The sequence below is a fragment of the Parasphingomonas zepuensis genome (genome assembly GCF_036663735.1).
Taxonomy (GTDB): Bacteria; Pseudomonadota; Alphaproteobacteria; order Sphingomonadales; family Sphingomonadaceae; genus Sphingomonas.
On the sequence record NZ_JAXOJO010000011.1, the window covers coordinates 1 to 47,044 of the forward strand.

General features: G+C 65.6%; 47 protein-coding genes. 17 read left to right on the plus strand and 30 right to left on the minus strand.

Going from position 1 to position 47,044, the window contains the following annotated elements:
* Window positions 1-202 precede the first annotated feature (202 nt).
* Together U1769_RS24350 and U1769_RS24355 are read right to left on the minus strand one after the other, a co-directional pair.
* Complete coding sequence (locus U1769_RS24350; RefSeq protein ID WP_332720758.1) at window positions 203-1,447, minus strand: spinster family MFS transporter; 1,245 nt, start codon at window positions 1,445-1,447, stop codon at window positions 203-205.
* 91 nt (window positions 1,448-1,538) lie between these two features.
* On the minus strand, window positions 1,539-3,884 hold the full coding sequence (locus tag U1769_RS24355) for a TonB-dependent receptor (protein ID WP_332720759.1): 2,346 nt from the start codon (window positions 3,882-3,884) through the stop codon (window positions 1,539-1,541).
* A 125-nt stretch (window positions 3,885-4,009) separates the two neighbouring features.
* On the opposite strand from U1769_RS24355, the gene U1769_RS24360 reads away from it, so the two are divergent.
* Entirely contained in the window at window positions 4,010-4,666 is a 657-nt protein-coding gene (locus tag U1769_RS24360) for a TetR/AcrR family transcriptional regulator (protein ID WP_332720760.1), read from the plus strand.
* Window positions 4,667-4,963: 297 nt separating this feature from the next.
* Here U1769_RS24360 and U1769_RS24365 read toward each other — a convergent pair whose 3' ends face one another.
* The 5 genes from U1769_RS24365 to rpmF all read right to left on the minus strand — a co-directional run bounded on the left by U1769_RS24365 (window position 4,964) and on the right by rpmF (window position 7,957).
* Entirely contained in the window at window positions 4,964-5,341 is a 378-nt protein-coding gene (locus U1769_RS24365) for a MerR family transcriptional regulator (RefSeq protein ID WP_332720761.1), read from the minus strand.
* 7 nt (window positions 5,342-5,348) lie between these two features.
* Window positions 5,349-5,648 carry an integration host factor subunit alpha gene (locus U1769_RS24370; protein ID WP_332720762.1) on the minus strand — a complete coding sequence of 100 codons (300 nt, stop codon included), beginning with the start codon at window positions 5,646-5,648 and terminating at the stop codon, window positions 5,349-5,351.
* A 109-nt stretch (window positions 5,649-5,757) separates the two neighbouring features.
* Window positions 5,758-6,720: a beta-ketoacyl-ACP synthase III gene (locus tag U1769_RS24375; protein WP_332720763.1), complete on the minus strand. Its 963-nt coding sequence runs from the start codon at window positions 6,718-6,720 to the stop codon at window positions 5,758-5,760.
* Entirely contained in the window at window positions 6,717-7,748 is a 1,032-nt protein-coding gene (gene plsX, locus U1769_RS24380; RefSeq protein ID WP_332720764.1) for a phosphate acyltransferase PlsX, read from the minus strand. The genes U1769_RS24375 and plsX overlap by 4 nt, the downstream gene beginning before the upstream one ends.
* Window positions 7,749-7,777: 29 nt before the next feature.
* Window positions 7,778-7,957 (minus strand): 50S ribosomal protein L32, encoded by a 180-nt coding sequence (gene rpmF / locus U1769_RS24385; RefSeq protein ID WP_332720765.1) that lies wholly within the window; start codon window positions 7,955-7,957, stop codon window positions 7,778-7,780.
* A 200-nt stretch (window positions 7,958-8,157) separates the two neighbouring features.
* Between rpmF and U1769_RS24390 the strand changes: the two genes are divergently transcribed.
* The gene (locus tag U1769_RS24390; RefSeq protein WP_332720766.1) at window positions 8,158-8,598 is read left to right on the plus strand and encodes an MAPEG family protein; all 441 of its coding nucleotides are present in this window, start codon (window positions 8,158-8,160) and stop codon (window positions 8,596-8,598) included.
* 41 nt (window positions 8,599-8,639) lie between these two features.
* On the opposite strand, the gene U1769_RS24395 is transcribed toward U1769_RS24390, so the two are convergent.
* Window positions 8,640-9,299, minus strand: a complete 660-nt coding sequence (locus U1769_RS24395; protein ID WP_332720767.1) for an MBL fold metallo-hydrolase — start codon at window positions 9,297-9,299, stop codon at window positions 8,640-8,642.
* An 82-nt stretch (window positions 9,300-9,381) separates the two neighbouring features.
* Between U1769_RS24395 and pabB the strand changes: the two genes are divergently transcribed.
* From pabB to msrA, 4 genes are all read left to right on the plus strand, one after another.
* On the plus strand, window positions 9,382-11,163 hold the full coding sequence (pabB, locus tag U1769_RS24400) for an aminodeoxychorismate synthase component I (RefSeq protein ID WP_332720768.1): 1,782 nt from the start codon (window positions 9,382-9,384) through the stop codon (window positions 11,161-11,163).
* Window positions 11,164-11,197: 34 nt separating this feature from the next.
* Window positions 11,198-12,397, plus strand: a complete 1,200-nt coding sequence (locus U1769_RS24405; RefSeq protein WP_332720769.1) for a pyridoxal phosphate-dependent aminotransferase — start codon at window positions 11,198-11,200, stop codon at window positions 12,395-12,397.
* Window positions 12,398-12,491: 94 nt separating this feature from the next.
* A complete protein-coding gene (locus U1769_RS24410) occupies window positions 12,492-12,641 on the plus strand; it encodes a hypothetical protein (RefSeq protein WP_332720770.1) in 150 nt (49 codons plus the stop codon).
* Between the two features lie 64 nt (window positions 12,642-12,705).
* Entirely contained in the window at window positions 12,706-13,365 is a 660-nt protein-coding gene (gene msrA / locus U1769_RS24415; protein WP_332720771.1) for a peptide-methionine (S)-S-oxide reductase MsrA, read from the plus strand.
* A 33-nt stretch (window positions 13,366-13,398) separates the two neighbouring features.
* Here the strand turns inward: msrA and pdeM are convergent, their stop codons facing one another.
* A complete protein-coding gene (gene pdeM / locus U1769_RS24420) occupies window positions 13,399-14,058 on the minus strand; it encodes a ligase-associated DNA damage response endonuclease PdeM (RefSeq protein WP_332720772.1) in 660 nt (219 codons plus the stop codon).
* 120 nt (window positions 14,059-14,178) lie between these two features.
* Between pdeM and U1769_RS24425 the strand changes: the two genes are divergently transcribed.
* Entirely contained in the window at window positions 14,179-16,125 is a 1,947-nt protein-coding gene (locus U1769_RS24425; protein WP_443030452.1) for a potassium transporter Kup, read from the plus strand.
* Window positions 16,126-16,177: 52 nt separating this feature from the next.
* Here U1769_RS24425 and U1769_RS24430 read toward each other — a convergent pair whose 3' ends face one another.
* The 4 genes from U1769_RS24430 to U1769_RS24445 form a co-directional block, all read right to left on the minus strand.
* Entirely contained in the window at window positions 16,178-17,590 is a 1,413-nt protein-coding gene (locus U1769_RS24430; RefSeq protein ID WP_332720774.1) for a M20/M25/M40 family metallo-hydrolase, read from the minus strand.
* Between the two features lie 27 nt (window positions 17,591-17,617).
* Window positions 17,618-18,598 carry an aspartyl protease family protein gene (locus U1769_RS24435; protein WP_332720775.1) on the minus strand — a complete coding sequence of 327 codons (981 nt, stop codon included), beginning with the start codon at window positions 18,596-18,598 and terminating at the stop codon, window positions 17,618-17,620.
* Window positions 18,591-19,511, minus strand: a complete 921-nt coding sequence (locus U1769_RS24440) for an aspartyl protease family protein (protein WP_332720776.1) — start codon at window positions 19,509-19,511, stop codon at window positions 18,591-18,593. Before U1769_RS24440 ends, U1769_RS24435 begins: the two co-directional genes overlap by 8 nt.
* A 75-nt stretch (window positions 19,512-19,586) precedes the next feature.
* Window positions 19,587-21,998, minus strand: a complete 2,412-nt coding sequence (locus tag U1769_RS24445; RefSeq protein ID WP_332720777.1) for a ligase-associated DNA damage response DEXH box helicase — start codon at window positions 21,996-21,998, stop codon at window positions 19,587-19,589.
* A 74-nt stretch (window positions 21,999-22,072) separates the two neighbouring features.
* Here U1769_RS24445 and U1769_RS24450 point away from each other — a divergent pair, with 74 nt between their 5' ends.
* The gene (locus U1769_RS24450; RefSeq protein ID WP_332720778.1) at window positions 22,073-23,071 is read left to right on the plus strand and encodes a ligase-associated DNA damage response exonuclease; all 999 of its coding nucleotides are present in this window, start codon (window positions 22,073-22,075) and stop codon (window positions 23,069-23,071) included.
* 42 nt (window positions 23,072-23,113) lie between these two features.
* Here the strand turns inward: U1769_RS24450 and U1769_RS24455 are convergent, their stop codons facing one another.
* The 7 genes from U1769_RS24455 to U1769_RS24485 all read right to left on the minus strand — a co-directional run bounded on the left by U1769_RS24455 (window position 23,114) and on the right by U1769_RS24485 (window position 28,980).
* Entirely contained in the window at window positions 23,114-23,770 is a 657-nt protein-coding gene (locus U1769_RS24455) for a hypothetical protein (protein ID WP_332720779.1), read from the minus strand.
* Complete coding sequence (gene rpoN / locus U1769_RS24460) at window positions 23,767-25,266, minus strand: RNA polymerase factor sigma-54 (RefSeq protein ID WP_332720780.1); 1,500 nt, start codon at window positions 25,264-25,266, stop codon at window positions 23,767-23,769. The genes U1769_RS24455 and rpoN overlap by 4 nt, the downstream gene beginning before the upstream one ends.
* Before the next feature lie 119 nt (window positions 25,267-25,385).
* Window positions 25,386-26,174 (minus strand): LPS export ABC transporter ATP-binding protein, encoded by a 789-nt coding sequence (lptB, locus tag U1769_RS24465; protein ID WP_332720781.1) that lies wholly within the window; start codon window positions 26,172-26,174, stop codon window positions 25,386-25,388.
* 194 nt (window positions 26,175-26,368) lie between these two features.
* The gene (locus U1769_RS24470; RefSeq protein ID WP_332720782.1) at window positions 26,369-26,896 is read right to left on the minus strand and encodes an LptA/OstA family protein; all 528 of its coding nucleotides are present in this window, start codon (window positions 26,894-26,896) and stop codon (window positions 26,369-26,371) included.
* A 6-nt stretch (window positions 26,897-26,902) separates the two neighbouring features.
* The gene (gene lptC, locus U1769_RS24475; protein WP_332720783.1) at window positions 26,903-27,541 is read right to left on the minus strand and encodes an LPS export ABC transporter periplasmic protein LptC; all 639 of its coding nucleotides are present in this window, start codon (window positions 27,539-27,541) and stop codon (window positions 26,903-26,905) included.
* Complete coding sequence (locus U1769_RS24480) at window positions 27,534-28,154, minus strand: ribonuclease D (protein WP_332720784.1); 621 nt, start codon at window positions 28,152-28,154, stop codon at window positions 27,534-27,536. The genes lptC and U1769_RS24480 overlap by 8 nt, the downstream gene beginning before the upstream one ends.
* A gap of 31 nt (window positions 28,155-28,185) precedes the next feature.
* Entirely contained in the window at window positions 28,186-28,980 is a 795-nt protein-coding gene (locus U1769_RS24485; RefSeq protein ID WP_332720785.1) for a TerC family protein, read from the minus strand.
* 195 nt (window positions 28,981-29,175) lie between these two features.
* On the opposite strand from U1769_RS24485, the gene U1769_RS24490 reads away from it, so the two are divergent.
* Window positions 29,176-29,997 carry a cold-shock protein gene (locus tag U1769_RS24490; protein ID WP_332720786.1) on the plus strand — a complete coding sequence of 274 codons (822 nt, stop codon included), beginning with the start codon at window positions 29,176-29,178 and terminating at the stop codon, window positions 29,995-29,997.
* A 101-nt stretch (window positions 29,998-30,098) separates the two neighbouring features.
* Here the strand turns inward: U1769_RS24490 and U1769_RS24495 are convergent, their stop codons facing one another.
* Window positions 30,099-30,932, minus strand: coding sequence for an EamA family transporter (locus tag U1769_RS24495; protein ID WP_332720787.1), 834 nt, complete (start codon window positions 30,930-30,932; stop codon window positions 30,099-30,101).
* A gap of 441 nt (window positions 30,933-31,373) precedes the next feature.
* Window positions 31,374-32,969, minus strand: coding sequence for a cisplatin damage response ATP-dependent DNA ligase (locus U1769_RS24500; protein ID WP_332720788.1), 1,596 nt, complete (start codon window positions 32,967-32,969; stop codon window positions 31,374-31,376).
* 83 nt (window positions 32,970-33,052) lie between these two features.
* On the opposite strand from U1769_RS24500, the gene U1769_RS24505 reads away from it, so the two are divergent.
* Window positions 33,053-33,877: a metallophosphoesterase gene (locus U1769_RS24505; protein WP_332720789.1), complete on the plus strand. Its 825-nt coding sequence runs from the start codon at window positions 33,053-33,055 to the stop codon at window positions 33,875-33,877.
* Window positions 33,878-33,879: 2 nt separating this feature from the next.
* Here U1769_RS24505 and U1769_RS24510 read toward each other — a convergent pair whose 3' ends face one another.
* Both U1769_RS24510 and U1769_RS24515 read right to left on the minus strand, forming a co-directional pair.
* Window positions 33,880-34,065, minus strand: coding sequence for a DUF1328 family protein (locus U1769_RS24510; protein WP_332720790.1), 186 nt, complete (start codon window positions 34,063-34,065; stop codon window positions 33,880-33,882).
* Between the two features lie 55 nt (window positions 34,066-34,120).
* A complete protein-coding gene (locus U1769_RS24515; protein WP_332720791.1) occupies window positions 34,121-34,618 on the minus strand; it encodes a Dps family protein in 498 nt (165 codons plus the stop codon).
* 381 nt (window positions 34,619-34,999) lie between these two features.
* On the opposite strand from U1769_RS24515, the gene rpmG reads away from it, so the two are divergent.
* The gene (gene rpmG, locus U1769_RS24520; RefSeq protein ID WP_034157855.1) at window positions 35,000-35,167 is read left to right on the plus strand and encodes a 50S ribosomal protein L33; all 168 of its coding nucleotides are present in this window, start codon (window positions 35,000-35,002) and stop codon (window positions 35,165-35,167) included.
* A 90-nt stretch (window positions 35,168-35,257) separates the two neighbouring features.
* Here the strand turns inward: rpmG and U1769_RS24525 are convergent, their stop codons facing one another.
* Window positions 35,258-35,620 (minus strand): response regulator, encoded by a 363-nt coding sequence (locus U1769_RS24525; RefSeq protein WP_332720792.1) that lies wholly within the window; start codon window positions 35,618-35,620, stop codon window positions 35,258-35,260.
* Window positions 35,621-35,658: 38 nt separating this feature from the next.
* Between U1769_RS24525 and U1769_RS24530 the strand changes: the two genes are divergently transcribed.
* The 4 genes from U1769_RS24530 (at window position 35,659) to U1769_RS24545 (ending at window position 38,321) form a co-directional block, all read left to right on the plus strand.
* Window positions 35,659-35,931, plus strand: a complete 273-nt coding sequence (locus tag U1769_RS24530) for a DUF3572 family protein (RefSeq protein WP_332720793.1) — start codon at window positions 35,659-35,661, stop codon at window positions 35,929-35,931.
* On the plus strand, window positions 35,928-36,551 hold the full coding sequence (locus tag U1769_RS24535) for an HAD family hydrolase (protein WP_332720794.1): 624 nt from the start codon (window positions 35,928-35,930) through the stop codon (window positions 36,549-36,551). Before U1769_RS24530 ends, U1769_RS24535 begins: the two co-directional genes overlap by 4 nt.
* Before the next feature lie 93 nt (window positions 36,552-36,644).
* Window positions 36,645-37,112: a RidA family protein gene (locus tag U1769_RS24540; RefSeq protein ID WP_332720795.1), complete on the plus strand. Its 468-nt coding sequence runs from the start codon at window positions 36,645-36,647 to the stop codon at window positions 37,110-37,112.
* 240 nt (window positions 37,113-37,352) lie between these two features.
* The gene (locus tag U1769_RS24545; protein ID WP_332720796.1) at window positions 37,353-38,321 is read left to right on the plus strand and encodes an amidohydrolase family protein; all 969 of its coding nucleotides are present in this window, start codon (window positions 37,353-37,355) and stop codon (window positions 38,319-38,321) included.
* 21 nt (window positions 38,322-38,342) lie between these two features.
* Here U1769_RS24545 and U1769_RS24550 read toward each other — a convergent pair whose 3' ends face one another.
* Together U1769_RS24550 and U1769_RS24555 are read right to left on the minus strand one after the other, a co-directional pair.
* Window positions 38,343-39,416: an alpha/beta hydrolase gene (locus tag U1769_RS24550; RefSeq protein WP_332720797.1), complete on the minus strand. Its 1,074-nt coding sequence runs from the start codon at window positions 39,414-39,416 to the stop codon at window positions 38,343-38,345.
* A gap of 117 nt (window positions 39,417-39,533) precedes the next feature.
* Window positions 39,534-40,889, minus strand: a complete 1,356-nt coding sequence (locus tag U1769_RS24555) for a spinster family MFS transporter (protein ID WP_332720798.1) — start codon at window positions 40,887-40,889, stop codon at window positions 39,534-39,536.
* Between the two features lie 568 nt (window positions 40,890-41,457).
* On the opposite strand from U1769_RS24555, the gene U1769_RS24560 reads away from it, so the two are divergent.
* Entirely contained in the window at window positions 41,458-42,657 is a 1,200-nt protein-coding gene (locus U1769_RS24560) for a cobalamin-independent methionine synthase II family protein (RefSeq protein WP_332720799.1), read from the plus strand.
* 69 nt (window positions 42,658-42,726) lie between these two features.
* Window positions 42,727-45,060, plus strand: a complete 2,334-nt coding sequence (locus tag U1769_RS24565; protein WP_332720800.1) for a TonB-dependent receptor — start codon at window positions 42,727-42,729, stop codon at window positions 45,058-45,060.
* A gap of 48 nt (window positions 45,061-45,108) precedes the next feature.
* Here U1769_RS24565 and purU read toward each other — a convergent pair whose 3' ends face one another.
* The 3 genes from purU to U1769_RS24580 form a co-directional block, all read right to left on the minus strand.
* Complete coding sequence (gene purU / locus U1769_RS24570; RefSeq protein WP_332720801.1) at window positions 45,109-45,966, minus strand: formyltetrahydrofolate deformylase; 858 nt, start codon at window positions 45,964-45,966, stop codon at window positions 45,109-45,111.
* Between the two features lie 7 nt (window positions 45,967-45,973).
* On the minus strand, window positions 45,974-46,915 hold the full coding sequence (locus U1769_RS24575; RefSeq protein ID WP_332720802.1) for a methylenetetrahydrofolate reductase: 942 nt from the start codon (window positions 46,913-46,915) through the stop codon (window positions 45,974-45,976).
* A 10-nt stretch (window positions 46,916-46,925) separates the two neighbouring features.
* A partial coding sequence (locus tag U1769_RS24580; RefSeq protein WP_332720803.1) for an adenosylhomocysteinase occupies window positions 46,926-47,044 on the minus strand: 119 nt, incomplete at its 5' end.

Here is a 47,044-nt window from a genome sequence, read left to right on the forward strand (position 1 = left end):
GACCCTCGAAAGCTCTCCATCCGCGCCAAAATCAAACGCGCAGGGTGGAGCGACGACTACCTCTCAACACTCATCGCCCAAATGCGATAGCCCTGCCCTGAAGGGGAGGGGTTGGGGTGGGGCCTATCCACAAATGATGCGCTTGCGGAACTGCCCCCCTTTCAGGGAGGGGCTTTAAGAAGACCGCCAGTGAGATCCGCTATTACGCCACCCAATCCTTCCGCAATGGCTTCGCCGCCAGCCACATCAGCAGCGCCGCGACCAGATACAGCACCAGCCCGATCAGCATCGAATAGCGCAGCGCCTCGTCGCCCAGCCTCAAGGTCAGCGCGTCGGACAGCGCGCCCAACGCAAAGCTCCCCGCGCCAAGCCCGATCAGATTGTTGATGAACAGGAAGCTTGCCGAGGCCGTCGCCCGCATGTGCGGCGGCACCAGATGCTGCACGGCGGTTATCACCGGCGCCAGCCACACATAGGCCAGCGCCTGCGGCACCAGGAAGAACAGGAACGCCGCCGTCACCGAGCTGGACAATATGCCCGCCGCGAACAGCGGCACCGCGATGACGAAGGCGATCGCCGGCGCGCGCGCATAAGCCGCGCGATCCTTCGTGCCGAACCGGTCGCCGACGAACCCGCCCAGCAGCACCCCCGGCACCCCGCCGAGCAGCAGGATCGCGCCGTAGAAATAGGACACGTCCTGAAGCTCGAGATGGAAGCTGCGCTTGAGCAAGGAGGGCAGCCAGAAGGCGAGGCCATAGCCCAGCATCGAGCTGGCCGACGCCCCGAACGCGAGCAGCCAGAAGCTTGGCTTGCGTGCCAGGATCGCGAACACCCGGCGCACCGGCTCGGTCGCCGCGACCGCACGGTCGCGCACCGGCTCGCGCACGATCAGCCGGAAGATCGGCGCGAGCGCGACTCCCGCCACCCCGACCACGATGAAGGCCGCGCGCCAGTCGACCGTGGTCGCGATATAGCCGCCGAGCAGAACGCCGGCCGCCGATCCGAGCGGGATGCCGAGCGAATAGACCGCCAGCGCGCGTGCCCGGCTCGCCGGCGGGAAAGTATCGGCGATCACTGCATAGGAAGGCGCGACGCCGCCGGCCTCACCCACGCCCACGCCCAGCCGGGCGCCGAACAGCTGCGCGAAATTGCCGGCCCAGCCGCACAGGGCAGTGAAACCGCTCCACACGCCCAGGCTGATCGTGATTGTCCAGGTCCGGCTCGTCCGGTCGGCGATCCAGGCGAGCGGGATCGCCAGCGTCGAATAGAGCAGGGCAAAGGCCAGCCCGCCCAGCACGCCGAGCTGGGTGTCGGTCAGGCTGAGATCCGCCTTGATCGCCGGCACCAGGATGCTGAAGATCTGCCGGTCGACGAAGTTGAACGTGTAGACGAGCAGCAGCATCGCCAGCGCCAGCGCGCGATATCCGCGGGAATGGGTGTCGGTCATGGTCTTCCCTGGCTCGAAACGAAGGAACCGGACGCTCATGTGCGAGCGCCCGGTCCCATACCCGCTGGTGCCGTCCGTCCGGGCGGCGGGTTCAGAACTTCGCGGAGATGGTCGCGAACACTTGGCGTGGATTGCCGTAATAGGCCGTCAGCACGCCGTCGGCACCCAGCGTCGCGATTGGCTTGCCTGCGCCGTTGAGGTTGTACGCGCCGGTATCCGGATTCTGGCTGAGGAAATTATAGCCCGAAACGATGTAGCGCTTGTCGGTCAGGTTGCGGCCATGAATGCCGATCGACCAGCGGTCGCCCGGCGCGCTCCACACGATGTTCGCATCGAGCAGGCTGAAGGCCTTCTGGTCGAGCCCGGGGGTCGGCAGCTCGAATTGCTGGCTGTCGCCGCGATAGGAGAGGGTGGTGCTGAGATTGAGCGACCCATCCTTCAGCGGGGTGGAATAGCTGAGCGTCCCGCTGACCGTCCAGTCCGGCGTGTTCTGGAACCGACGCTTTTTGGCGACGTCGAGCCCGCGCGAGTCGATGTAGCGAAGGAATTTCGCATCGATATAGCCAAGCGACCAGGCAAAGTTGAGCGAGTCTCCGTCGGTCCCGAAATCGCGGGCCGCTATCAGATTGCCTTCGAATTCCAGGCCGCGGATGCGCGCCTTGCCGGCGTTGGTGGTGATGCCGGCGAAGGTCTGAACGTTGTTGACGATCACCCCGACCGATCCGGGGATCTGTACGTCGGTATAATTCGCCTGGAAGCCGGCCAGCGCCATGGTCAGCCTGCGATCGAACAGCGAGGCCTTGTAGCCGACTTCGTAGCTCTCGACCGTTTCGGGATCGAACGACAGGAAGTTGTAGATGTCGTCCTGGTCGCCGCCGGCGCCGTTGATGCCATTACCGTTGAGGTCGGGTGCCGCCGTCCCGACACCGCGCGGATCGAAGCCACCGCCCTTGAAGCCCTTGGAATAGCTTGCATAGAGTGTGTGGTTCGGCGCCGGTTTGAAGGTGACCGAAGCACGCGGCGTGAACTTGGCGAAGCTCGCCTGGCCGCGGAAATCGGTCTGCCGTATGATCGGCGCCGTCGTGCCGCCGAAGAAGGGCGAGGAACCGAGATAGACGTTGCGCTGGATCTGCGAGCGGCGCTCGTCCCAGGTATAGCGACCGCCCGCCGAGACGCTGAACATCTCGTTGAACTTGTAGGTGAAGTCCCCGAAGATCGCGACGGTATCGGTGCGCACATTGCCGTAGGTCAGCGCGGTCACCGTGCCGGGCAGGCGCACGTCGAATACGGTGCGGGCCTCGGCATCGAGATAATAGCCGCCGAGCAGGCCGTTGAACCCGCCGCTCTCGACCAGCAGCTGTACTTCCTGCGAGAACTGCTTGTTGTTGTAGAAGGCCGGCACGTCGACATCGACTGCGGCGAGCGCGTCGAAATCGATCGGCGATGCGCTGTCGTCCTTGCGATAGGCAGTGATGCTGCGGAAGGTCAGCCAATCGGCGGGCTTTACCTCGCCGAACAGCGACAGGCCCCAGGCCTTCACCTCCTGCTTGGGGTCGATCAACCCGCCCCGGCTGTCATAGGGATCGGACAGCACGGGGGTGCCCGAAACCAGCCCGGGAATCAGGCGGTGGCCGCCACGCGCGTTGCTCTTGTCCTTGGTGTAATCGCCCGTCAGGCGGAAGAATGCTTCGCTGCTCGGCTGGATCTGCACCGTGGCGCGGCCGGCCCAGATGTCCTTGTTGTAGTTTTCCTCGCCGGTGGTCAGATTCTTGCCGAACCCGTCGCGGCTCAGTCGCGCGACCGCGCCACCGATCTTGATCGTGCCGTCGCCGATCGGCACGCTGCCGCTGATCACGCCGTCGGCCTGATTGTAGCTTCCATAGGAAGCGCGAACGTTGAGCGTCGGGTCGTCGCCAAGCCGGCGCGTCACATATTTCACCGCGCCGCCGATCGTGTTGCGGCCGTAAAGCGTGCCCTGCGGCCCACGCAGGACCTCGATCCGCTCCACATCGTAGATGTCGAGCACGGCTGCCTGCGGCCGGTTTAGATAGACGTCGTCGAGATAGAGGCCGACGCCGGCCTCGAACCCGGCGACCGGGTCCTGCTGACCCACGCCGCGGATGAAGGCGCTCAGCGTGGAGTTGGTGCCGCGCGAAACTTCGAGTGTGACGTTCGGAATGGTGTTGGCGATGTCGGTGACGTCGATCGCGCCGGCGCGGTCGAGCGCGGCGCCGGAAATGGCCGTGATCGCGATCGGCACGTCGATCAGCCGCTCGTCGCGCCGCCGCGCGGTCACCACCACGTCCACTGAATCGACGGCTTCGTCGATTGCCTGGTCGGCACTCGGCGCGTCCTGCGCAACAGCCGGCACGGCCATCAGCGCGGCGAGCGCGGCGCCGGCGTTCAGCAGCGTGCGCATGGAATCAAGGCGTGTCATATGATCTCCCCTCCTGCGGCGCCGCTTGAATAGCGGCCCGGTCTGATACCGGGTTGTGCGCCAGTTGAAGCCGCTATACTGAAACCTGAACCAGGTTTCAACTTGGGAAAGGGAGGGAGCCGAAAATGGCAGATGAGCGTGGCCAGACGGCAACGGTTTCAGGGCCGGCAGGGGGTTCGGAATCGGCCGCGAGCGAAGGCAAGGCGCCGCGCACCGAACGCGGTCGGCGGACGCTGCGCGCGATCCTGGATGCGGCGGCGATCGAGTTCGGCGAGAAGGGATTTCACGAGGCGTCGATCAGCGGCATCACCCGCCGCGCCGGCGTCGCGCTGGGCAGTTTCTACACCTATTTCGATTCGAAGGACGCGGTGTTCCGCGCGCTCGTCCGCGACATGTCGGATCGCGTGCGTGACCGGGTCGCGTCGGCGATCCGCGCCGCGCCGGACCAGATCGCGGCCGAGCGGGCCGGGCTCTACGAATTCATCATGTTCGTGCGCGGGCACAAGGAAATCTACCGCATCATCGACGAGGCCGAGTTCGTCGATCCTGAAAGCTTCCACCTTCATTACGCGACCACTGCGGACCGCATCGCCGCCCGGCTCAAGGCGGGTGCGGCGCGCGGCGAGATCCGCGCCGACGTCTCGGAAGTCCATGCCTGGGCAATCATGGGCATGAACGTCTTCCTCGGCCTGCGTTACGGCGTGTGGGAAGACGATGTCCCACCGGATGAGGTGGCCGATCAGGTCGCCGAAATGCTCGCTCGGGGCATCGGCGCGCGCTGATCGCGGATCATCGGGCAGAGACGATTCAATCGCCACCCCGCTCATGGCAATGTGAAGCGGTCAGGCTCCCTGGGCCGCTCCGCTCTTTCCCATTGTCGAGATGTGTTGGATGATTTTGCCGCGCATGCAGCGGAAAGGTCGCGGCTTTTGCGGCTGTCCCACGCTGTTTTTCCGCTGTTATCGCGTAACAGGGAAACGCGCCTCAAGCCCTTGTAAGAAGGGGATGAATTCCTGTCCGGTCTCCAACATAACAGCGGTAAAAAAACGCGGTCGCCGATTCCGGGCCGTGTTGGACTTTCAGGCCGGGTTCGAATCGTCCGCAAGAGCGTCGGAGAGCGAATCCCGCACCGACCGAATCGTATCGAGATCCACCCCGTCGGTCGGTCCCGCGGCCGCGCGCGGGGCGCTCGCCGGCGGCCGTTTGCGCTCGTCGGACAGCAGCTTCTGCACGCCGCGAATCGTATAGCCTTCGTGATTCAGCAGGCGATTGATCCGCTCGACCAGCGCCACATCCTCGGGCCGGTAATAGCGACGGTTGCCGGCGCGTTGCAGCGGCCGGAGCTGGGGAAAGCGCGTTTCCCAATAACGCAGGATATGTTGTGGCAGCCCGGTATCGCGGGACAGTTCGCCGATCGTCCGAAATGCGCCAGCCGCCTTGTCGGGCACGCCGGCCATGCCGGCGTCAGCCCGCGCCGACGATGCGATCGCGCATCATCTGGCTCGCGCGGAAGGTGAGCACGCGGCGTGGCGCGATCGGCACTTCGACGCCGGTCTTGGGATTGCGGCCGACGCGCTCGCCCTTGTCGCGCAGCACGAACGTTCCGAAGCCGGATATCTTGACGTTCTCGCCCTTGGACAGTGCTTCGCACATATGGCCCAGGATCTGCTCGACCAGCTTGGCCGAATCGGCACGCGAAAGTCCCACCTGATGGTGTAGCGCTTCGGCCAGATCGGCCCTCGTCAATGTCCCCACAGGTGCCATTTGCAAACTCTCCCCCGGTGGCAAGAAGTTAACCTAACACAATGATGGAGCGCACTGAAAGACCTTTGTTACGCGGGGAGAACGGCGCCTGGTCCGGCGATCCGATGCCCTAGAGGCGCACCACCGCCGCGCCCCAGGTGAAGCCGCCGCCCATTGCCTCGAGCACGATCAGCTGGCCTGGCTTGATCCGCCCGTCGCGAACCGCGGTGTCGAGCGCGAGCGGCACTGACGCCGCCGAGGTGTTGGCATGCTGGTCGACGGTGACCACGACGCGCGACGGATCGAGCCCGAGCTTGCGCGCGGTCGCGTCTAGGATCCGGGCATTGGCCTGGTGCGGCACGACCCAGTCGACCTCGCTCGAATCGATACCGGCGACGGCGAGCGATTCGGTCATCACTGCGGCGAGGTTGACGACGGCGTGGCGGAATACCTCCCGCCCCTTCATCCGCACCTTGCCGACCGTGCCGGTGGTGGAGGGGCCGCCATCGACGTAGAGCAGTTCGTTGTGGCGGCCATCGGCGTGGAGCCGCGTCGCGAGGATGCCGCGCTCGCCATTGCCTTCTTCGCCTTCGAGCACGATCGCGCCGGCGCCGTCGCCGAACAGCACGCAGGTCGTGCGGTCCTCCCAGTCGAGGATCCGGCTGAAGGTCTCGGCGCCGATCACCAGCGCGCGGCGATGGGCGCCGGCGCGGATCATGCTGTCGGCGACCTGCAGCGCATAGAGGAAGCCGGAGCAGACCGCCGCGACGTCGAACGCCACGCAATCGTTGATGCCCAGCATCGCCTGCACCTTGGTGGCGGTCGCGGGGAAGGTCTGGTCGGGCGTCGCCGTGGCGAGCACGATCAGGTCGATATCCTGTGCGGTCCGGCCCGCAGCGGCCAGCGCCGCCTTGCAGGCGTCCGCCGCCAGCGTACCGGTCGTCTCGTCCGGGCCGGCGATATGGCGGAAACGGATGCCGGTGCGCTCGACGATCCACTCGTCGGACGTGTCGACGGTCTCGGCCAGCTCGGCATTGGATACGCGCCGAACCGGCAGGGCCGCTCCGGTGCCGGTGATGATCGATCGAATCACGCTGCCTCGGCCTCGAAATTTCCAAGATCTTCGCTGATGCGCCGCGTCAGGTCGTCGCGCACCATCTTGGCCGCCGCGGCGATCGCAGTGGCCACGCCCAGTTCGTTGGCCCCGCCATGGCTCTTCACGACGATGCCGTTAAGGCCGAGAAAGACCGCGCCATTATGATTGTTGGGGTCGAGATGATGGCGCAGCAGGTCGGTCGCCGGCTTGGAGATCAGGAAGCCGATCTTGGAGCGGACCGAGCTGCGGAACGCGCGTTTCAGCAGGTCGCCGACGAAGCGCGCCGTGCCCTCGGCCGTCTTCAGCGCGATATTGCCCGAAAAGCCGTCGCACACGATCACGTCGACATCGCCGCGCGACAGGCGGTCGCCCTCGATGAAGCCGGTGAAGGTCATCGGCAGGTGAGTCGCCGCCCGGAGCGCCTGGGCGGCGTCGCGGATCTCGCCGGTGCCCTTCTGGTCCTCGCTGCCGATATTGAGCAGCGCGACTCGGGGCGAGGCGAGATCGAGATTGGTGCGGGCATAGGCTGCGCCCATCACCGCGAACTGGACCAGGTTGCGCGCATCGCATTCGGTATTGGCGCCCAGATCGAGCACCACCACGTCGTTCTCGCCGAGCGTCGGGAGCATCGCGGCGAGCGCCGGCCGGTCGATGCCGGGCAGCATGCGCAGCGACAGCTTGGCCATCGCCATCAGCGCGCCGGTGTTGCCGGAGGATACCGCGGCGGCGGCACGGCCCTGCTTCACCATGTCGATGGCAACGCCCATCGACGTGGTCTTGGCCCGGCGAATCGCCTGGCTCGGCTTGTCGCTCGATCCGACCACGCCGGGGGCATGGACGATCTCGCTATGCGCCGTGAGGTTGGGATGCGTCTTCAGACCTTCGCGAATCTGTGCTTCGTCCCCGACCAGGATGAAGCGCATTTCCTCGAAGCGCCGGCGCGCACGCGCGACGCCGGCCAGCATCACGGCCAGGCCTTCGTCGCCGCCCATTGCATCGACGGCGATCCGGGAGCTGTTCGACACGCGGCTGGCCCCCTGTTGGACGGTCTGGCTCAGCCTTCGACCGAAACGATCTCGCGGCCATTATAATGGCCACAGGCAACGCACAGATTATGCGGGCGCTTGAGCTCGCCACAGTTCGGGCATTCCTGGAATGCATCCGCGCTGATCGAGTCGTGGCTCCGGCGCATGCCGCGCTTGGACGGCGAAGTCTTTCTTTTTGGGACGGCCATTTCGGCGAAACCTTGTCTTATCTGGGTCAATAGCGCGGTACGCCCGGACGGACGCCAGCGCAACCGACGCTTCCGTCAGCCGCGGTAGGCACCAGCGGCCGGACGCATCGCGAAGCGTGCGCCTATAGCGATTCGAGCGAACGTTGCAAGCACGGCGAAGGGCTGGCACGGTCCGGCACGACATTTGGGGGAGAGAAAAGATGAATCCGATCATGCTGCCGATCACGCTCACGACGGCGGGCGGTGCCGCCCTGATCGCGCTGTGGCTGGCGCTCCGCACCGGCGGCGTCCGGCAAAAGGCCCAGGTCAGTATCGGTGACGGTGGCGACGCCGCGCTGATCTGCCGCATGCGGTCCCAGGCGAACTTCACGGAATATGCGCCCTTCATCGTGATCCTGATCGCGCTGATCGAATTCACCGCCGGCACCTCGACCTGGCTCTGGGTGGCGAGCGTCGCTTTCCTCGTCGCGCGCATCCTGCACCCGCTCGGCATGGACGGCATGAAATATGGCCGCGCGATCGGCACGGCGGTCACCTTCCTGCTGCTCGCCGGGCTCGGCCTCTATACCATCAGCCTGCCGCTGCTGGCGAAACACGCTGCAAAGCCGAACGTGATCGAGACGGTTCCGGCGGCGGGGTGAGCCTTTGTTAAGCCCCTCGCCCGAAGGAGGGGGCTATGCCGTTACGCCGCCATCGCTCGATCGCTCACGAACATGTTGTGCTGCCGCTCATGGGCGAAGTTGCTCGGCGGTCCGTGTCCCGGGATGAACGCGGTATCGTTGCCCAGCGGCCAGAGCTTGTCGACGATCGACTGCAGCAGATGCTGGTGGTTGCCCAGCGGGAAGTCCGTCCGGCCGATCGATCCCTGGAACAGCACGTCGCCGACCAGCGCAAGCTTCGACGGGGCATGGTGGAAGATCACGTGACCGGGCGTGTGGCCCGGGGTGTGATAGACGTCGAGCGAAAGGTCGCCGACGGAGACGCTGTCGCCCTCGACCAGCCAGCGGTCGGGCTCGAACACCACGCCGCGGATGCCGTAATTCTTGCCGTCCTCGTCGAGTCGCGCGATCCAGAAGCGGTCGGCCTCGTGCGGCCCCTCGATCGGCACGCCCAGCTCTTCGGCCAGCGGCTTGGCCTCGCCGCAATGATCGATATGGCCGTGGGTGAGGATGATCTTCTCGATCGTCACCTTATGCTGGGCCGCGGCGGCGCGCAGCTTGGGCAGGTCGCCGCCCGGATCGACAAAGGCACCACGCATCGTCGCGGTGCACCAGATCAGGGAGCAATTCTGCTGGAGCGGGGTCACGGGCACGATCGCCACGCGAAGAGGAGGATTGGCCATGCCGTCGAGGTAAGCGCCGCGGCCGCTCCGGGCAAGCACGGGGTTGCCGTTCCGCCTTCCGGGCTGCATTTGCGGGCAGCCGATGCTCGCCCGTGAAACCGCCCCGTTCGTTCTGCTGGACGATGCCCGCGAGGAAGCGGCGCCAGCCCGACTGTATCGCCGGCCGATCCGAATCGTCGAGGCGCGCCGCCTTGCGGAGGTCGGGCCGGCGCTCGATGCATTGCGCGCGGCGCGGGACACGGGGCTGCATGCTGCAGGCTTCCTCTCCTATGATGCCGGCGCCGCGTTCGAGCCGGTGCTCGCCGCGCCGCGGGCCGGCGATACGCCGCTGCTGTGGTTCGGCCTGTTCGAGGATTATGAGGAGATCGCGTCCGCTGACGTTCCGGCGTTGCTGCCCGATCCCGCCGGCGCCTGGATCGCGCCGCCGCAGCCCAGCATCACCCAGGCCGATCATGCGGCGCAGATCGCGCGGGTGCTCGATCTGATCGCCGCGGGCGATGTCTATCAGATCAATCTCAGCTACCGCGCGATGGTCCGCCATGCCGGCAACCCGCTGGCGCTCTACGCGCAACTCCGCGCCCGGGCCCGGGCCGGCTTCGGCGCGCTGGTCGATACGGGGGCGGACATGTTTCTGTCGTTGTCGCCCGAACTGTTCTTCACGCTCGACGATCGCCGGCTGACTTGCAAGCCAATGAAAGGCACCGTCCGCCGCGGTACCATGCCGGCCGAGGATCGGGCGCTCGCCGCCGCGCTGCGCGCCGATCCGAAGCAGCGGGCGGAAAACCTGATGATCGTCGATCTGATGCGCAACGATCTCTCGCGCGTGGCCCGGCCGGGCAGCGTCGCGGTGCCGGCGCTGTTCACGGTCGAAACCTACCCGACCGTCCACACCATGGTATCCACCGTCAGCGCCGATCTCGACGAGGGATGCGATGCGATCGACGCGATCGGGGCGCTGTTTCCCTGCGGATCGATCACGGGCGCGCCGAAGATCCGCGCGATGCAGGCCATCGCCGAGGTCGAGCGCGCCAGCCCGCCGCGCGGCGCCTATACCGGTTCGATCGGGCGGCTGGACTCGAACGGCGATGCGATGTTCAACGTCGCCATCCGCACGCTGGCGATCCGGCATGGCGAGGGGCATGGGATTTTCGGCGTCGGCGGCGGCATCGTCGCCGATTCGAACGCGCCCGACGAATGGGATGAATGCCTTGCCAAGGGGGATTTCCTGACCAGCGACAGCTCCTTCGATCTGATCGAGACGATGGCGTTCGGTCCCGACACGGGCTTGCGGCTGCTTGAGCGCCATCTCGCCCGGATGAAGGCGAGCGCCGACTTCTTCGGCTTCCCGTTCGATCGGCACACCGTCCGCAACGAACTGCAGGCCGCCACCTTCCGCCTGCGCCGGACGCGGCGCATCCGGCTGGTGCTGGCGCGGAGCGGCGCGATCGCGATCGAGGTCTCGGCAATGCCGATGCCGCCGGACTGGCCGGTCGAGGTCGGGATCGTCCCGCTGCCGGTCGATCCGGCCGATTTCCGCCTGAGCCACAAGACGAGCGACCGCGCCTTTTACGATCGGGCGCGGTGCGGGCGGTTCGAAGTTGTGTTCACCGATCCCCAAGGCTTCCTGACCGAGGGCAGCTTCACCTCGATCTTCGTCGAGCGCGGCGACATGCTCGTCACACCGCCGCTCGCGCGCGGGCTGCTGCCCGGTATCCTGCGCGCCGACCTGATCCAGCGCGGGCTCGCGATCGAGGGCGATCTGACCCCGGCCGATCTCGCCGGCGGTTTTTTCGTCGGGAATGCGCTGAGAGGGTTGATTCCGGGCATTGTTGCGGTTGCGAACGGAAGCACCCCCAGTCTATAGCCGCGCCGCTTCCCCGACCAAAGGCGCCCTCATCATGCAACCATCCGCCGCGCTCGCCCGAATCAGCCCTTCGGCCACGCTCGCCATCACCACGCGCGTGCTCGAACTGCAGCGCGCCGGCGTCGACGTGATCGGCCTCGGCGCGGGCGAGCCGGATTTCGACACGCCCGACTTCATCAAGGAAGCCGGGATCAAGGCGATCCGCGACGGCAAGACAAAATACACCAATGTCGACGGCACGCCCGAGCTGAAGGCGGCGGTGATCACCAAGTTCAAGCGCGACAACGGCCTGACCTACACGCCCGACCAGATCACCATCAACGCGGGCGGCAAGCACACTCTGTTCAACGCGATGGTCGCAACGGTAAATCCTGGTGACGAAGTCGTGGTGCCGGCGCCTTATTGGGTGAGCTATCCCGATGTCGTGCTGTTCGCCGGCGGCACGCCGGTGTTTGTCGCGGCCGGGCCGGAGCAGGGCTACAAGATCCTTCCGGAGCAGCTCGACGCGGCGATCACGCCGAAGACGAAATGGGTGATCCTCAACTCGCCATCCAACCCGACCGGCGCCGCCTATTCGGCCGCCGAGCTGAAGGCGCTGGGCGAAGTGCTGGAACGGCATCCGCATGTCTGGATCTTCGCGGACGATATGTACGAGCATATCATCTATGACGGGTTCAAATTCGCCTCGATCGCGCAGGTCTGCCCCTCGCTCTACGATCGCACGCTGACCGCGAACGGCTGCTCCAAGGCCTATGCGATGACCGGCTGGCGGATCGGCTTTGCTGGCGGCGCGCCGTGGCTGATCAAGGCGATGGCCAAGCTCCAGTCGCAGTCGACATCCAACCCCTGCTCGATCGCGCAGGCGGCATCGGTCGCCGCGCTGACCGGCGACCAGTCCTTCCTCAAGGATAACGCTGCCCTGTTCCAGTCGCGGCGCGATCTCGTCGTGTCGATGCTCAACCAGGCCAATGGCATCACTTGCCCGCGGCCTGAAGGCGCCTTCTACGTCTATCCCGAATTCTCGGCGCTGATCGGCAAGTCGACCCCCAAGGGCCAACTGATCGACACTGACGAGGCGATGGTCACCTATCTGCTCGACGAGGCGAAGGTCGCGGCGGTGCACGGCGGTGCGTTCGGCCTCTCGCCGGCGATGAGGATCAGCTACGCGACCTCGGAAGAATTGCTGCGCGAGGCATGTGAGCGCATCCAGACGGCCTGCGCGGCCGTACGATAAGGGTCAGCCAGCTTTCGTTCATCCGGGCGAGGCGAAAGCGGCTCCGTAACGAATCGGCTCCGGCCGGTCGGACGCCCGAAAACGACGAAGGCTGATGGCGATGCGCGCTATTCTGAAAGACGGGTTTTTCTGGCGTTTCGCCGGTGGTTTCGTGATCGGTGCGATCAGCCTGCTGGTCCTGCAGCCGGCGGAGGCGACGGTACCGGCCGAGCGCCCGGCGCTGGCAGCGCAGATGTTGCCCTGACCCTTCCGGTTCGGCCGGGAATGCCTACATTCGGCCTGACGGGGCCAGATGAGAGGCACTATTCATGATCAAGAAATTGCTGGTCGCCGCGGCAGCTGCGGGCGTCGTGCTGACGGCCGTGTCAGGCGGCGCGGCCAATGCCGAGCGCGCCGTGCCCATTCCGGCTGCAATCCGCGACGTTCCGAAAACGCCGGGCACCCAGACCGCGATCTTCGCCGGCGGCTGCTTCTGGGGCGTGGAGGCAGTGTTCGAGCGGGTGAAGGGCGTCCGCGCCGTCACCGCGGGCTATGCCGGCGGCACCGCGCAAACGGCGACCTATGATCAGGTCAGCACGGAGCGGACCGGCCATGCCGAGGCAGTGAAGATCGTCTTCGATCCGGCCCGGGTGAGCTACGCGACTCTGTTGCGCGTCTATTTCTCGATCGCGCATGATCCGACCCAACTCAACCGGCAGGGGCCGGACAGCGGCCCGAGCTATCGTTCGGCGATCTTCCCGCAAAGTCCGGCACAGCGCGCGGTGGCCGCGGCCTATATCGCGCAGCTCGGCCAGGCCCGCGCCTTTCCACGGCCGATCGTGACGAAGCTGGAAAGCGGCGGCTTCTTCCCGGCCGAAGCCTATCACCAGGATTTCTACGACCGGAACCCGAGCCACCCCTATATCGTGCAATGGGACAAGCCGAAGGTCGCTGCCTTCAAGGCGGGGTTCCCGGCGCTGGCGCGCTGATCCAACCACCGCTGGCAGGTGGCTCGATATAATTCAGGCCGCCAGCGGAAACCGCAGCATCCGGTCCTCGACCGGTACCAGCGCCTCGGCACCTCTCCCCACCGCGCGGACGATCTCCGGATGTCCGGCGTCGAGCCCGCCGGTGAGGGCACCGAACGCCGGCAGGATCAGCTTGGCCGGCGTCGCGACGAAACAGCGGCGCGACACCTGACGCCCGCGTACCCGGATGCGCAGCTTGGGATGGAAATGCCCGGACAGCTCGGGCCGCGGCTCGTGAGGATCGGCCTCGTGACGCAGCATCAGGCCGTCGACCAGTGCTTCGTCCATCACCTCGCCGCCGCAGCGATCGATGCGACGGTCGTGATTGCCAGTGATCCAGATCCAGCGCCGTCCGCCGGTCAGCGCGCGCAGCAACGCCTGCGCGTCGGCGGGCAACCGGTCGCAACCATCCGAATCATGGAAACTGTCGCCCAGGCACCAGATCTCGGCCGCGTTGGTCTGCGCGGCCAGTGCCGCCAGCTCAGTCAGGGTCGCGATCGAATCATAGGGCGGCAGCATCTGGCCGCGAATCGCGAACCAGCTCGCCTTCTCGAAATGCAGGTCGGCGACCAGCAGCGCGCGCCGTGCGGGCCAGAAAAGCGCGCCTTGTGGCAGCGCAAGCAGATCATGTCCGGCGAACGAAAAGGGAACCATGGCCTTGCTATGACGCGATCGGCACCCCAGATCAACGGCTTGCGGCGGCGCAACAAAAGCGCTTGCGCTGGCCCGCAACAGGCGTAAAGCGCGCCGTCCTCCTCGGCAGGCCAATTTTTCATGTCATCAGTCCCGGAAATAACGGGGGAAGCAACGGGGCATCCGCATCGTCCCCATCCGGCGATGGTGGCGCTCACCATCGGCGCGATCGGTGTGGTCTTCGGCGATATCGGCACCAGCCCGCTCTATGCATTCCGCGAGGCGCTGGCCCAGTCGGCCCATGACGGGATCGACGCGAGCGAGATTCTGGGCGTGCTGAGTCTGGCGCTGTGGACCCTGACCCTCGTGGTCAGCGTCAAATATGTCCTCTTCCTCATGCGCGCCGACAATCAAGGCGAGGGCGGAGTGCTCGCCCTGACCGCGCTGGCCCGGCGTGCGCTGGGACGGCGTTCGGTGATCGCCCTGGTGCTCGGCGCGGCCGGTGCGGCCCTGTTCTATGGCGACGCGATCATCACGCCGGCGCTGTCGGTGTTGTCCGCAGTGGAAGGGTTGCGCACCATACCCGGCGCCGGGACCGTGGTCGGCGAACACACCATCCTGTTTCTCACCATCGCCATTTTGATCGCGCTTTTCCTGATCCAGGCGCGCGGCACGGCGCATGTCTCGCGGCTGTTCGGCCCGGTCTGCGTGCTGTGGTTCCTGACGATCGGCGGCATGGGTCTGTGGCACATTTGGGATGAGCCTTCGATCCTGCGCGTGGTCTCGCCGTGGTATGGCGCCGAGTTCCTGATGACGCACGGCGTGACCGGCCTGTTCGTGCTGGGCGCGGTGTTCCTGACGGTGACGGGTGCCGAGGCGCTGACCGCGGATATGGGCCATTTCGGCGCCGCGCCGATTCGCATCGGCTGGTTCATCCTGGTCTTCCCGGCGCTTACGCTCAACTATCTCGGTCAGGGCGCCTTCGCGCTCAGCGCGCTGGAGACGGCGTCGGCCTCGCACGTCGCCTTCGCCAATCAGGACTGGTTCTTCCTGATGGCGCCCGATGCCTTCCGGCCCTGGCTCGTTTTTCTGGCGACGCTCGCCACGATCATCGCCAGCCAGGCCGTGATCACCGGCGCCTATTCCTTGACTCAGCAGGCGATCCAGCTCGGCCTGTTGCCGCGGCTGCGCATACGCCAGACCTCGGCGCGCCATTCGGGCCAGATTTACCTTCCCTCGATCAACTGGCTGTTGCTGGTCGGCGTGCTGGTACTGGTGATCCAGTTCCGCACCTCCTCCGCGATGGCTGCGGCCTATGGCATTGCCGTCACCGGCACGATGGTCGTCACCACCTGCCTGGCCTATATCGTCGCCCGGCATCGCTGGAACTGGGGCCGCCCGCTTGCGATCGCGGTGATCCTGCCCTTCTTCGCGCTCGACACGATCTTCTTCGGGGCGAACATCCTGCGCGTGATCGAGGGCGGCTGGGTGTCGCTGGTCGTTGGTGCGGTGATCGCGTTGCTGATCTACACCTGGGTGCGGGGCCGCGGCATCGTCCGCGCCTTCGAGCAGCGCCAGAGCGTGCCGCTCGCCGATCTCGCCGCGGCGCTCGGCCGTCGCCCGCCCGAACGAGTCGAGGGCACGGCGGTGTTCCTCACCGCCAATCCGGAAAGCGCGCCGGGCGCGCTGCTGCACAATCTCAAGCACAACAAGGTGCTGCACGAGCGCAACCTGATCGTAAGCATCCGCACCGCCGATCGCCCGGCCGTGCCGCCCGAGGAACGCGTGCGAACGACCCGGATCGACGACAATTTCTGCGCCGTGGTGCTGACCTATGGCTTCATGGAATCGCCGGACGTGCCGCGCGACCTCGGGCTCGAACAGGCCGGCGCGCGCAAGCTGCTCAATCCGGCCAAGACCAGCTATTTCATCGGCCGCAACACGCTGAAGCCGGCTGCCAACCAGGGCATGCCCTTATGGCAGGACCGGATCTTCATGTTCCTGCAGCGAAATGCGAGCGACCCGACCGATTTCCTGCGCATCCCGCCCGGCAAGGTGCTCGAACTTGGCGAACAGGTGACCGTGTAAGCCTCGCAAAGGGCGGGATTCAGGGCGCTGGCGGGCGCCTGCGGACTTTGGCCTACCCCGCGTACGCCTTGACCAGATCGTACAGATAGTCGCGTCCGTCATAGAGCGACTTGGTCCGGATCCGCTCGTTCAGGCCGTGAATGCCGTTCATGTCCGTGTCGACGAAAATGCCGGGTGCGCCATAGACCGGGATGCCGATCGCCTGGAGAAAAATGCCGTCCGTCGCGCCCGTCGACATCAGCGGCAGCATCGGCAGGCCCGGGAAATATTTTGCCGCGACGGCCTTGGCCGGGCCGACGATCTTCGGATCGAGCGTCGGGGGAATCGCAGTCGGGCGGACCGGCTGGTTGACGGTTACCGTCACTTTCGCGCCGGCCAGCTCCTTGAGCTTGGCAAGCGTGCCCTCCACCGTTTCGCCAGGGAAGATTCGGCAATTGACGTTGGCCGAGGCGCGCTGCGGCAATGCGTTCTCGGCATGACCGGCATTGACCAGAGTCGCGACGCAGGTGGTGCGCAAGGTCGAATGCATTGCCTTGTCGCGGCTGACGAGTGCGTCGGCTGCCTTGTCCTCGGGATTGGTGAGCAGCCGGTTGATCGCATCGCCCACTGGCCCGGGCATCGCTGCCGCGGTCGCGCCGAAGAACGCCCGGGTGGTGTCCGTGAACTTCACCGGGAACTCATAGGTCCGCACTGCCTCCAGCGCGTCGGCCAGCTCGTAGATCGCATTGTCGGGCGTCGGCTGCGAGCTGTGCCCGCCGGGGTTGGTCGCCGCGAAAGTGTAATTCTGCGCGGCCTTCTCGCCGACCTGGATCGCCAGCAATTGCGGCTTGCCGTCCGCGTCGTAGCGGCCGCCACCGCCTTCGTTTAGCGCGAATTCCGCGGCGATCAGGTCCGGCCGATTGGCCGCCAGCCACTGGGCTCCGTTGAACGCGAACGTCGTCTCCTCGCCGCAGGTGAGCGCGAGCTTGATCGTCCGTTTCGGTTTGTAGTCGCTGGTCTTGAAACGGATCAGGCTGTCCGCCCACACCGCCGCCATCGCCTTGTCGTCGACCGTGCCGCGCGCATAATAATAGCCCTCCTGCTCGATCAGCTTGAACGGATCGCGCACCCAATCCTCGCGCTTCGCCTCGACCACGTCGAGATGGCCGAGCAGCAGCATCGGCTTGGCTTTCCTATCCGATCCGGCCAGCACCGCGACGATGCCGCCGTCCTTGGGATGGTCCGGCACCGAGAAATAGGTGATGTCGCTGTCGGCGAAGCCAGCCGCCTTGAGCCGCGCGCCGATCTGCGCCGCCGCCTGGGTGCAGCTGCCTGAGGACAGGGTCGTGTTGGTCTCGATAAGCTCCTTGTAGAGCCCGAAAAATGCCTGCTGGTCTGGGCGGAGCGTCTGCGCCGATGCGTGCAGCGGCGCCAAGGTGGTCAGCGTAGCCGCAGATAGCGCTACTGCTCGAATGATCGCCCGCATTGTCGCCCCCCGATTGTTCGGGGGAAGCTAGCGTCGCGCGGGGTGGGAACGCAACGGCGAATATCCCGCGCCGGACAGGCGCACTTCGCGATTGGGGAAATCGATCGAGACGCGCTGGAAAAGACGGAGCGCATCCATGCCGAGCAGCATGGCGGGCTGATCGATCAGCCCGAAGCGGCGAAACGGCTCGGCATCGCTGAACGCGACGGGCAGATGGTTGAAGGTCGCGCCGCCGAACTCGACCGTGTCGATCTGAGTATAATCGAGCTGCATCGTTTCGCCCGTCACGTCCCACAAGGATATCGGCTTTGCCATTCGGGCGCTGCGCCCCATCCGGCGCTTCAACGCGAGATTGCCCATCGTGACGTTCGATCCGGTGTCCAGGATCACGCGGACCTTGCGCCCCCGATAGCTGGCGTCGCTCACGATCAGCTGGCCGAAGATGTTCTTGCCCCTGACGATGATCTCGCCCGGCGCCGCGGTGGTGGTCCGGTTGCGCCTGGTCGACGGGATCACGCTCATGGTCTGCTTGACGAAATCGATCGACAGCCTGTGCCCCTGCAGCGTGTCGAGCCCAAGCATGCCCGGCGCGCCCAGGTTGCGCGATTCGAGCGAGGGCGCCTCGATGCTGGTGCCGCCGAGCGTGCTGACGCTGATCATCGGGATCACGACGGTGCCGACATTGGCGGTGCCGGTCATCGCGGTCAGCCGTACGTTCCTGCCGGATGCCAGGCCCAGGGTGCCGGCCAGCTCGCGCGAGATGACGGTGCGCTGGGCCCCGGTATCGACGACGAAATGATAGGGGCCGTTGCTGCCGATCGAAACCGGCACGGTCATCCGGTCCTGCGCGGTGCCCAGATCGAGCTGGGCCGGTGGCCCATCCGCGGGCGGGAGCGGATCCTGCGCCACGGATGCTCCCGGCGCGATCGCGGCCAGCGCCAGGGACAGGGACAGGAGAATCAGGCTGCGCGCGGGATGCGTTGCGGCAACAAGCGGTGCGTCAGCCATCGCGTCGATATCCCCGGGGCAGGGCGAACCGCACCTCGCGATTCGCGAAATCAACCTCGACCTGCCGGAACAGCCGCAGCGCGTCCATCCCGAGCAGCAACGCCGGCTCGTCCTTCAGCCCGAATTTCCGGAACGGCGCTACATCGGCAAAGGCGATGGGCAGGTGATTGAAGGTGACTCCGCCGATATCGAGCCGTTCCACCTGCGTGTAGTCCGCGACCAGCGTGTCGCCCGTCACGCTGGTCAGCGTGATCGGCTGAGCCGTCTTCAGAGCGCCACGCATCCGCGCGCGAAGGGCGCTGTTGCCCATGCTCACCGCCGATCCGGTATCGATGATCACGCTGATCCGCCGGCCCTTGTAATAGGCCTGGGTGACGATCAGCTGACCATAGACGCTGCGCGCGCGGACGATGATGTCGCCGTTCCGGCTCGGTGGTCGATTGCGCTTCGTCGATGGCCGGACGGTCATGCGGTTCGTCTCGAAATCGATCGATAGTGCATGGCCGCTCAGCGTGTCGATCCCGAGCATGCCGGGGGCGCCGAGATGCGCCGAAAACAGCGCCGGCGCCTCGATCGGCTGGCTGGTGATCCGGCTGACATTGAGCGAGGGGATTACGACGGTTCCGACGTTGCTGGTCCCGGTCATCGCTGTCATCCGCACATCGGGGCCGCGCGTCAGGCCCAAAGTCGTGGCGAGCTCGCGCGAGATCACGGTGCGCTCGGCGCCGGTGTCGATGATGAAGGCGAACGGGCCGGTGCCGCCGATGGTGACCGGCACGGTCATGCGCGATGCCGTGTCGTCGAAGTCCAGCGAGGCCTCGGCCGGCACTGCCGGTACCGCGCCTTGCCGCGCCGGCAACGCCGCAGGGGCGGTTGCCGTGATGGCGATGACAAGGGCTATAAAGCCACGCATGAGACGAAGTTACGCCCGATCCGGACCTTCAACAAGAACTATCTTCGGGTCGGATTCGCCGCACCTGCGGGAGGGTCAATCGAGCCGCATCGCCTCGGCTGCGAGCGATTCGGCCTCGATCAGCAGTGCATCGTCGGCCAGCCCCATGGCGATCCGCTCGCGGCCGATCAGGGTCAGCACCGGCACCGCCAGCGGCGAGACACGGTCGAGCCGGACATGCAGCATCGTCTCTGCGGCGCGGTCGAGCAAATCCGCGAGGCGCCCGACATCGGTCATCTTCGCACGCGCATCCGCCCAGGCGGCCTGCAGCAGCAAATGGGTCGGCTCATATTTGCGCAGCACGTCGTAGATCAGGTCGGTCGAGAAAGTGACCTGCCGGCCGGTCTTGCGCTTGCCCGGATGCTGGCGCTCGACCAGCCCGCCGATCACCGCGACTTCGCGAAAGGCGCGCTTGAGCAGCGCCGAGCTCTGCACCCAGTCGACGAACTCGTCCTCCAGGATATCGGGCGAGAGCAGAGCCGCGGGATCGATGACCGGATCGAGCGAATAGCAGGCGATCGAATAATCGCTCGCGACGAAACCGAGTGGCCTGAACCCCTGAGTCTCCATCCGCCGTGTCAGCAGCATGCCGAGCGACTGATGCGCGTTCCATCCCTCGAAGCTGTATACGACCATGTAATGCCGCCCCTCGCGCGGGAAGGTCTCGACCAGCAGCTGCCCCGGCTTCGGCAGCTTCGAGCGATAGGACTGCACCTCGAGCCATTCGCGCACATCGGCGGGGAAGCGCGGCCATTCCGTCGGATCGTCCAGGAAGGCGCGCACCCGGTCGGCTAGGTTGGTCGAGATCGGCATGCGCGCGCCGCCATAGGTCGGGATGCGCGCCGGCTTGGCCGTGGCGCGAACGATCAGGTCCTCGGTGTCGATCTTCTCCACCTCCAGGCTCATCCCCGCGAAGAAGAAGGTATCGCCGTGCCGCATCGAGGCGGCAAATGCCTCCTCGACCTTGCCGAGCGTTCGGCCGTTGCGGAAGCGCACGGTCAGCATCGTCGCCTCGACGATGATCCCCGCGTTCAGCCGGTGCTGGGCGACGAAACTGGGGTGGCTGACCCGCCAGCTGCCGTCCTTGTCCTGAGTCAGGCGCTTGAACTTCTCATAGGCCTTCAGCGCATAGCCGCCGTCCCGGATGAAGCCGAGCACCCGCTCGAACGTCTCCGCGTCGAGCGCGGAATAGGGCAGGGCGGAGCGCACCTCGTCCAGCATCTCCTCTTGCCGGAACGGCGCTGCACACGCGCACGCCATGATGTGCTGCGCGAGCACGTCGAGCGCGCCGGCGCGGAAGACATCGGGATCGAGCTCGCCGGCCTCGACCGCGTCGAGCGCGGCGCGCGCTTCCAGATATTCGAAGCGGTTGCCCGGTACGATCACTGCCTCGGAGGATTCGTCGAGCCGGTGGTTGGATCGCCCGATCCGCTGCAGCAGGCGCGACGAGCCCTTGGGCGCCCCCATCTGCACCACGCAATCGACATCGCCCCAGTCGACCCCCAGGTCCAGGCTGGCGGTGGCGACCAGCGCGCGCAGCTTGCCCGCCGCCATCGCCGCTTCCACCTTGCGCCGCGCCTCCAGGCTCAGGCTGCCGTGGTGGATGCCGATCGGCAGCTGCAGCGCATTGACCTTCCACAGGTCCTGGAAGATCAGCTCGGCCAGGCTGCGCGTGTTGCAGAAGATGATCGAGGTCTTGTGCGTCTCGATTTCGGCCATCACCTGCTCGGCGGCGTAGCGGCCCGAATGGCCGGCCCATGGCACCCGGCCCTCGGGCAGGAGGATGGCGATGTTGGGATCGGCGCCGGGCTCGCCTTTGACGAGCGTGACCTGGTCGATATCGCCATCGGGCGCGAGCCAGGCGCGATAGCCGTCGGCATCGGCGACCGTGGCCGACAGCGCGACCCGGCGCAGCCCCGGCGCCAGCCGCTGCAGCCGCGCCATGCACAGCGACAACAGGTCGCCGCGCTTGCCGGTCGCAAAGGCATGGACCTCGTCCACCACGATCGTCTTCAGCCCCTCGAACATCAGGAAGCTGTCGGGATAGGACAGCAGCAGGCTGAGCGATTCGGGCGTGGTGAGCAGAATCTGCGGCGGCCGCACCCGCTGGCGCGCCTTGCGGTCGCTCGATGTGTCGCCGGTGCGCGTCTCGATCCGGATATCGAGCCCCATCTCCTCGACCGGGGTCAGCAGATTGCGCTGCACATCGACCGCCAGCGCCTTGAGCGGCGAGACATACAGCGTGTGCAGGCCGTCGGTGGGAGACTCGATCAGCTCGGTCAGGGTCGGCAGGAATCCGGCCAGCGTCTTGCCCGCGCCCGTGGTGGCGACGAGCAGCCCATGCCGCCCGGCGCGCCCGACCTCGAGCATGTCGAGCTGATGGCTCCTTGGCGCCCAGCCGCGCGTCGCGAACCAATTGGCAAGGGGGGCGGGGAGATCAGCCTTCATCAAAGCCGCCCCCTGAAGGGGAGCGGCGAGAAAGAAGAAGTGGAACCGACCGTCATCCCATCCATATAGGCATGATGGCGAAACTCGGCGACTGGATCGATCCGCAACCCCAGGGCATCTATGTAAGACCCGCAGATGCGTGGATCGATCCCTCGCAGCCATCGCCACGGGCGCTCGTCACCCACGGCCATGCCGATCACGCGCGCGGCGGGCACGCGGCAGTGTGGGCCACGCCGGAGACACTCGCGATCATGGAAACGCGCTACGGCCCCCAGGCCGGGCATCCGGTTGCTTATGGTGAAACGATGCGCATGGGCGATGTCGATATCCGCTTCGTGCCCGCCGGCCATGTGCTCGGCTCGGCGCAGATCGTGCTGGAGCATCGCGGCGAGATCATCGTCGTCTCGGGCGATTACAAGCGCCGTGCCGACCCCACCTGCGCCCCGTTCGAGCCGGTCGCCTGCGACGTCTTCGTCACGGAGGCGACCTTCGGCCTGCCGGTGTTCCGCCATCCCGAGACAGGCGACGAGATCGACAAGCTCACTGCCGCGCTCCACGCCAATCCCGATCGCTGCGTGCTGGTCGGCGCCTATGCACTGGGCAAGGCGCAGCGCGTCATCGCGGAGCTCCGCGCGCGCGGGTTCGACGATCCGATCTATCTCCACGGCGCGCTCCAGCGGCTGTGCGATCTCTATGTCGAGCTTGGCGTCGATCTCGGCGAGCTACGCCCGGCGACCGGCGCGGCCAAGGCTGACCTGAAAGGGCGCATCGTGATCGCTCCGCCCGGCGCGCTCAACGATCGCTGGTCGCGACGGCTGCCCGATCCGATCACCGCCATGGCCTCAGGCTGGATGCGCATCCGCCAGCGCGCGGTGCAGCGCAATGTCGAGCTGCCGCTGATCCTGTCCGATCATGCCGATTGGGACGAGCTCACCGACACGCTGACCGAGATCGCCCCGCAGGAGGTGTGGGTGACTCATGGCCGCGAGGAAGCGCTGGTCCATTGGTGCATGACCCGCCAGATCAAGGCGCGGGCGCTGGCGCTGCTCGGCTATGAGGACGAGGACGACTGACCGGCGTGCAGGAACGCCGAGCGGTATGCGCCGAGACGCGGCCTAGCGGCGATACACACCCGAGAACGAAACATTCACCCCGCCGCATTGCAGATTGTCGTCCGCCACCAGATAGGGGCCGATCAGCCGGACGGACACGCGACAACGCTCGTCGCTGAATATCGCGCGGTCGCCGGTAACGGTGGCCTCTCCCGCAAAGGCTCCATCATGGATGCCGCCCCGGCGCGCGCGTTCGGGATCATGGGTGCCCCATAGCGCCGTCCCCTTCGCCCGAATGCGCCCGGGCCGCGTTCCGGCAGTGATCTCGATATCGGCCTCGTCATAGTTCCAGTCACCGCGCCATGCCGCGGGTGAGGCGGGCGGCGTAGGGATGGGCTGCAGGAGCGTGCGCGACAGCCACCCCTCGGTTGGTCGGCCCGAGCCATCGGTATAGGCCGCCTTGATCAGCCCATCCTTCGCGATGCCGATCAGCACCACATCGCCCGCGACGACATAGGCGCGCCTGCGGCACCGGCTGGATACGGCCGGGCATCCATCGACATCATCGCGGTAAAAATAGGCCCGTGCACCGGGGCGCACGCGTGCCAGCGTCATGTCCTCATACGTGGCGGACTCTGCATGGCTATCCTGCGCCCGAACCGGGATCACGCCCGCCGCCGCAATCGCGCAGGCAATGGCCACCCCCGAACGCATTGTCATCCCACGCCTTCCAGCGCCTTTTGCCGGCGCCGCTGCACCGAACTGCCGATGCCCAGCGCCTCGCGATATTTCGCCACCGTGCGCCGGGCGATGTCGAAGCCCTTGGCGTTGAGCAGCTCGACCAACGTGTCGTCCGACAGGATCGCCTTGGGTTCCTCCGCCGCGATCAGCGCGCGGATCGCGCTCTTCACGGCCTGGGCCGAAACCGCGTCACCGCCGTCCGACGACTGGATGGCGGAGGTGAAGAAATATTTCAGTTCATAGAGCCCGCGCGCGCAGCTCAGATATTTGTTGCTCGTCACGCGGCTGACGGTCGATTCGTGCATCTCGATCGCGTCCGCCACCTGGCGCAGGGTCATCGGCCTGAGCTGCGATACGCCGTGGACGAAGAACGCCTCCTGCTGCTTCACGATCTCGGTCGCGACCTTGACGATGGTGCGCTGGCGCTGGTCGAGCGCCTTGACCAGCCAGTTGGCGCTGGCCAGGCATTCGGACAGCCAGGCCTTGCTTGCCTTGTCCTGCTGCCCGCCGGACAGTTCGACATAATAGCCGCGATTGACCAGCAGGCGCGGCAGCGTCGCTGCGTTGATTTCGATCGCCCAGCCGGTCTTGCGCTTCGCCACGAACACGTCGGGCACCACTGCCTGCATCGCTTCGCCGCCGTAACGGCAGCCGGGCTTGGGATCATAGCCGCGCAGCTCGCGGATCATGTCGGCCAGGTCCTCGTCGTCCACGTCGCACAGCCGCTTCAGCCGCGCCATGTCGCCGCGCGCGACGAGCTCGAGATTGTCGATCAGCCGCGCCATGCACGGATCGTAGCGGTCGGCTTCCTTCGCCTGCAGCGCCAGGCATTCGGACAGCGATCGCGCGCCGACCCCGGTCGGATCGAAGGTCTGGATGATGCCGAGCACATGCTCCACCCGGGCCAGCGCGACGCCAAGCCGGTTGGCCACTTCGAGCAGCGGCACGGTCAGATATCCCGCCTCGTCGATCTGGTCGATCAGGTGCGCGGCGATGAAACTGTCGGCTCCGTCGACCACAGGGCCGGCCTGGGCCAGCAGGTGATCGGCCAGACTCAGGCCGGTGTCGGCAAAGGCGTCGAGGTCCGGGCCGTCCTCGCCCATGCTGCCCGCGGTGGCGCCGTTTAGCCCGAGCGATCCGTCCATGCCGCCGCCATCGGCGACGCTGTCGTGATGGAAGCTCTCGGCGGTGAAATCCACGTCGAGCGAGGCCTCGCCCGTGCTGTCGCCGCCCATCAGCAATTCGTCGGCGCTCGCCGGCTCGTCGCGCGGCTCGGGCGGCGCCTCGCGCTCGAGCGTCGGGCCGTCATCCTCCGGCGCGCTCGATTCGAGCAGCGGATTCTTCTCGATCTCCTCGGCGATGAATCCCTCCACCTCGAGGTTCGACAGCGCGAGCAGGCGGATCGCCTGCTGCAGCTGGGGCGTCATGACCAGCGATTGGGACTGGCGCAGATCGAGGCGCGGCGCGAGCGACACCTGGCGCCTCAATAATTCCGTTCGTGCTGAGCGTGTCGAAGCACCGTTCTTCTACCCGCCGCCGGAGAGAGAAGGACGGCCCTTCGACAAGCGCAGGGCGAACGGGTTGAGGGTTGCGCTCACAGCGAGAAGCCCTCGCCCAGATACAGCCTGCGGACATTGGCGTCGGCCACCAGCTCGGCCGGCGATCCGGTGAACAGCACCCGGCCATCATAGATGATATAGGCGCGGTCGACGATCTCGAGCGTCTCGCGCACATTATGGTCGGTGATCAGCACGCCGATGCCACGCTTCTGCAGCTCGCAGATCAGATCGCGGATGTCGGCAATCGACAGCGGATCGATCCCGGCAAAGGGCTCGTCGAGCAGCATGATCGACGGATCGGCGGCCAGCGCGCGGGCGATCTCGGCGCGGCGCCGCTCGCCGCCCGACAGCGCCATGGCCGGCGCATCGCGCAGCCGGGTCAGGCCGAATTCGCCCAGCAACGTCTCGAGCCGGGCTGCCCGCGCGGCAGGATCGGGCTCGGCCAGTTCGAGCACGGTCAGGATGTTCTTCTCGACCGTCAGCCCGCGAAAGATGGAGGTTTCCTGCGGCAGATAGCCCAGGCCCAGGATCGCGCGGCGGTACATCGGCAGGCCGGTGATGTCGTCGCCATCGAGCATGATGCGGCCCGAATCGGGCTTCACCAGCCCCATTACCGAATAGAAGCAGGTCGTCTTGCCGGCCCCGTTCGGCCCGAGCAGCCCGACCACCTCGCCCGGCCCGACCGAGACCGAGACGTCCGAGAGGACGACCCGCTTGTCATAGGATTTCGCGATCGAGACCACGGACAGGCCCTTCATCACGGGCGCTTCGGTGATCGGCGTCCCGGCGGGGATCGGGGCGTCGAGAAGGGTCACGTCGTTCATATGCGTTCCGTGCTCGCATCATGGGGCCGGCAGAAGCTCGTCGCACGACGTTTGGCAAGCTTCGTGCATGCGTCGGGGGAAGTCCTGCACCAGACCCGTCGAAGAAGGAAGAGGCGCGCGACGGGTCGACGAAAAAACGCTGGTGAAACACGTCGTAAGGCCGATGGTCCCGCGAACCGTGCGATCGCGGACGCCTAGTTGCGCTTCGGGACCGAGAAAGTGCCGGTCACGCGCCCGCCGCGAGTCGTGGTGCCATCGGGCGCAGTGCCGCCGACCGAGGATCCGTCGATCACCGCGCGTCCGGTATCGAGATTGATCGTCAGGCGCGCGCCGTTGACGGTATTGCCCGCCTGCAGCAGCGAGACATTGCCCAGCATAGTGATGACCCGGCGGTTGAGGTCATACACCGCGAACTGGCTCCGTGCGGTCTGCTGTGGCCGAGTGACGGTGACGCCGCCAGCCGCATCGAGCCGAGAGACCTGGGGCGAGCCGTCGACCACCTGGCCGGTATAGGCCACCGTCATGCGCGCCGCGTTCAGCGTCATTTCGGCCTGGCGGACCGAGACGTTGCCGGACAGGATCGCGCGATTCGCCTTGTCCTGCAATTCGATATGATCGGCGCCGAAATCGATCGGCGCTGCAGAATTGTGGCGGTTCTGCGCGACGGCGCTCGAAGCGGCGAACAGCGCGGCGAGCGCGATCAGACGGGTGACATGGGCCATGGGCGCCTATCTCGCCCTTCGCGGCACGATCCGCAAGCGCGCGTTGCCGTCCAGCGTCACGATCCGGTTTTCCAGGTCGGCGCTCAGGCGCGCCGCGCTGAAATTGCCCTGCGGCACCGTGCCGGTCACCGCACCGCCGCTTTGCAGCCGCCGGGTCTTCAGGTCGATGGTCGCGTCGTTGGTGTCGAGCTGATAGCCGCCGGTCGCGTTGAAGCGTATCGGCCCGTCGGCGGTGACCTGCTGGCTATCCAGATTATAGTGGCCACGATCGGCGACGATTCGCGCCGGGCCGTCGGGCAGGCGGATCTCGGCCGAGAGCTGGTTGAGCTGCACCACCGGTTCGGCCGAACTCTTCTGGACGGCCGAACCCGCATTGAGCTGGAAGGGCTGGCCCTTGCCGTCCTCGCCGCGATAGATCGCCGACTGGATGCGCAGCCGCTCCTTGGCGACCTCGACCTTGTTCTTGTCGAGCAGGAAGGAGACGTCGCCCGAGCCGGCGAGCGGCATCATCACCAGGAATGCGGAGAGAATCCCGATCAGCAGCGGCAGCGCGACGCGCAGGATGTTGATGACGCGGTCGTGGCTGCTCCCGGGCGCCGCCCAGACCTGCCGCGCGCTGCGGACGCTGAGCGCCGCATCAGACATGCGCGAAGATGTCGATCTCGGGCCAGCCGGCCAGGTCGAGATCCGCGCGGGAGGGCAGGAAATCGAAGCAGGCTTTGGCCAGAGCCGCGCGGCCCTCGCGGGCGAGGCGGCGGTCGAGTTCTTCGCGCAGCCTGTGCAGGAAACGCACGTCGGATGCGGCATAGTCCTTCTGCGCATCGGACAGGATCGGCCCGCCCCAATCGGACGATTGCTGCGTCTTGGAGATGTCCTGGCCGAGCAGCTCGCGGACCAGCTCCTTGAGGCCGTGCCGGTCGGTATAGGTGCGCACCAGCCGCGACGCGGTCTTGGTGCAATAGGCCGGGGCCGCATCGACCTTCAGATAATGCTTGATCGCAGCGAGGTCGAAGCGCGCGAAATGATAGAGCTTCACCCGGGCCGGATCGGCCAGCAGCGCGCGCAGGTTCGGCGCGGCATAGGCGCTGCCCGGGGAAAAGCGCACGAGATGCTCGTCGGGTCCGCCATCGGAGAGCTGCACGACGCACAGCCGGTCGCGCGGCGTGATCAGGCCCATCGTCTCGGTGTCGACGGCGATGTCCGCGCCTTCGGCGAACAGGCCGGCGGGAATGTCTTCTTCGTGCAGATAAACGGTCATCCGGCCCGCCTAGACGGGAAAGCCACCGCGCTCAATGCCCGCCGCGCGCCGCCGCCTTGCGTTCGCGCGCCCGCTTCGACCAGATGTTGAGCGATTCGACCCCGGCCGAAAACGCCATCGCGCTGTAGATATAACCCTTTGGCACATGCACGCCGAAGCCGTCGGCGATCAGCACGACGCCGATCATCAGCAGGAAACCGAGCGCCAGCATCACCACGGTCGGGTTGCGTGCGATGAAATTGGCGAGCGGGTTCGCCGCGAACATCATCACGCCGACCGCGACCACCACGGCGACGATCATCACCGGCAGATCGTCGGTCATGCCGATCGCGGTCAGGATCGAATCGATCGAAAAGACCATGTCGAGCAGCAGAATCTGGAAGATCGCCGACCAGAAATTCATCGCCGCGCGACCCTTTTTGTCGAGCGTCGCGCCCGATTCGTCGGGATCCATGCTGTGATGGATTTCCTTGGTCGCTTTCCACAACAGGAACAGGCCGCCGGCGATCAGGATCAGGTCACGAATCGAAAAGGCCGTCTCGAAGCTCGGCTCGCCATGCGCGGTGGCGCCACCCGTCACGCCGAGGTCGAAGATCGGCGCAGTCATCCCCGCAATCCAGGCGATGATCGAGAGCAACCCGAGTCGCATCACCAGTGCCAGGGTGATTCCGACCCGCCTTACCTTGGCGCGCTGCCCCTCGGGCAACTTGTTCGACAGGATCGAGATGAAGATCAGATTGTCGATGCCGAGCACCACTTCCATCACGATCAGCGTGGCCAGTGCCGCCCATGTTGCAGGGTCCGAAAAGAGCGCGATAATGGACATTGTGTGGCTCTGCCGCCTCACTCGTCGCGAAGCAAGCAGCCCGTGCCGCATTTCTGACGAATTTATTCGCAGGCCAAAGGGATTTACGCTACACCGAATCGGTGACGCGATTGGTTTGGCGTTCGCACACTTGCGCTTTTCGTCCGGCGCGGGCTGTTGAGATCGATTTGGGCGGACCGGGAAGACGAACAGGGCATGAGTTTCGATAAAGGACGCCGCGGGGATCGCGGCGGGCGCGGCCGCGACAAGCGCGACGGTTTCGGCGGCGACGATTTCGGCAGCAGCAGCTTTGGCGGCGGTGACCGCTTCGGCGGCGGCGGAGATCGTTTCGGTGGCGGCGGCGATCGCTTCGGCGGTGGTGGCGATCGCTTCGGTGGCGGCGGTGGCGGTGGTGGCTTCCGCAGCGGCGGCGGCGGTGGTGGCGGCTTCGGTGGCGGTGGCGCAGGCGGCGGTGGTCGCGGCATGCCTCCCCAGGTCGTCGGCGAAGGCACTGGCGTCGTAAAATTCTTCAACGGCCAGAAGGGCTTCGGCTTCGTCGTTCGCGACGATGGCGGCGAGGATGTGTTCGTGCATATCTCCGCAGTCGAACAGGCCGGCCTGACCGGTCTGGCCGAGGGCCAGCCGCTCGGCTTCACCCTGGTCGATCGTGGCGGCCGTATTTCGGCGACTGACCTCAAGATCGAGGGCGAGCCCCTTCCCGTCACTGACCGCGGCCCGCCGCGCGACCGTGACGCGGCAGGTCCTGGTGGCCCGCGCGGTGGTGCAGGCGCCGCCGGTGCCGGTCCGGCCCGTCAGCTGACCGGCGAGAAGGCGACGGGCACCGTCAAGTTCTTCAACGCGATGAAGGGCTTCGGCTTCATTCAGCGCGACGATGGCCAGCCCGACGCGTTCGTGCACATCTCGGCCGTCGAGCGTGGCGGCATGACCAGCCTCAACGAAGGCGACCGGCTCGAATTCGAGCTCGAAGTCGATCGTCGCGGCAAATATGCAGCAGTGAACCTCACCTCGATCGCGTAAGCGCCCGAGCCAGAGAATAGAAAACCCGGCGCGCCCATGGCGCGTCGGGTTTTTCTTTGCCCGGATTCGGTGCCCGGATATTCGGGAGCCCTTTTCGGAAGCTATCCGGCCAGGATCAGCGCCGCCCCGCCCAATATCCCCAACACCCCGATCACCCTCCCTATCGTTGCCCGCTCCTTCAGCACCACAACCGAGATCAGCAGCGCCGTCACCATGCCCGTCTCGCGCAGCGCCGCGAGCGGCGCGGTCGGCCCGAGCGAAAATGCCGTCAGCGCCATGCCATAGGTCAGGATGGAGAGCGCGCCGGCGATCGCCCCGGGGCGCCACTGCGTCCGCGCTGCCGCGAACATCGCGCCGCGCGAAAGCAGGCCGAACATGGCGACGACCACCACGCCCATCTCGACGAACATCCACACGATATAGCTCGCCGGGTTCGGCGCCGCGCGCACGCCCGCCGCGTCGACCAAGGTGTAGGCAGCGATGCACAGGCCGGTCAGCAGCGACCAGCCGAGCGCCGCGCGGCCGATATGCCGTCCCGCAACGAGCATCAGCATCGCCGTGCCGATCAACGCTATGCCGGCGATCTGGCCGGTCGTGGCGCTTTCGCCGATCACCCCGATCGTGACCGTGGCGGTGAACAGGGGCGCGGTGCCGCGCAGCACGGGATAGACCGACGACAGGTCGCCCAGCCGGAAGGCGCGAACCAGCGCATACAGATAGCAACCGTGCAGCGCTGCGCTGGCGGCGAGCCAGCCCCACGCGCCATGCGGCAGCGGTACGATCAGGGTGGCTGGCAGCAGGATGAGCGCGCTCGTCCCGTCAGTCACCGCGCGCCCGGCCGCCTTGTCGCGCCCGCCCTTGATGATGGCGTTGACCACGGCGTGGATCGATCCGGAGGCGATCATCAGCAGCGCGGCCAGGGTGAATGCGGGCATTGCCGCGCCATGCGCGGTGGCGGGGATCTCGGCAAGGCTGTGGTCTCGCGAACCTGAGGCGTGAACCGGCGGGCGCGTCGATTCAATCCTCCGCCGGATCGTCCACCGTGCGGATCGGTGCGGCTCGCCCGGACCGCTCTTTCACATGACAATCGAAACTTGGCGCGTTGCGGTTTTTGGCACGAGGGCGCTGTCACGGCACGCATGTTCCTGCGCGTGTGCGTCCCTGTTCGGGGAATTTTTCCCCTGTTTGGCCGGAACAGGGAAAACGCCCAGTAACCGACTAGATTATATGGATATTATGTCCAACAAAATTGGAGATAACAGGGGAAGAAAAAATGCTGCCCTTGTTAAGGTTTATAACAGGGGTGCCGACCGGTTTGGTGGCTGCGGATCGGGCGGTGCGTGGTCACGGCGAGGTTGCGATCCGGTGGATTGGCCTCAGGTGATCAGCCGCCGCAAACCCGCCACGGTATCCGCCTCCGCCGCCGGCTTGTCGGTGCGAATGCGCGCAATCCGCGGGAAGCGCATCGCCACGCCCGATTTGTGCCGTTTCGATTCGTGGATCGAATCGAACGCGATCTCCAGCACCAGGGTCTTCTCCACCTCGCGCACCGGCCCGAAGCGGTTGAGCGTGTGCCCGCGCACGAAGCTGTCGAGCATCTTCAGCTCCGCGTCGGTGATGCCGGAATAGGCCTTGCCGACCGGCAGCAGCTCGCCTTCCTCGGTCCAGCAACCAAAGGTGTAATCGGAATAGAAGGAGGATCGCCGGCCGTTGCCGCGCTGCGCGTACATCATCACGCAATCGGCGGTCAGTGGATCGCGCTTCCATTTGTACCACAGCCCGACCCGGCGCCCGGTGACGTAGGGCGAATCGCGGCGCTTTAGCATGACACCTTCGATCGAGGCGTCGCGTGCGCCGGCCCGGATGCCTTCCAACGCGGTGAAATCGGCGGCGGCGATCAGCTGGCTCACATCGAACCGCTCGGGATCGAGCCCCTCGGCGAAGGCCTCCAGTCGGGGTCGCCGCGCTGCCCAGGGCAGTTCGCGCAGATCCTCGGCACCGTCGAACAGGATGTCGTAGAGCCGCACGAACGCGGGATAATCCGCCAGCATCTTCGCCGAGACGATCTTGCGCCCGAGCCGCTGCTGCAGCGCATTGAAGCTAGCAGCACCGCCGCCCTCGTCGAGCGCGCCGCCCTGGAAACTGCCCTTCACCATCAACTCGCCGTCGAGCACGCCGGGCGTAGTGAAATCGCGCGCGACTTCGGGGAAGCTGCCGGTGACGTCGTCGCCCGCCCGGCTGTACAGCCGGGTCTCGCCGCCGACCCGGACGATCTGTACCCGGATGCCGTCCCATTTCCACTCGGCCGCATAATCGTCGAGGCTGACGCGCAGATCCTCCAGCGGATGGGCCAGCATGAACGGTCGGAACACTGGTACATCGGCTGCGCTGGGCTGCTGTCCGCGGCCCTCCGCCCAGGCGAACAGCGCGCTATAGGGTGGCGCGATCCCGTGCCACACTTCCTCGACTGCCTCGACATCGAGCCCGAACGCCTGGGCGAGCGCGGTCTTGGCCAGGCGCGCCGACACGCCGATGCGCAGCGCACCCGTCGCCATCTTGAGCAGTGCGAAGCGCTCGTCGGCGTCGAGCCGGTCGAGCATGCCGGCCAGTGCAGCCGGGGCATCGGAGCGCGAGAGCGAGCCCAGCCGGTCGACCACCTGCGCCACCGTCAACGGCTCCCCGTCGGCCGGTGGGACTGCCGGCGCCGGCCATAGCAAGGCGACCGTCTCTGCGCTGTCGCCGACATAGTCCCGGCTCATCCGGAACAGCACCGGATCGACGCGTTCCTCGATCAGCGCGCGGATCATCGCCGGCTTCACCGCGGGCAGATCGAGATCGCCGGTCAGCGCCGCCATCGCCCAGCCGCGATCGGGATCGGGCGCCGCGACCAGATAGTCGGCGATCAGTTTAAGCTTCGCGTTGCGGGACCGGGTATAGATCAGCCGGTCGAGAAGGTCGGCAAAGGCGCGCATCAGGGAGGAACATGGCTGGAGCGGTGCGGTTCCGCCAGCTGGAACACGCTGGCGCCGGGCGCTGCTGCGGTTATGCTCGCCAGGTGCGGCGGTTTCTCCTCCTCCTCGGCGCGATCGTCGTGCTGGTCCTGCTCCTGCTGGCCTGGGGTTATCGCAACGCGCGCGCTGACCCGATCGTGCGCCGCGCGAAACTGGCGCTGCCCGGCTGGCCCGCCGGAGCGCCGCTGGTCCGGGCCGTGCTGATCAGCGACGTACATGTGGGCAGCGTAACGATGAACCCCGCGCGGCTGACGCGCATCGTCGCGCAGGTGAACGCGCTGCGGCCGGATATCGTGCTGATCGCCGGCGATTTCGCCTCAGATCATGATCGGACTGGCTCTGCGGAACTGGCGGGTCAGCTCCGGCCACTGGCGCGCCTCACGCCGCGGCTGGGCGTCGTCGCGACGCTCGGCAATCACGATCACTGGGCCGGGCCGGGCGTGGTCAGCGCGGCGCTTCAGGCGATCGGCGTAACGGTGCTGGAAAATGCAATGGTTCAGCGTGGCCCGCTCACGATCGGTGGAGCAGGTGATGCCTTTACACGCCACCAGGATATGCCGCGCTTGTCGGAGGCGCTTCGGGGCAGGGCGGGGGCCCGCGTCGTGCTGACGCATTCGCCTGATCTCGCCCCGGCGCTTGGGCCGGACATGACGTTGCTGCTCGCCGGGCACACGCATTGCGGCCAGATCGTCCTGCCGCTGTACGGCCCACTAACGGAGGTGGCCGCGCCACGCTATCGGTGTGGCATCGTGCGCGAGCGTGGCCGGACGATCGTGGTGACCGGTGGCCTCGGTACCAGCGTCGTGCCGCTGCGCTTCGGCGCGCCGCCGGACCTGTGGCTTCTCACCCTCGGCCCGGCGGCGCGCTGAGTTTAGTCGATGGCGTTCTTGATGCCCTTGCCGGCGAGCAGGCCAAGCACGAGCAGCACGACGAAGATGGCGATCGCGACGAAGAACAGCAGCTTGGCGATGCCGATAAAGGTCCCGCCGATGCCGCCGAAACCGAGCAGCGCGAGCACCAGCCCTATGACGAGGAAGATGATGGCCCAGCGAATCATGTCACTCTCCTGAAAATGCGAAGGTGAAACGATGCGCCGGGCTGGCTTGTTCCGTTCAGCTCTTGCGGCTGGCCTCGAACAGGAACCAGGCGCGTTCTTCGGCCTGGTCGGTCCATTCGTCGAGGATGCCGCTGGTCGCGTTGTCCTTGGCGGCGTCGACGATGTCCTTCGCCTCGCGCAGGCTCTCGACCAGCTTGAGGTTGTCGTCGCGCAGTTCGGCCAGCATGTCGGCCGCCGAGACGAACGCAGCGTCATTGTCCTTGATCGACTGATGGCGCGAAATATCGCCGATCGAGCGGAGCGTGGTGTTGCCGGTCTTGCGCACGCGCTCGGCGATCGCGTCGGTCGTCGCGAAGATCTGCGCAGCCTGGGAATCGAGCATCAGGTGATAGTCATGGAAATGCGGGCCCGACACGTGCCAGTGGAAATTCTTGGTCTTGAAATAGATCGCGAACGAATCGGCCAGAATGCCGTTCAGCGCTTCGGCAACGGTCTTGGCGGCATTGCTCTTGATGTCGGTGGGGGTCTTCAGCGGGGCAGCGGCATCGGCCATGGTCACGTTCCTCGATTCTGGTGTCGTTGCGAGAACGGTTCGATACCGCAAACGCTCCCTTCGCGCTTCCGTATTTGTACCGATCACGGCAATCGATATCGTAGATAAGCCGTGCTGCCGCGAATCCGAGAGGGGTGCATGCATTGGGCGGGATTCCGGCAATCGATCAGGGCCGACCGATTCGCGGGGCGGGGGCCGGGGTTGCGGAAGTCATGACCCGCTGGGCGCTGCAGAACGGAAGAAGTGGTGCCGGACGAGGCAAACGGGGCGCCAAACGCGCGCTCAGGGTTGACATATCCACTCATGTCCGCCATCGGGCGGCGCTTGAGAGCGGCGGCATGTTCGCCGCTTTTGCTTTTCCAGCAACAGGATTTTCAGGTCATGGCAAAGCCGACCACCGTCAAGATCAAGCTTCTGAGCTCGGCCGATACCGGTTTCTTCTACGTCACCAAGAAGAATCCGCGGACCAAGACCGAGAAGCTGAGCTTCAAGAAGTACGATCCCGTCGTGCGCAAGCATGTCGAGTTCAAGGAAACCAAGATCAAGTGATCTTGCCGGTGGCGTGAGCCGCCGCGCGATCACCCCGGCTCAGGCCGGGAGCCAGGGCCGCAGGCGCAAGCCTCGCGGCCTTTTGCGCGTTTACAGCAAGGCCGCCACCGCATCCACGAAGCGCACCAGCGAGATCGGCTTGGAGATATAGGCGTCGGCGCCGGCGGTGCGGATCCGCTCCTCGTCCTCGCGCCCGGCATAGGCCGTCACCGCCATGATCGGGATGTGCTTCAGCGCTGCGTCCGCCTTCAGCAGCCCGATCAACTCGAGCCCGCTGACATGCGGGAGCTGGATGTCCATGATGATCAGGTCGGGCATGAAATCGCGCGCGCGCGCCACTGCCTCGCGGCCGTCGCGGACCGGTTCCGCGACATATTCATGCGCACGCAGCAGGTCGCAGAAAAGTTTGAGGTTGAGTTCGTTGTCCTCGACAACGAGCACCTTCTTTGCCACGTCCACGCGTTCCTTCTGTTCCTGATCGCTGATAGGCAATGCGCGCGCCAGAGACAAATCACGATGCCGCCGCGCTTGCGCTGCAGGCCCTGGTCTGGACGCTCGGCGAACCCGCGCGGGCATCGCGGCTGCTCGACGTGACCGGGCTCGATCCCGCCGATCTGCGGGCCCGGGCCGGCGATCCCGTGGTGCTCGCGGCCGCGCTTGGTTTTCTTGAAGCTTATGAGCCCGATCTCATCGCCTGCGCTGCGAGCCTCGGCGTGAAGCCCGAAGCGATCGTCGCTGCGCGGCATGCCCTGGAGTCTGCATGAAACCTCTGCTGATCTGCGATTGCGACGAAGTGCTGCTGCACATGGTCCGCCATTTCGGCGTGTGGCTGGGGGAGACGCACGATATCGAATTCACGCCCAATGGCGGCGATTTCGCGGCCAGCATGAAACGCCGTGACGGTACCCCGGCGCCGAGCCGGGACGAGATGTGGGGCATGCTCGAACAGTTCTTTCCGGCCGAGATGGATCGCCAGACGCTGGTGCCGCATGCCCGCGAGGCGCTGGCGGCGCTGGCCGATATCGCCGATATCGTCATCCTCACCAATCTCGGCGAGATCTGCCGCCAGCCGCGCATCGAGCAGCTCGCCAAATTCGGGATCGAGCACCGCGTTGAATGCAATCAGGGCGGCAAGGGCGACCCGGTCGCCCGGCTGGTCGCCGAACATGGCGATCCGGTCGCCGTCTTCGTCGACGATCTCGGCGTGCACCATGAATCGGTCGCGAAGCATGCGCCGCAGGTTCACCGGCTCCACATGGTGTCGGAGCCGGCGCTTGCGCCGAGTGTGCCGATGGCGCCCGCCGCGCATGCCCGGATCGACGATTGGCGCGAGGCGGAGGCCTGGATCGCGGCCCGTTTCGCAGAGGGCCTTCCCGCACGGTGATATTGCCCTGGGCGGGGCTTGTTGAAGGATTGTATTTCCATCATCCGCAAGGCGTAGGAATAACCGGCAGCACGAATGGATGGGGCGCACGACATGAACGATCGAATCGACCGCAAGCTCGCTGAGCTTGGCCTGACGCTTCCGGCGCCCGCCGCGCCGGTGGCGTCCTATCTCCCCGCCGTGGAAGCGGGCGGGATGCTCTATCTGTCCGGCCAGCTGCCGTTCAAGGATGGCGCGCTGATGACCGGGCGGCTCGGCGAAACGGTCGATCTCGCATTCGGGCAGGAAGCGGCGCTGCGCTGCGCTCTGATGCTGGTGGCGCAGATGAAAGCGGCGCTGGGCGGCTTCCACCGGATCGAGCGCATCGCCAAGCTCGGCGTGTTCGTCAATTCGGCCGGCGACTTCACCGATCAGGCCAAGGTCGCAAATGGCGCCTCGGATCTGTTGTTCGCGCTGTTCGGTGATGCCGGCCGCCACGCCCGCAGCGCCGTCGGCGTTCCGGTCCTGCCGCTCGGCGTCGCGGTCGAGATCGACGCCATCGTGCAGATCGCCTCGGGCTGAGTCTCCTGCCGCGGTGGAGCGGCACCGGGCGTGACGCCCATCATCATGGCTTCGTCCCGGCCTCTTGCCGGATCGAACCCCCGCGTGTCGCATTCAGCCACGCTCGCCGCGATCGTCGCTGTCCCAGTATATCGAAACCACGAGGTGCCAGACCATCCACTTAATTGTGGACCATGCGACAACCGGCCAAGATTCCCGCCATCCCGGATGATGAAAAAAGAGCAACAGGAGAACGAACTGGTGTCTGAATCTACCTCGCACGGCGGATCGGCGCCACATCGCGACCGCCTTTATGATTCGCACGCCCACCTCGTCTCCGACGATCCGGTCCGCTACCCGCGCAACCCGATCATCCTGGCGCCCACCGAGAATGTATCGGGGAGCTACACGCCCTTCGGCCCGGGCACGATCGGCCGACCCGGCGGCATGCACGGGCCCGAGCCGGTGAACGAAAAACCCACCGCCGAGCAGATGCATGCATGGATGGCGGAGGAAAATGTCGTCGGCATCGCCGCCGTGCAGAAGGGCATGATCTACCGCACCGACAACAGCTATATCGTCGATGCGGCCGATATCTTCCCGCGAGAGATGCGCGCGGTGATCATCGTCGATCCGCAGGCGCCCGAAACGCCCGGGATGGTGAAGGATCTGGCGAAGCGCGGGATCGTCGGCATCCGCTTCTTCGGCGTCGGCATCAAGGACAAGCGCACCTGGCTGAGCGCGCCCGAATCCCTCGAAGTATGGGCGTTGGCCGATGAGCTTGGCCTGGTCGTCGATATCGAGGCACCGGGGGTAGGCGGGGAGATCCTCATCCCGGTGGTGGAGGCAATGGCGGATCGTTTCCCGAACCTGCCGATCGTGCTCGATCACATCTTCATGCCGGTCGTCACCAATCCCAATTTCGGCATCGACACCCAGTTCGACGGCTTCGCCGCCCGCAAGAACATCTCGGTCAAGTTCACTTCGCTCAGCATGGACGTGATCCGCGAACAGGGCATCGCGCCGGAGGCCGTGCTGCGGCGCGCGGTCGATTTCTTCGGCGCGGACAAGGTAATGTGGGGCTCCGACATCGGCACCTCGTCGGGGACCTACAAGGAAATGGTGGAGCGGGCGATCGCCTCGACCGTGCTGCTCACCGCCGAGGAGCGCCGCAAGGTCCTGCACGACACCGGCCGCCGGATCTTCGCCGGCTGGGACGGCAGCGACTGACCGAGGCGTCCGTCCCGAAGGTTATTTGTCCCAGACCCAATGGCCACGTGGCGTCGCGTCGCGGTGGCCGTCGAGCCCGGCCTTTTTCAGGAATCCGTCAAGCAGGGCGGCCACCCGGGCATTGTCCATGTCGGCAAAGGGGATGTGGGTGCTTCCCTTCAGCCCGGCATCGTCGCCCAGCATCAGCACTTCGGCATGGCCGCCATATTTGTTGATCAGCTTGGCGGCGAGGCGCGATTGCGCGACGAATTTATAGTTCGGCACCGCAGGCTCGTCACGGTGGTCGCCCCAGACGAACTGGATCGACCTGAGTTTTGCGAGCTTCTTGAACGCCTCCAGCGGCACGCCGATCGGGCCAAAGCCGCAGGCATTTGGGTCAGTGCATAGTTCGGGGCTCTCGGGGTCGCCGATCGGGAAGACATAGCCGATGCTCTCATAGGCCACGATGCCAGCGATATTGTGCCCGGCCGCCTTCGTCGTCGTCACCATGGCGCGCAGCCCGGCCGCCGAATTGGTGAGATAGACGATGTTGTCGCCGAGCCTGCCCGAATCCGCCGCCACGGCGGCCGCATCGGTCTCCAGCTCGATATTCTTCAAGCGATCGAACTCGTCGTAGCGCGATGCGACCGCTTCGGCCCAGGCCTTCTCGTCGTGGATCGGGAATTGCACGTCCGGCCACCAGTTCTTGTAGGCGGGACCAAAGTTCCAGGCAGTGAAATTGCCTTCGTCCCGCCACCGGGGCGAATAGGTCGTCTGCTCGCAACTCCAATTGGCTCGCCCGACGCGCGGTCCGTCCCACAGATAGACCGGATAGTTGCGACGCAGGAACATGTCCTTGAAGCCCGCGCCACCGTCCCAGCGATTCTGCCATACCTGCGCGCTCGAGCTGTGCCACATGACCAGGCTGGTCGTGCGCGGGTTGTGCGGCAGGAAATATTCGACATAGCCATGGTCGCAGGAAAGATGCTGCGTGGCGTCCTGCGGGTTCTGGAGAACCTTGCCGCCAATGACGAAACCGCCCGATTTCTCGAGCACGATGGGAATTTCGCGTTCCGGACGCCGGCCATCCTGGGCCAGGACGACGCTGCCTGTCACCGACCCCAGCAAGCATGCCAGGAAGCCAAGATTTCTCAGGATCACGGAAGCTCTCTCCAAACGGCTATAGGGGGTGGCAGGTACAAGCCCCGCCGGGTCTCGCTCGACCGACGGGAATCAGGCGAATTCCCGGCATGCCCGATCATAGGCACGGGCATAGGGGCGGATGCCCTGCCACACGCAGAAGATGGCGAGCGGGCCGAGCAAAGCCGTGCTCAGCGCCATCGAATAGCGCAGCTGCGAAGCATCCCTGAACAGGTAGTCAGTGAAGAGCGCGACGATCAGCGGACCGACGGCAAAGGCCAGGACGTTGGTGCTGAATTGTGCGACCGAGCTGACCTGAGCGCGCATCGGGTTGGGGGTGATGACCTGGAATGCCGCAATGCTGGGCCCGATGCCGATCGTCGAGATGAAGATCGAAGCCGCATAGGCGATGAGGATCAGGGTCGGGGTGGGCATCAGGGGCATCAGCGCGGTCACCGGCACCGCCGCGATCAGGCCGTAGAGCATGACGCGGATATTCGCATCGGATCGGCCCTGCCGGGTCCAGCGTTCCGAGAGCTTCGCGCCCAATATCATCGACATGGGCGACACGACCACCGTGATCCCGCCGAGAATCAGCCCGATCTCGGCCAGCGTCCAGCCGAATTGCCGGTAGAACATGGTCGGCAGCCACTGCACCGGTCCTACGGACATCAGGTATTTCATGCAGATGCCACCGATCACCGCGACATAAGCGCGCCATTCGCCGCCCATCCATTTGGCCACGGCGGCGACGGGCACGGTCTGCTTCACGCCGTCGATCAGCCCGCGCCGCGCCGGCTCGCGCGTCGTCAGCACGACCAGCGCCCAAAACAGGCCCGGCAGGCCGACTACGATGAAGGCCCATTGCCACGGGCGGATGACGATGCCCAATGGCAGTATGAGCGGCGGCAGCCCCTGGACGAAATGCAGCACGCTGCCGCCGAGAAACAAGGCCAGGCCGGTACCGACCGTGGCACCGATCGCCAGCGTGCTCGTGCCGAAGGCGACCTTCTCACGCGGATAGCTGTCCGTGACGATCGACCAGGTTGCGGGCCCGTAACCGGCCTCGCCGATGCCCACGCACAGCCGGCCGATGAACACCTGCGTATAATTCTGCGCGATCCCGCATGCCATCGTCGCCAGGCTCCAGAAGGCGATGCAGACGGCGACCAGATTGCGGCGGTTGCGAGAGTCGGCCAGCCGCGCAATGGGAAGTCCGGCGATCGCGTATGTGAGTGAGAAGGCGGCGCCGATCAGCAAGGCCGCCTGGGTATCGGAAATCTGGAAATCGCGCTTAAGCGGCTCGATCATGAGCGCGAGCACCTGCCGGTCTAGCACGGTGAAAAGCACGACGATGGTCAGCACGAACAGCGAGTAATTTGCGGAAGCCCGGCTCGGGAACGGCTGCGCGAGCGCACTTCTATCCGGCGCAATGTCCGTCGCGTTCATTATTATGCCTCTCCGTCCAAGCGGTCGCCTGAGTCCTGCCCCTATTCATCACCGTCAGATTGATCCGAGATGCAGGGCATTGTCTGATACCGGTATCCTATCGAGGCAAAGCGAGACTGACAAGGAAATGACGATTGCTCTATTTAGCCGAGTGTCGGATAAGTCGAGAGGAGCGAAAGGCCCAAAAATAAATCTGGTACCGATAACCAAAACGGGTAGAATGAGATTCGCAAAAAAGAAATGGCAAAGGGGGAGGATGCGACTTGATGCGATGGCGTGTTCAGCCTCCGATCGCCTTCCGCTCGGGGTCGCCCCAGGTCCGGCCCCGTGTGCCGCTGCCCGAAATGCGTTGTTTTGCCGGGATATGGCCGCGCGTTGGACGAATGTTCTGCTGCCGAATGGCGCCTCGGCTGGCGGCGCCGGCGAGATGAGGCGGTCAGCATCCGGTGCGCGGGTCTGTCGAGGGCGCCTCGATAATCGGGGCCAATATCGCGCCATCGGGATTTCCAGCGCGGTGCCCCAGGTCCTGTAACAAATGCACTAACAGACACAGATATAAGGGAATAGCATGAGACGCTCGACCACCAAGATTCTCACCAGCCATGGCGGCAACCTGCCGCGCCCGGCGGCCTTCGACGCGCTGTTGAAGGACACGAGCGGCAATGCGGCAGAGATCGAGCAGGGGCTGCCGGCGGCGGTCGAATGGGTGGTCGAGAAGCAGATCGAATGCGGTGTCGATATCCTCAACGACGGCGAATATGTGAAGGCGGCCGATCCGGCAGCCTATCATGGCTATATCCATGCGCGCGTCACCGGCTGGGAATCGAAGCCGGTCGATCCGTCGCGGCCGCCCAAGCGGGCATGGATCGCCGAACGCGATCGGCGCGACTTTCCGGGCGTGTATGAATCCGGCCTGTGGCTCACCGGTTCGGGTGGCGCCGTTCGCCCCGGCTTCGCGACGCCGGGCGCGCCGCGGATGCCGGTGAACGAGCGGGTGTGCACCAGCGCAATTACCTATACCGGCCAGGCAGCGATCCAGAAGGATATCGATGCGCTGAAAAAGGGGATCGCCGGCCGCGAAAACGTGGACGGCTTTATCGCAGCGCTCGGGCCGCTGGGGCTCGGTTCGGCCGCGCGCAACGAGCATTATGCGAACGAGCGCGATTATATGATGGCGGTGGCCGAAGCGGTGCGGGAGGAATATCGTGCCATCACTGACGCCGGGCTGATCCTGCAGGTCGACGAGCCCGAATTCGCGACAAGCTGGATGTTTTATCCCGACTGGTCGATCGAGCAATATCGCGACTATCTCGAATTCGCGGTCGAGGTCATCAATCATTCGCTCCACGGCTTGCCCGAGGAGCAGATCCGTTTCCACATGTGCTGGGGATCGGGCCACCGCCCGCATACCAACGACATCGGGTTCGAACATATCGTCGATCTGCTCTTCAAGGTGAAGGCGCAGGCCTATTCATTCGAGTCGAGCAATGTGCGGCACGCGCACGAATATCGTGTGTTCGAAACCGTGAAGTTGCCCGAGGGCAAGATCATCGTGCCGGGCGTGGTGGGCCATTACACCGATCTCGTCGAACATCCGGAGCTGGTCGCCGAGCGGCTGACCAACTTCGCGAAGCTGGTCGGGATGGAGAACATCCATGCTGGCACCGATTGCGGCATCGGTTCGCGCGTCGGCCACGAAGAGATCGTTTGGGCCAAGCTGAAGGCCATGTCGGACGGCGCCGAGATTGCTTCCAAACGCTTGCGGTAAGTCTCGGACTTCCACCAAATAATTGAATACCAACGACAATATAAAAAATAATTTAGGGGAGATAGAGTCATGAAGCGCCTGGCCATGGTCAGCATGTTCGCCATCGCTGCGAGTTCCTCGGCTGCCGCTGTCGCGCAAACGGCGTCGGCCGCGTCGGCCGAGGGTCAGGTCCAGACGGACTCCGGGCCCGACATCGAGGATATCATCGTCACCGCGACGAAGCGGCCGCAGAGCCTGCAGGACACGCCGGTCGCCGTGACGCCGATATCGGAAGAGAAGTTCAAGTCGCTCAACGTCGTCGCGGTCTCGGATATCGCCCAGATCGCGCCGAGCATTAATTTCATCGCGGCGCCCAGCCCGCAATCATCGCAGTTCGTGATTCGCGGCGTCGGCACCTTCGCGTCGAACGATGCCCTGGAGCAGTCGGTCGGCGTCGTCATCGACGGGATCCCCATGGCGCGTCTCGCCGGCGCGCTGACCGATACGGTCGATGCCGGCCAGGTGCAGGTGTTGCGCGGACCCCAGGGAACGCTGTTCGGCAAGAATGCGACGGCCGGCGTCATCAGTATAGACTACCAGAACGCCAATTTCGAACCGAGTGTCAGCGGGCGCCTGGTCGCCGGCACCTATGCCGAGCTTCGCGGGCAGGCGACGATCAATACCCCGTTGAGTAAGAGCGCGGCTCTCCGGCTGACGGGTTGGTATTCGCGGCGCGACGGTTATATCGACGCGCCCAATCAGAAGGACGGAGATCTCGGCGACTTCGTCAATCGCGGTGTCCGGGCGAAGCTTGCTTTGTTGCCCACCAGCGACTGGCGGATCGACGTTACCGGCGAATATGCCCGCAATTGGGTCGATGGCTCGATCCAGACCATCCGCGGATACCTGCCAGTCGCGCGCGATCTCGTCATTCAGCAGGTCGATCTGTCGCAAGGCGTGGTTGCCGGACCGGACAATCGCCGTAGCGCGAAGGAATTCCCCGAAGACGGCGTGACCGAGCAATGGCGCGGCGTCGTCAATTCGACCGCCAGTTTTGGTTCGATCGATTTCACCACGATCCTTGGCTATGTCCACACCAAGACCGACAACATCATGGACTTCGATTTCACGGACAGCCGGACCTTCGCGCAGGGAAGCGTCACCCATTATGCGTCCGACATCGATCAGTTCACCGGTGAGATGCGGTTGTCGAACAACGACAAGGGGCCGCTGAAATACACGGTCGGCCTGTTCTATTATAAATTCGACGAAACGGCGCAGCAGAATGCGACCAATCTCCTGATAACGGGGGCGCCGGCGACGCTGACCTCGTTCGACCAGCGGATCGGCGTGCATACGCGAACCTATGCTGCGTTCGCGGATGTATCCTACGATATCGGCACGGTGCGCCTGATGGCAGGCGGGCGCTATTCGCACGAGACCAGCAACGGATCCTATGTGCGCAGCGCATCGAAGGAGTTCGTCCGTCCCGTCATCCTGTTCGGGCCGATCTCGCTGGTCAATCCGGACAATGTCTATGAAGACGTGTCGTGGCGTGCCGGTGTGCAATGGCGTCCGGCCGATCGGATCATGCTCTACGCCACGGCCAACCGCGCCTATAAGGGGCCGGGCTTCAACTACACGCTCAACATCTCAGCCGCGCAGTTCGCGGTGAACAAGGGCGTCATCCAGGCCGAGATCGCGAAATCATACGAAATCGGCGCTCGATCCGAATTTTTCGACCGGCAGCTGACCTTGAATCTGACCGGCTTCTACTCGCCCTTCACCAATTTCCAGGTCACCTCGGTGCTTCCGACAGTCCCGCCGACCTTCTCGACGGTCAACGCGCCTGAACTGCTCGCCAAGGGTATCGAACTCGAATTCTCGCTGCATCCGCACGGTGTGCCGGGCTTCACGCTGGACGGCAGCCTTGTGTATAACGACACCAAATATTCCGATTTCCATGCCGCGCCCTGCTATGTCGGCCAGGCGCAGGCGACCGCGCCCAGCACGGCGGTCGGTATCTGCGCGCCGGTGGCGACGGGCTCGACGCTGTTCGTTCAGAACGTCACCGGGTTGCGCAGCGTTGGTGCACCCGAATGGCAGGCAAACCTGACGGCGCGTCTCGAAAGGCCGGTGAGCGATCGTCTCAAGGCGTTTGGGCAGGTGAACGGCACCTATCAGAGCGAGGTGCAGTTCAGCGTCGGCAACCCCAGATCGACGGTCCAGAAAGGCTATGCCCTGCTCAACCTGTCCGCCGGGATCGGGGACGCAGACGATGCGTGGCGGCTCAGCCTGTATCTGAAGAACCTGACCGATCAGCGCTATTCGACGCGAATCTTGCAGTCGAACCCAAGTGTCACCCAGTCGATCCCGTTCCAGGCGCTGCGCACCGCGAGCATCGCGCTCGATCTCAAATTCTAGGGTGGTGGGGGGAGCGCCCACGCGCTCCTCCCAACACGGCCGTCGAGTTCAGTCGAAAACGACGGTGGTGTGCCCGTTCAGGAGGACGCGGTGCTCGGCGTGCCAGCGCACGGCGCGGGCGAGCACGGCGGCTTCGACGTCGCGCCCCGCCGCGACCAGATCGGGCGGCGACAGCATGTGGCTCACGCGGGCCACGGCCTGCTCGATGATCGGGCCCTCGTCCAACTCGGCGGTCACATAATGCGCGGTTGCGCCGATCAGTTTCACGCCGCGCCGATGCGCCTGGTGATAGGGCTTGGCGCCCTTGAAGCTCGGCAGGAAACTGTGGTGGATGTTGATGATCTCGCCGGGCATGCTCTGGCAGAGGCGATCTGACAGGACCTGCATGTAACGCGCCAGCACGATGGTCTCGCAGCGCAGCTCCGTCACCAGATCCTGCAGTTGTGCCTCGGCCGCGTCCTTGGTCGCCGCGGTGACGGGAATATGGATGAACGGGATGCCGGCCGCGTCCGCCAGCGGTTTCGCATCGACATGGTTGGACACGATCGCCGGAACCTCGATCGGCAATGCACCGATCGACAGGCGGTACAGCAGGTCGTTCAGGCAATGGCCGAACCGCGAGACCATCAGCAACGTTCGCCGCCGGTGGGACGCATCCGCCAGCGTCAGGCGCATGTCATGGCGCGCGACGATCGGCGCGAAGTCGGCGCGCAGTTCGTCGATCGGCCTCGCTTGCTCGCTGTCGGCCACGATCCGCATGAAGAATTGCCCGGACAGCGCATCGTCGAATTGTCGGGATTCGACGATGTTGTAGCCGCAGTCGGCCAGGAGACCCGCCACCCCCGCGACGATGCCGCGGCGGTTAGGGCAGGACAGCGCGATGATCGCGCGCGGCACGGTGTTCATCGTCACCTCAGGCGTCGAGGCGGAAGCCGGATTCGGCCGACCGCAGCACGATCCGGCCATCCGCGACGGCGCTGACCCAGCGGGCGGTCCGCTCCAGGCCGCCAAAGGGGAAGAAATGCGGGCGCACCGCGCCGAAACTTCCGGCGACATCCGCCAGCACCAGGCTCCGGATCACTGAATCCGGCCCGGCATCAGTCAGCAATCGCCCGATCGAGGCGCCGTTACGGACGAGCGCGCGCGCCGAAGGGCCGACACCGCACATCCGCGCATAGCGGATCAACGTTCGGATTCCCGCCGGGCCGGCAAGCCCGATCAGCACCTCCTGCCGTTCGAACCGCGTGCGAAAGGCGGACAGCCAGTCGAGGATCGGTTCAGCCGCAAAGGCAAACTGGGTGATCACGAAGCTGCTCATACCGGCATCTTCGGTAACCGCGATCTTGGTTTCCAGTTCGCGTTCGAGCACTTCTGTCGGCACCGTCGGATGGGCCTCGGGATAGGCGCCGAAGCCGATATGGCTGAACCCGAAACGCGCGGGGCGGGTGCGCGCCAGCAGTTCCAGCGCCGACGCGAAGTTACCCGCGGCATCGGGCAATTCACCACCGACGAAGAATAGCCGCCGCACATCGGCTTCATCGCGAAGTCGCTGGTACAGGCGCTCGACCTGCTCGAGCGAAACGAAGCGGCGGGCGGCGAGATGCGGCACCGGCTCGAACCCAAGGGCTCGCAGCCGGCGCGCAGCTTCGACGCAGGCATCCTCATTGTCGCCACTGAGCGACGGGATCGTGACGGTCATGCCGCCAGGCATGACCGTTTGCGACGCCGCCATGCCCGTGTGATCGCGCGCCATCGCCTCGATCGACGCAGTCCCGACGAACCCGGCGATTGCGTCGACGACGGTATGCGACACGACCGTCCCGAGGGCACGGCTGTCGAAGGAGGGATAGGCCATGTGCCGCCGCTCAGTAGCGGTAGTGATCGGGCTTGTAGGGCCCTTCGACGGGGACGCCGATATAGCTTGCCTGCTTGTCGGTGAGCTTGGAGAGCTTCACGCCGAGCTTGTCGAGGTGGAGGGCCGCGA

Coding starts and splice junctions, on each gene's coding strand:
- U1769_RS24350 (WP_332720758.1), bottom strand. CDS start 1,447: ATGACCGACACCCATTCCCGCGGATATCGCGCGCTGGCGCTGGCGATG.
- U1769_RS24355 (WP_332720759.1), bottom strand. CDS start 3,884: ATGACACGCCTTGATTCCATGCGCACGCTGCTGAACGCCGGCGCCGCG.
- U1769_RS24360 (WP_332720760.1), top strand. CDS start 4,010: ATGGCAGATGAGCGTGGCCAGACGGCAACGGTTTCAGGGCCGGCAGGG.
- U1769_RS24365 (WP_332720761.1), bottom strand. CDS start 5,341: ATGGCCGGCGTGCCCGACAAGGCGGCTGGCGCATTTCGGACGATCGGC.
- U1769_RS24370 (WP_332720762.1), bottom strand. CDS start 5,648: ATGGCACCTGTGGGGACATTGACGAGGGCCGATCTGGCCGAAGCGCTA.
- rpmF (WP_332720765.1), bottom strand. CDS start 7,957: ATGGCCGTCCCAAAAAGAAAGACTTCGCCGTCCAAGCGCGGCATGCGC.
- U1769_RS24390 (WP_332720766.1), top strand. CDS start 8,158: ATGAATCCGATCATGCTGCCGATCACGCTCACGACGGCGGGCGGTGCC.
- U1769_RS24395 (WP_332720767.1), bottom strand. CDS start 9,299: ATGGCCAATCCTCCTCTTCGCGTGGCGATCGTGCCCGTGACCCCGCTC.
- pabB (WP_332720768.1), top strand. CDS start 9,382: ATGCTCGCCCGTGAAACCGCCCCGTTCGTTCTGCTGGACGATGCCCGC.
- U1769_RS24405 (WP_332720769.1), top strand. CDS start 11,198: ATGCAACCATCCGCCGCGCTCGCCCGAATCAGCCCTTCGGCCACGCTC.
- U1769_RS24410 (WP_332720770.1), top strand. CDS start 12,492: ATGGCGATGCGCGCTATTCTGAAAGACGGGTTTTTCTGGCGTTTCGCC.
- msrA (WP_332720771.1), top strand. CDS start 12,706: ATGATCAAGAAATTGCTGGTCGCCGCGGCAGCTGCGGGCGTCGTGCTG.
- pdeM (WP_332720772.1), bottom strand. CDS start 14,058: ATGGTTCCCTTTTCGTTCGCCGGACATGATCTGCTTGCGCTGCCACAA.
- U1769_RS24425 (WP_443030452.1), top strand. CDS start 14,179: ATGTCATCAGTCCCGGAAATAACGGGGGAAGCAACGGGGCATCCGCAT.
- U1769_RS24430 (WP_332720774.1), bottom strand. CDS start 17,590: ATGCGGGCGATCATTCGAGCAGTAGCGCTATCTGCGGCTACGCTGACC.
- U1769_RS24435 (WP_332720775.1), bottom strand. CDS start 18,598: ATGGCTGACGCACCGCTTGTTGCCGCAACGCATCCCGCGCGCAGCCTG.
- U1769_RS24440 (WP_332720776.1), bottom strand. CDS start 19,511: ATGCGTGGCTTTATAGCCCTTGTCATCGCCATCACGGCAACCGCCCCT.
- U1769_RS24445 (WP_332720777.1), bottom strand. CDS start 21,998: ATGAAGGCTGATCTCCCCGCCCCCCTTGCCAATTGGTTCGCGACGCGC.
- U1769_RS24450 (WP_332720778.1), top strand. CDS start 22,073: ATGGCGAAACTCGGCGACTGGATCGATCCGCAACCCCAGGGCATCTAT.
- U1769_RS24455 (WP_332720779.1), bottom strand. CDS start 23,770: ATGACAATGCGTTCGGGGGTGGCCATTGCCTGCGCGATTGCGGCGGCG.
- lptB (WP_332720781.1), bottom strand. CDS start 26,174: ATGAACGACGTGACCCTTCTCGACGCCCCGATCCCCGCCGGGACGCCG.
- U1769_RS24470 (WP_332720782.1), bottom strand. CDS start 26,896: ATGGCCCATGTCACCCGTCTGATCGCGCTCGCCGCGCTGTTCGCCGCT.
- lptC (WP_332720783.1), bottom strand. CDS start 27,541: ATGTCTGATGCGGCGCTCAGCGTCCGCAGCGCGCGGCAGGTCTGGGCG.
- U1769_RS24480 (WP_332720784.1), bottom strand. CDS start 28,154: ATGACCGTTTATCTGCACGAAGAAGACATTCCCGCCGGCCTGTTCGCC.
- U1769_RS24485 (WP_332720785.1), bottom strand. CDS start 28,980: ATGTCCATTATCGCGCTCTTTTCGGACCCTGCAACATGGGCGGCACTG.
- U1769_RS24490 (WP_332720786.1), top strand. CDS start 29,176: ATGAGTTTCGATAAAGGACGCCGCGGGGATCGCGGCGGGCGCGGCCGC.
- U1769_RS24495 (WP_332720787.1), bottom strand. CDS start 30,932: ATGCCCGCATTCACCCTGGCCGCGCTGCTGATGATCGCCTCCGGATCG.
- U1769_RS24500 (WP_332720788.1), bottom strand. CDS start 32,969: ATGCGCGCCTTTGCCGACCTTCTCGACCGGCTGATCTATACCCGGTCC.
- U1769_RS24510 (WP_332720790.1), bottom strand. CDS start 34,065: ATGATTCGCTGGGCCATCATCTTCCTCGTCATAGGGCTGGTGCTCGCG.
- U1769_RS24515 (WP_332720791.1), bottom strand. CDS start 34,618: ATGGCCGATGCCGCTGCCCCGCTGAAGACCCCCACCGACATCAAGAGC.
- rpmG (WP_034157855.1), top strand. CDS start 35,000: ATGGCAAAGCCGACCACCGTCAAGATCAAGCTTCTGAGCTCGGCCGAT.
- U1769_RS24530 (WP_332720793.1), top strand. CDS start 35,659: ATGCGCGCGCCAGAGACAAATCACGATGCCGCCGCGCTTGCGCTGCAG.
- U1769_RS24535 (WP_332720794.1), top strand. CDS start 35,928: ATGAAACCTCTGCTGATCTGCGATTGCGACGAAGTGCTGCTGCACATG.
- U1769_RS24540 (WP_332720795.1), top strand. CDS start 36,645: ATGAACGATCGAATCGACCGCAAGCTCGCTGAGCTTGGCCTGACGCTT.
- U1769_RS24555 (WP_332720798.1), bottom strand. CDS start 40,889: ATGAACGCGACGGACATTGCGCCGGATAGAAGTGCGCTCGCGCAGCCG.
- U1769_RS24560 (WP_332720799.1), top strand. CDS start 41,458: ATGAGACGCTCGACCACCAAGATTCTCACCAGCCATGGCGGCAACCTG.
- U1769_RS24565 (WP_332720800.1), top strand. CDS start 42,727: ATGAAGCGCCTGGCCATGGTCAGCATGTTCGCCATCGCTGCGAGTTCC.
- purU (WP_332720801.1), bottom strand. CDS start 45,966: ATGAACACCGTGCCGCGCGCGATCATCGCGCTGTCCTGCCCTAACCGC.
- U1769_RS24575 (WP_332720802.1), bottom strand. CDS start 46,915: ATGGCCTATCCCTCCTTCGACAGCCGTGCCCTCGGGACGGTCGTGTCG.